Source organism: Bacillus sp. 11C (assembly GCF_055486375.1).
This window is the reverse complement of record NZ_JBUPVZ010000003.1, coordinates 1-53,825: the sequence shown is the minus strand read 5'-3', so window position 1 is coordinate 53,825 and position 53,825 is coordinate 1. Positions and strand designations below refer to the sequence as shown.

Genomic DNA, 53,825 nt, shown 5'->3' with positions numbered 1-53,825 from the left:
TATTATAGATTTTGTCAACTCCGTAATAAAACAAACGATAAAACTGTTTCCCGATTGAGAAGCTTTTTAAATAAAGGTACTGAGTTACCTCTGAAACAATCGGATTTGACTCTTGGTACAAATTAGAAACTGTTACATGCTGAAAGCCGAGCCGTACACATTGCTCATAAAGCGTTTTGGCTACCTGCACATGTCCATTTCCGTAATTTGCAGTCAAAATTAATACTCTTTTATTGGTATTCAAGTAAATTCACCTCAATGTAATCAACAACAAGCAAGCTTCATGCATCGTAAGGAGTTATTGTCTATACATAAACATAACACAAATACATAATTGAATTATTAATGCAGTGAAAAAATTAAGCTAATTTTAAAAGATTTGGATTCCAAGATTTTAAATTTTTGTTATACGCAGACTGAATCAGATGTATTTTATCATATTTTTTGCTCAGCGTATCATTAAAAAAGAAAAATCAGTCCCATTCATAAGGAGTTTCTTGGTAAACGTAATAATTCAGCCAGTTCATAAACAATAGCGTCGCATGCGCTTTCCAGCGATTCACTGGCTCTTTGCTGTCTACTGCGAAATAATGTTTAGGCGCCGCGACAGTAGAAAGATTTCGTTCCAGATCTCTTTCATATTCTTGAAGAAGCGTATTTGTATCATATTCAGGATGCCCTGTTAAAAAGACTTGTTTTTCGTCTTTTGACACAATTAAGCAAACCCCAGCTTCCTTTGATGCAGTAAGAATATTTAACTCGGGCACAGCTTGAAGTTGTTCCATATTTATATCTGTATGCCGGGAGTGCGGCACGTAGTATAGCTCGTCAAAACCTCTAACCAATCTTTCGTGTTTTAAAAGAACAGTGTGTTCGAACACACCGAAGATTTTTTTCGGCATTTCAATTTTTTCCACACCATAATGGTAATACAAACCTGCTTGAGCGCCCCAGCAAATATGCAAGGTTGAAGTGACATTCGTTTTGCTCCACTCCATAATCTCTTTGAGCTCTTCCCAATATGAAACATCTTCAAACGCCAAATGCTCGATCGGCGCACCGGTGATAATCATGCCGTCAAACTTCTTGTGACGGATATTGGAAAAAGTCGTATAAAATTCGTCAAGGTGTTCTCTTGCAGTATTTTTCGGCGTGTGTGTGCTTGGGATTAAGAAAGTAAAATGAACCTGTAAAGGCGAATTTCCAAGCAATCTGAGAAGCTGAGTCTCAGTTTGGATTTTTTTCGGCATTAAATTCAATATGATAATTTTTTGCGGCCGGATATCCTGATGAAATGCTCTGCTTTCATCCATTACAAATATATGTTCACTCTCAAGCACCTGTTTTGCCGGCAGGTGTGTTGGTATATTAATAGGCAACGTGCCACCTCCATTATTTCCCCGTTTAATTTTCTTCATTATAGGAATTTTCACGCCAATTTTCAATCTATCTATTAGTGTTTGAGGGGGAAACAACAGAAAACTCTTTAAATAAAACGCATAGATACGCCTTTTGGTTTCACTGGAAAATGCTTTTTCGATGATTTATCCCAGAAGGGAACTGTCATGTTTTATAGAATGGTTAAGATAACAAAAGAAGCCCGCATGTGTATATAACATTATTTTGAACACCAGCCACTCCTTTGCAATAACAGCCGGCATATCAGGTTTATTTGACTCTGCTCTTATAAGTTCTGATAAAAGGTGTTTATTTTGAATTGAGATATAAAAACGGTAAAATAATCAGCAGCAGTGACATAGGAGGGACTTACATGTCTATATATCATATGAAGGTACGTACAATAACAGGAAAAGAGATGACACTTCAGCCTTTTGCCGGAAAGGTATTGATGATCGTGAATACAGCGAGCAAATGCGGCTTTTCGCCGCAATTGAAACAGCTTCAGGAGTTATATGATACATATCGGCAGGAGGGACTGGAGATCTTAGGGTTCCCCTGCAATCAATTTATGAGCCAGGAGCCTGGTGATGAGGCAGATATACAAGAATTTTGCGAAACAAATTACGGTGTTACGTTTCCTATGTTTTCAAAAGTAGAAGTAAACGGAAAAAACGCCCACCCGCTGTTTGTGTATTTGACAGAGCATGCGAAAGGGATGCTGGGAACTAAGGCAATCAAGTGGAATTTCACGAAGTTTATAGTGGACAGAAACGGAGAAATCATTGGCCGCTATTCTCCGAATACAAATCCGAAAGAGCTGGAAGACGTTATCGTGAAGCTGTTAGGGCAATAAAGAGGGTGTTTTTGTGAAGGAATTGAAGCGGACAGGGCAAATCAGGGCATGGGTCCAGTCTGTGCTGACCGGCGAAAGCTCTGGACACGATTGGCATCATGTATCAAGAGTTGCAGATCTTGCTTTATATATTGGAGAAAAGGAAAATGCGGATTTGTTCATAGTTGAAATCACGGCTTTGGTTCATGATTTAATTGATGTCAAGATGCCTGACACGTTTAGGTTTTCAGTGAGCGAAGTATATGATCAGCTCGTTTTTTTCGGAGTTGGAAAAGAGGATGCTGACAGAGTGATTCACATCATCACAAGAATGTCCTTTCGGGATAGGGATAAGCTGGCGGAAGAGCCGCATTCAATTGAGGGAAAAGCCGTACAGGATGCTGACAGGCTTGATGCCATCGGTGCTGTAGGGATTGCCAGAGCTTTTATGTTTGCGGGCGCAAAAGGGCACAGCCTTTATGGAAATGATCAAAGTGCCTACGCTCATTTTTTCCATAAGCTGCTCCGGCTGAAAGATATGATGAATACAGACACCGCACGGAAACTGGCAGAAGAAAGACATGATTTTATGCTTCAGTTTGTCCGCCAATTAGAAAAAGACGTACCCGGGATTGATGCCGAAACGTCGTAATAGAAGGCTTGGAACGACTATGATAGAATAAGTCACAGATATGTTATAGGAGGACGATCATGAAGATAAAATCAATTGAACCTACGCCAAGTCCCAATACAATGAAGGTCATCTTAACGGAAGAGCTTCCGGCGGGCAAAAGCAATAACTATAAACCGGATCAAGCAGAAGGCGCACAGCCTGTTATAGCGGAAATCCTTAAAATAGAAGGCGTTAAAGGCGTATATCATGTCGCTGATTTTCTGGCTGTTGAACGGAACGCGAGATACGATTGGAAAGACATTTTACCGCAAGTCCGCTCTGCATTTGGGATGGAAAGTGCTGAAAATACAAAGGGAAACCGCTCTGACCAAGAGTCTTTTGGAGAAGTAAAAGTTTTTGTGCAGATGTTCAGCGGCATTCCTATGCAGGTTAAATTAACTGATGGGGAGCGGGAAGAGCGCTTCGGGTTACCGGAACGCTTTCAGCAGGCGATCTTAAAACTCAGATCTGAAGCTTCAAATGTTGTGTTTGAGCGGACCTGGAAAGAACAAGGCGTCAGATTCGGTGATTTTAATGAAATCGGTCATGACGTGACAGAAGAGCTTCAGGCCGCTTACAGTGATGAACGGCTGAAACGGCTGACAGAAGCAGCCGTTCAAGGAAAAGGCGAAGCAAAACAAGCTGTACAGCGCAAAGCGTATAAAGTAACGCTTGACATGCTGGATGATGAGGACTGGAAAAAGCGTTATGCGCATTTGGAGCAGATGGATCCGAAAGAGGAGGATATCCCGGTTTTACAGAAGGCATTGGATGATCCCAAGGTGTCTATCAGAAGACAGGCTGTCGTATATTTAGGAATGATTGAAACATCCGATGTTCTTCCTTTATTATACAAAGCACTTGAGGACAAAGCTGTCTCAGTCAGAAGAACGGCAGGAGACTGCCTGTCAGATATCGGCGACTCTCAAGCCATTCCTGCTATGATCAAGTCGTTAAGCGACTCCAGCAAGCTTGTCCGCTGGCGTGCGGCTATGTTCCTGTATGAAGTCGGCGATGAAAGTGCCATTGAAGCTTTACGCACTGCCGAAGATGATCCCGAATTTGAGGTCAGCCTTCAAGTGAAAATGGCGCTTGAACGTATTGAGCATGGAGAAGAAGCAAAAGGTTCTGTTTGGAAACAAATGACAGAGAGCAGAAAAAAGGGCGATTAAAAGAATGAAAAAGGTGCAGATCCTGCATCTTTTTTTTGTGAATTCACTTTTTATAAAAATTATTTCGAATATTGTTGAAAAATATCCGAAAACTATTTATAGTAAGTAACAATATTAATAGTTGGAGGGTTTACATCGACAGAAAGCTATATAAATATAAAAACATGAAGGAAACAATCAAGGTAAGGGCGGCCTGAATGTCATCTGTTTGCAAAAACAGCCCGAAAATAAACTGAAAATTGTTAAAATAAAATCCAGTCTAACAATTGAAAGTATTTAGGAGGATCACCATGGCAGAATTACGCAGTAACATGATCACACAAGGAATCGATAGAGCTCCGCACCGCAGTTTGCTCCGTGCAGCAGGTGTAAAAGAAGAGGATTTTGGCAAACCGTTTATTGCGGTTTGTAATTCATACATTGATATCGTTCCAGGTCATGTTCACTTGCAGGAGTTTGGGAAAATCGTAAAACAAGCAATCAGAGAAGCTGGGGGCGTACCGTTTGAGTTTAATACAATCGGAGTAGATGACGGCATCGCGATGGGGCATATCGGGATGAGGTATTCGCTGCCGAGCCGTGAAATTATCGCAGACTCTGTGGAAACGGTCGTATCCGCACACTGGTTTGACGGTATGGTCTGTATTCCGAACTGTGACAAAATCACGCCGGGAATGCTTATGGCGGCAATGCGCGTCAACATTCCAACGATTTTTGTCAGCGGCGGACCGATGGCGGCAGGAAGAACAAGTGACGGAAAAAAAATCTCTCTTTCCTCAGTTTTCGAAGGAGTAGGCGCTTTCCAAGCCGGAAAAATCAACGAAAACGAACTTCAAGAATTAGAACAGTTCGGATGCCCGACGTGCGGATCTTGCTCAGGCATGTTTACGGCGAACTCAATGAACTGCCTGTCTGAAGCACTCGGCCTTGCTTTGCCGGGTAACGGAACCATTCTTGCGACAGCACCAGAACGCAAAGAGTTTGTCAGAAAATCAGCTGCTCAATTAATGGAAACAATTCGCAAAGATATCAAACCGCGTGATATCGTGACAGAAAAAGCGATTGATAACGCGTTTGCGCTCGATATGGCGCTCGGCGGTTCAACAAACACCGTTCTTCATACGCTTGCCATCGCAAACGAAGCCGGCGTGGAATACTCTTTAGAACGCATTAACGAAGTTGCTGAGCGTGTGCCGCACTTGTCCAAACTGGCGCCTGCATCAGATGTGTATATTGAAGATCTTCATGAAGCCGGCGGTGTGTCTGCGGCGTTGAATGAGCTTTCCAAGAAAGAAGGGGCACTTCATTTAGATGCGCTGACTGTAACAGGAAAAACACTCGGAGAAACCATTGCCGGACATGAAGTAAAGGATTATGACGTCATCCATCCGCTGGATCAACCATTCACTGAAAAGGGCGGCCTCGCTGTTTTATTCGGTAATCTGGCTCCGGACGGCGCGATCATTAAAACAGGCGGCGTACAGAACGGAATTACGAGACACGAAGGGCCGGCTGTCGTCTTTGATTCTCAGGATGAGGCGCTTGACGGCATTATCAATCGTAAAGTAAAAGAAGGCGACGTGGTCATTATCAGATACGAAGGGCCAAAAGGCGGACCTGGTATGCCGGAAATGCTTGCCCCTACATCTCAGATCGTTGGAATGGGACTCGGACCAAAAGTGGCATTGCTTACGGACGGACGTTTTTCCGGAGCTTCCCGAGGCCTCTCGATTGGCCACGTATCACCAGAGGCGGCAGAGGGAGGACCGCTTGCCTTTGTTGAAAACGGAGACCATATCGTTGTTGATATTGAAAAACGCATCTTGGATGTACAAGTGCCGGAGGAAGAATGGGAAAAACGGAAAGCAAATTGGAAAGGTTTTGAACCAAAGGTGAAAACCGGCTACTTGGCCCGTTATTCTAAACTTGTGACAAGCGCCAACACCGGCGGTATCATGAAAATCTAGACAGCGGGGAACGCTTTCTCCTATTTTAAGGCGTGAACATTTGAAATCCGGCCCTCTCTATAGTATCCTTTACTTCAGATGAAGGATAATAGAGGGGGCTTTTTTTATGTCAATGGCTTATGAAGAATACATGCGCCAGCTTGTCGTACCGATGCGCCGCGAGCTGACTGGAGCAGGTTTTGAAGAATTAACAACAGCGGAAGAAGTAGAAAACTTTATGGAAAAGGCAGAGGGCACAACTCTTGTTGTCGTTAACTCTGTATGCGGCTGCGCGGCAGGCCTTGCGCGTCCTGCGGCAACACAGGCAGTCCTCCAGCATGACAAAACACCTGACAATACAGTGACTGTATTTGCGGGACAAGATAAAGAAGCTACTGTAAAAATGCGTGAGTATTTTACTGGACAGGAGCCTTCTTCACCGTCAATGGCTCTTTTGAAAGGCAAGGAAGTCGTCCATTTTATTCCGCGTCATGAAATCGAAGGTCATGATATGGAAGAGATCATGAAAAATTTGACCGCTGCCTTTGATGCACACTGCTAAATGCCCGTTTTCCGGGCATTTTCTTTTTGGGAGTACTGAAGATGATAACAACAAGCTATAGACCGTCTGAACACACCGTGAAAACCGCAAAACTGCTTTCTAAAGAGCTTGATATGCCATACTGCAGCCGAAATAAACAGACGGTTGAAAACCTGCTGAAGTCAGCTGAACATGATTTGCTTGTGGTCGGCAAAGAACGGTTTGAACTTTATACGAAACAAGGGGCTAAATTCTTTTTTCATCCGAATACAGCGATGTTCAGAGCTAAACGCTTTTTACGGGGTGAGCGAGAGCCGATGCTTCGGGCAGCTGACTTATCGGAAGGGGATACGTTTTTAGATTGCACACTTGGGCTGGGTTCGGATTCCATTATCGCAAGTATGGCAGTAGGCGAAACGGGTTCTGTGATTGGAATTGAAAAAAGCCATCTTGTTTCCGTTTTGGTGAGGAAGGGGCTGCAATCATGGCAAACGGGCATAGAAGAGCTTCAAGCTGCAATGAGCAGAATCCAAGTAAAGAATGGGGATTGCTATGAATACATCAAGCAGCTTCCTGACAACTCTTTTGATGTGATATATTTCGATCCAATGTTTCATGAGCCTGTAGAGACGTCTGACGGCATCGCGCCTTTACGGAACTTTGCGGAGGATTCAGCTTTGGATGAAGGGTGTATCAAAGAAGCGGTGCGCGCTGCCAGAAAAAGCGTTGTACTGAAAGACCACTGGAAAAGCCCGCGATTTGAACAGTTTGGTTTTAACGTCATCAAAAGAAAAACAGCGCTGTTCCATTATGGTGTCATTCAAGCCGCAAGTAAAACAAGCCCGTGACGAACACGGGCTTTCTGTTAATCGGTGACTTCCATGACGACAAAGTATAACAATGTTAAGAGTGAAACTGTGGCAAACAGAGCGTCAATCATGTGGAAAGCCTCCTTTCACAGAATATTGTAAGCGTTTTTACACAAACCGCAAAGTTACGAATCTCCTAATTTGCATATCAGTTTCATATCGTACATGACTTGCATGTTTCGGGTGTGCTAAAATAAGAGAAACATAACAAAAAAATAGAGAGGAATAAGCAATCATGAAAATGTGGATGAGAAAGACCCTTGTGGTTTTATTTACCATCGTAACGTTCGGGCTCGTATCTCCTCCGGCTGCTCTTATGGCGGACAAGCCCTCCGGACAGCCGAGCAGTCTTGAGCAGAATGATTACACCGCTTTTTATGATGAGCATGACCTGTACGATGATGAGTCGGAAGACAGGCGAGATCCTGAACTGCTTTTTCAAACGTACAAGGAACAGCTCCTTGACAGCGCTGAGGATCAGTCCTTTGTGAAATTCGGCAGCAAAATCGCTCCGGTCATTGAGGATGACTATCGGAAAGAGATCATGCCGAAAATCGAAAATGTGATTAGTGATTATTTGGCGACATTGCAAGAGGATGAGGCGTATCAAGATGTTGTGATCTCAAGCATGCCTTCAGCGGGCCAAACGGAAAAAATTTTCAACGTTTACAATCGGACGACTGGAAAAGATCTCATCAGATTCCATGTGCGCAGAGACCACCCGCCTCATGACGGCTACTGGTTTAATTTTCATTATCATACAGCAGAAGATGGATTTCAATCACATCATGAACTTGGAAGCATATACTGGGACCGCAACACGCCTCCCAACTGGATGAGTGCGTAAAGGAGATGCCATTAGACATGAAAAAGTACACAATGAATGAAATGGTCGATATAACAAAAGATATGCTGAACAAACGGGGCGTTATGATCGAAGATATTGCGCGGATTGTTCAAAAACTTCAGGAAAAATACAATCCAAATTTGCCACTCAGTGTATGTATGGAGAATGTAGAAAAAGTGCTGAACAAACGTGAAATTATTCATGCTGTTTTAACTGGCCTTGCGCTTGATCAGCTCGCTGAGCAGAAACTTCTTCCGGAACCGCTGCAGCACCTTGTTGAAACGGATGAACCGCTTTACGGCATAGATGAAATTATCCCTCTTTCAATCGTTAATGTATACGGGTCGATCGGCCTGACCAACTTCGGTTATTTGGATAAAGAGAAGATTGGAATCATTAAAGAACTTGATGAAAGCCCGGACGGTATTCATACCTTTTTGGATGATATCGTGGCAGCACTTGCAGCAGCCGCTGCGAGCAGAATTGCCCATACGCATCAGGATCTGCAAGATGAAGAAAAAGAACAGGATGAAAAGCCTGTCGTCAGATGACTGATAAAAAAAATCATTTCTGGGTTCAGAAATGATTTTTTATTGTGTTACACTACTAGAAGACTACTTTTAAAGGATGGAAAAGATGAAACAGTACAAGGATTTATGCAGACATGTGTTAGAGCATGGCGAAAAAAAGGGAGACCGGACAGGGACCGGTACAGTCAGCACCTTCGGATATCAAATGAGATTTAATTTACAGGAAGGTTTTCCGATGCTGACAACAAAAAAACTCCACTTTAAATCGATTGCGCATGAGTTGCTTTGGTTTTTAAAAGGGGATACCAATGTACGCTATTTGCAGGAAAACGGAGTGCGGATCTGGAATGAGTGGGCTGATGAAAACGGTGAACTCGGACCTGTATACGGTTCCCAATGGCGTTCTTGGCGGGGAGCTGACGGAGAAACCGTTGATCAAATTTCCCGTCTTATTGAAGATATTAAGACAAATCCGAATTCCAGACGCTTAATCGTCAGCGCCTGGAATGTCGGTGAAATTGATAAAATGGCATTGCCGCCGTGCCATTGCCTGTTCCAATTCTACGTGTCTGACGGCAAGCTGTCCTGCCAGCTGTATCAGCGCTCTGCTGATGTTTTCCTTGGTGTGCCGTTTAATATTGGTTCTTATGCCCTGTTAACTATGATGATTGCTCATGTGACTGGGCTTGAACCGGGAGAGTTTATTCATACATTTGGCGATGTCCATATTTATCAGAACCATATTGAACAGATCAATTTGCAGCTGACAAGGGATGTTCGCCCGCTTCCGAAGCTTCGTTTCGCCAGAGAGGTTGATTCTATTTTCAACTTTGCGTTTGAGGACTTTATCATCGAGGATTATGATCCGCATCCTCATATTAAAGGAGCGGTCAGTGTATGATTTCGTTCATTTTTGCGATGGATGCCAACAGGCTGATAGGCAAAGACAATGATTTGCCGTGGCATTTGCCCAATGACCTTGCATACTTTAAAAAAGTAACCTCTGGCCATTCCATCATTATGGGCCGGAAAACATTTGAATCGATTGGACGTCCGCTTCCAAATCGGAAAAATATTGTCGTCACATCAGCGCCGGCTTCAGAATTTCCGGGATGTACGGTTGTCAGTTCGTTAAAGGATGTGCTGGACATTTGTTCAGGCTCTGACGAATGCTTTGTGATCGGAGGGGCTCAGCTCTATACAGCGCTGTTTCCTTATGCGGACAGACTGTATATGACGAAAATTCATCATAAGTTTGAGGGTGACCGTCACTTCCCCGAATTTGATGAAACCAATTGGAAGCTGGTTTCTTCTGAGCGGGGGATCAAGGACGAAAAAAACCCGTACGATTACGAATTTCTGATGTATGAAAAAAAGAATTCTTCTGAAGCGGGAGGATTTTAATTGGTTCGCTACAGCTTGCTAGTAATTTATATTGTGTATATGCTGTTAAAAAATATGAAACAATTATTTAATCAAAGGATGCTTGACCCCCGTCTGTCATACAAAAAACAGATGACTCTTGTCTACGAGCAGCCAAAGGCGTTTTTGGAAGGCTGTGTCGGCATCACCGGTTCAATTGTGACGATCCATCAGCCTGAGCCAATACCGCACGGTCCTGTTTTGTATGTGCATCCCCGTTTGCGTTTGGCTGAACTGGCCTTAATTGCTGGGTATATTGAGGAACCAGCCGGCTTTATTGCCAATCCAAAAGGATTTCGCTTTCCTTTAATCGGGCAATGGCTAGATCGGATGGATGTGATTTCAGACGGCGACTCAGAAAAGGTATATGAAGATGTAACGAAACAGCTGGAAAAAGGACAAAGTCTGATTCTTTCATTAGATGGTTCTATAGATCCTATTGAACTTGCGGCCTGCTATCATCTTCCATTGGTGATGGTGGAAACGAAAGGAACAGATGACCTGCAAAAGGGATCGTTTTTTAAACGCTTAAAACCAGCAGACATTGAATTGTCATTTTCAAAAGCTTATATACCAGCAAATGAAAAACAATTACGTGCATAAAAAGCGCAGTCCCAAAGACTGCGCTTTTCTGTTACGAAATAAACGGCACCTTCACACAATAAAACAGCACACAGAAAAACATCGCAGCGCTTCCGCCTAATACAAAGCTATGCCATATGGCGTGATGGAAGGGGATCTTTTTCCAAATATAAAAGATGGTTCCGACCGAGTATAAAATGCCGCCGAGAAAAAGGAGGCTGAATCCCGCTCCGCTCAGCGAAGCGTATAAAGGTTTAACCGCGATAATCATCAGCCATCCCATAATCAAATACACGAAGGTTGACAATAGGATAAAGCGTTTTACGAAGAAAATTTTAAAAACGATTCCGCCTAATGCAAGAGACCATACGATAACCAGCAGGGTGAAGCCAAGTGTGCCTTTCAGCGGCCCCAGCAAAAAAGGCGTATAGGTTCCGGCGATCAGTACATAAATGGCGCTATGATCAATAATCTCCAAAATATCCTTCGTCTTTTTATGTGTGATGCTGTGAAGCAGTGTGGAGCTTAAATATAACAGCAGCATAGAGCCACCGAATATTGTAAAGCTGACAATGTCCCATGCGGACCCGTAATTAGCCGCAAATAGGATAAGAAATACTAATGCTGGTATGGATAAGAGTACACCGATGCCGTGTGTTATCGCATTGGCGATCTCTTCTTTGATTGTAAACAAGTGCATTCTCCTTTCGATCGCTAGATCATTTGATTTTTCAGCGTTTCCAGAAAGCTCAAACCCTCTAAAGTAATTTTAGTGCCGGCGCGTCCGCGGCTTTTTGTGACATAATCTTTTTTCTCCAAATAATCGAGACGGCTTCTGACCTGCTGAGGGGTTAACGAGGTTTGGGTGTTTTTACTGTGTTCCGAAATGATCCGTCTGCTGGCCGGTTCTCCTTTTTCGTTTAACGCTTTTATTGTTTCCAAAATAAACAAAAACTCAGCTTTTTCCATTAAAGTCAGCAGCTTCGCTTTTTTTTTCAATGCTTTTCCGTCTATTGGGCCCCTAATGTATGGCGGCACATCATATGGATGAATCGTTCCTCCGCTTGACACTGCGGCCATATAATCTGCGGCATTTTTTAATTCCCTGACATTGCCTTCGAATGTGTGCTGCTCAAGCATTGAAAAGACTGAGGGATCAATGAACAATTGCTGGCCGGAGTTTGAGAGAAAATACTTTGTCAAAAGTGGTATATCGCTCTTTCGTTCAGACAATTCGGGCAGTGTGAGTGTTAAAATATTCAGTCTGTAAAATAAGTCTTGTCTGAATGTATGTTCCGCGCATCCGCCTGCAGAAGCACAGATGATTCGCGGTTTTTCCGTGTCTGTATCAAGCGCTTTTAGTAGCTGAGCTTGTACAGAAGCAGGCATGCGCCAAACTTCATCAAGAAAAAGGGTCCCTTGTGCCGTTTTTTTAAACGCACCTGTGCTACCGTCATGGCCAAAAAGCTCAAACATAAGGCTTTCTTCTGAATGGATGCTGCAATTGACGCTAATAAAAGGTTCGCTGTTTCTCGAGGATTCCTGGTGTATCGCTTGTGCAAAATGATCTTTTCCTGCTCCGATTTTTCCTGTTATTAGGACAGGAAGCTCCGATAATGAGAACTGCTTGGCGATTCGTTTCGCGTCCAGGAATGTTTGATGTTCTCCGATCAGATTATGAAACGTGTTGAGTATTGGTGCGCTATTCATCAATTGGCTCCTTTTGGTTCTAATTGGTTTTATTATATCATGCCTTTTGCCTCAAAACACCTTTTATTTATGATCATCTTTTTTCTTAGGTCTGCTGAATGCTGGTGACGCAGGTGTTACCAGGGCATATTGTGAACGCGGTCTGTATTTTTTAAATATTAAATAAAAATAATTGTCTTATTTTTTGAATATTCGTGTTATAATGGCATATTAAATAGGGATTTAAAACAAGAAAGGAATCTGTACATGAAACCGTTGCTTAAAGAAAATTCTCTCATCCAAGTGAAAGACATTTTGAAGGCTCATCAAAACGTAAAGGACGTTGTGATTCACACACCTTTGCAAAGGAATGACAGACTTTCTGAGAGATATGAATGCAATATCTATTTGAAACGTGAAGACTTGCAAGTTGTCAGATCTTTTAAGCTCAGAGGGGCTTATCATAAAATGAAACAGCTTTCCAGCGAGCAGACTGAGAACGGAATTGTATGTGCCAGTGCCGGAAACCACGCTCAAGGTGTGGCGTTCTCATGTAAACATCTTGGCATTCACGGGAAAATTTTTATGCCGTCTACAACACCGAGACAAAAAGTCTCTCAAGTTGAACTGTTCGGAAAAGGGTTTATCGATATTATTTTGATAGGTGATACGTTTGACGATGCGTATAAAAGCGCCGTTGAATGCTGTGAGGCGGAATCACGAACGTTTATTCATCCGTTTGATGATCCGGATGTGATGGCTGGGCAGGGAACGCTAGCGGTCGAAATTTTAAACGATATTGATACAGAACCGCATTTTCTTTTTGCAAGTGTCGGAGGAGGCGGCCTTCTCTCAGGGGTAGGCACTTATTTGAAAAATGTATCTCCTGAAACAAAGGTAATTGCTGTTGAGCCGGAAGGGGCGGCATCCTATTTTGAATCAAACAAAGCCGGGCATGTCGTCACGCTGGATAAAATTGATAAATTTGTAGATGGAGCGGCTGTTAAAAAAATTGGGGAGGAAACGTTCCAGACACTGCAATCCGTCGTGGATGACATTCTCCTTGTTCCTGAAGGGAAAGTATGTACAGCCATTCTTGAATTATATAACGAATGTGCGATTGTTGCTGAACCGGCTGGTGCTCTATCTGTCGGAGCGCTTGATTTGTACAAGAATGAAATAAAAGGCAAAAATGTGGTTTGCGTAGTCAGCGGAGGCAATAATGATATCGGAAGGATGCAGGAAATGAAGGAGCGATCCTTGATTTTTGAAGGACTTCAGCATTATTTTATCGTCAATTTTCCGCAAAGAGCGGGGGCGCTCCGCGAATTTCTTGACGAAGTCCTCGGGCCGAATGATGACATTACAAGGTTTGAGTATACGAAGAAAAATAATAAAAGCAACGGACCTGCTCTTGTCGGCATCGAGCTGCAGGACAAGGCTGACTATGGGCCGCTGATTGAACGAATGAACAAAAAAGCGTTTCATTATGTAGAAGTGAATAAGGATGAGGACTTGTTCCATTTGCTGATCTAATTTTTTCGCACAACCGCGTAAAATGACAGACAGTCCGGCTGGCATTGTATATAATAGAAGAAAAACAAAAAAAGAGGATTGATAGCTTGTTACTCAAAAGCCTAGAGTTCAAACGCAGTGACGGGATTCAGGTGAAAGTGACAGAAATACCTGTATTAAAGGAAGATGAGCACTATTTCTTTATGTTACATCACCATTTGCAGTTCTACTTAAAAGAAGTGTTTTCATCAAACAGCAGGGCAAAAGTGTATTCTTTCCGACATTATATGAAGCGCCGGATGAAATGGGCAGATTATCAGGCTGTTTTTCATCAAGAGGTGTTAAAGTACAACGCGTAATATGCCGTTTTTACCTGTGTGTCTCCCTTTGTAACCGTTGAGTGGGAGGCATGCAGGATTTTTTTTGCCGGTACCGAATATAAATATAAAATAGAGGATATAGCAGGCAAGGACGGTTTTAGAATGCGCTTTTACCGGCTGGAAAGGGTGAATGTCATGAAGGTGATCAAGGGTTTAGCGGCAGGGCTGTTTTTTCTGCTTTTGTGTGCCTGCGGAGGACAACAAATTAAAGATCCGCTCAATTATGAGGTGGAGCCTTTTACATTTCAAAACCAAGACGGCAAAAATGTTTCATTAAAGAGTTTAAAAGGAGAAGTATGGCTGGCGGATTTTATTTTTACGAATTGCGAGACTGTATGTCCGCCGATGACTGCTCATATGACCGATTTGCAAAAAAAACTAAAAGCCGAGAATATAGATGTCCGGATCGTATCCTTTAGTGTTGACCCGGAAAACGATAAGCCAAAACAGCTGAAGAAATTTGCGGCGAATTATCCGCTATCTTTTGATAACTGGGATTTCCTCACGGGATACAGCCAGCGTGACATTGAGGCGTTCGCGCTTAAGAGCTTCAAAGCGATTGTGAAGAAACCGGAGGGAAAAGACCAAGTCATTCATCAATCTTCATTTTATTTGGTGAGTCCGGACGGTAAGGTGCTGAAAGATTACAATGGAGTGGAAAATACACCGTACGATGATATTATCGCTGATGTGAAATCAGCCAGTACACTCAAGTAAACTAGGGGACTAGGCATTTGCAAATCTTCTAAAACATGATACACTTTCCACTAGTAGAATGGGAAGGAGCAACAAGATTGAAGCTGCGCATTTTTTCACTCATGGCCAGTTTGATTTTGCTTCTTGCTGCTTGTACGAGCATACGTACAGCATCTGAGGGGAAACAAAAAGATCATGAACCGAAAACGAAAGAGCACATTGTCATTGCGGCTGTCGGAGATTCGCTGACAGAAGGTGTCGGAGATCCCGCCGGTAAGGGATATGTCGGCATGGTTGCGGATTCTATCCGGTCAGATAAACAAGTCAAAACGGTAGACGTAAAAAATTATGCCGTGAAAGGGAACCGTTCTGATGATTTATTAGAGAAATTAAAAGATAAAAAGGTTCAAAAAGGCATAAAGGACGCTGATTATGTCTTTTTTACAATTGGCGGCAACGATTTGATGAAAGTCCTTCGGCAAAACTTTCTGCAATTAACAATGGAACCATTTCAGGAAGCGGAAAAACCGTATGAAAAGCGTTTTAAAAAAATCATTTCTGAAATTCGGGAACTGAATGATCACGCTGAGCTGATTTATGTCAGCATGTATAATCCGTTTACATTTACGTTATCTGAATTAAATGAAATAAACGGTGTTGTTACTGATTGGAACCAAGTAGCTGAAAAAGAGCTGAAAAAAGATAAGTTTGCCAAAATCATTTATATTGAAGATTTATTCAATCAAAAAAGCGACAGCAGCAGAATTTCTGAGGATGATGATTTTCATCCTAATGGTACGGGTTATTCCCTTATCGCGAAGCGCGTCTATCAAGCCATTGAAAAAGAAGGATTACCGAAAGAGTAGGGTGACATCATGAATAAGTGGAAACGACTGTTTTTTATATTGCTTGCCATCAATCTGATTCTCGCCGCTGGGTTTGTGACACTAGTCATGCTGCCGGGAAAGCAAGCTCAGGTGAAGGATTCATCTGAGAGCGAGTATGGATTTCAAGTGACAAGCACAAAAGAATCATTAGCTGCGTTTGTCAACTCATATTTAAAAGACAAAGCATCCAACCAGCTTGATTATAAAGTAGAGATCGATGATGATGTTCATGTCGTTGGGGAAATCAAGGCTTTTTCCACGACCATTGATGCGCTTATCGCTTTTGAACCGACCGTGAAAAAAAATGGCGACGTGGAGCTGAATGTAACGAAATTTTCGTTAGGGAATTTGAGTATACCGATTAGCTTTGTGTTAAATTATATGGACAGTTTTTACGAATTGCCGTCATTTGTTCACGTCCATCCCGGCGATAAAAGCATTGAAGTGCGTCTGTCAGAAATGCCTTTAACGAATGGAATGTATGTCAGAGCGGATAAAATAAATTTAGAAAAAGATGAAATTGAGTTTTCCTATTACCATCCTAAACAATAGAGGTGACTGAAAATGAAACGGATTTACCAGTATTTCAGTTTATTATCCTTTACATTTTCCATGTATTTCGGCTGGCTTGCTTATCATCATCTGGCCGCTGAAGATATGGACCAAATGTATTTGAACATTTCCTATTGTGCCTTGTTCTTAAGTGTGATGGTGCTAACATTCGGTATGAGAGACCGAAAAAAAACCGATAAGTCATGAAAAAAGAGACATGAAACAACGTCTCTTTTTTCGTGTGATCCGGTGAAAATTTAAGACCACAAGGAGAAAAAATGAAAGCATACGATTTTACACAGGGGAACGTGCTGAAACAGCTTGTGCTGTTTTCAATGCCGATTATGCTCGGAAACGCATTGCAGGTTTCCTTTCAATTTATAGACAGTTTGTGGATCGGCAATTTACTGGGGGCGAAGGCCCTTGGGGCAGCCGCGGTATCAAGCACGATTGTTTTAACCGTGCTGTCTTTTATTTTGGGCCTTAACAATGCGACATTAACTATTTTGTCACAGCAAAAGGGTAAAGATGATGAAAACGGAATGGCGTCGTATATAAACGCTTTTGTCGTTTTATTAACAGGCCTAAGCGTCGGATTCGGCGCGGCCGGTTTTTTTCTGTCAGAGCTTTTGCTTCGTCTTCTGAAAACGCCGGAGTCGATGATACCGCTTGCTGAGACCTATTTGCAAATTCAATTTATTGGCATTTTATTTTTGTTTGGTTATAACTTTATCAGTACGGTGCTTCGGGCGCTCGGTGACAGCAAGACACCTCTCCGGTTTATTGCGTTTGCAGTTGTGCTGAATACAGTGTTGGCGCCGTTCTTTATTTCTGTGCTGCACATGGGAATAGCGGGAGCAGCTTATTCGACAATTTTGTCACAGGGCATTGCGTTTCTGTACGGGTTGTTTTATGTCATCAGACACAAGCTTGTACCATTCTCTATTCCGCGAGTTCCCAAGTGGGAAGAGTCCGCGCTGGTTTTGAAACTTGGGATTCCAGCCGGCCTGCAGATGATGGTGATTACAGGCGGAATGATGGCGATTATGAGTGTTGTCAACTCCTACGGGGAGCATGTGGTGTCAGGCTTCGGCGCGGTGCAGCGGCTCGACAGCATCATCACGCTTCCCGCTATGGCTGCCGGTACGGCGGTCAACAGTATGGCAGGGCAAAATATCGGAATCGGAAACGATAAAAGAGTGGGAACGATTGCGAGGCTAGGTGTTATAGTTGTTATTTCTTGCATGCTGATGATTGCCGTTATCATTTGGGTATTTGGCAAATACCTTATGAGACTATTTATCAGCGAGCCTGATGCGGTTGCGTTTGGTGAACAATATTTGCGGTGGATCGCGTTTTTCTACCCTTTTATCGGGATTAATTTCGTGCTGAACGGAATCGTCAGAGCCGCGGGAGCGATGCTGCAGGTGCTGGTTTTAAATTTGATATCGTTTTGGGTTTTGAGATATCCTTTCACGGCTCTATTTTCAGCATGGTTTGGCCAGAAAGGAATCGGGCTCGGAATCGGAATGAGTTTTTTATTAAGCAGCTGTGCGGCGTTTTTGTATTACAGATACGGAAGATGGAAAACAATGAAACTGTTCGCTGAAAAATAAGTGAAGGGCTGCAAAAAGCACATACCCATGTATAGCGGTATGTGCTTTTTTTCATCGTTTTTTATCAAGTTTGCTGAAAAGCTCGATTAATGAGGCCAGTTCGGCATCAGTGTAGCAGTCAAAGCGTTTAAAGAAATATTCCGTTTTTTTCTCGTTGAAATGCTGAAGGACTTTTTCGCCCGCTTCGGTGATATGAATGCGGATGATGCGCCTGTCTTCCTTCGATCTGATTCTTGTAATCCATTCCTTTTCCACCAGCGCATCAGTCACAGCTGTAATGTGGCTTGCTGATACCTCTAAAATAGGTGCAAATTCGGTGACTTTTTTAGGCCCTTGTTCACTGAGGATCCGCAGAATGGTGAATTCATTCCGTGACAGCTCTTTATCAAGAATTTCATTGATTTCGTTGCGTATTTGTTTAAAGACTTTACGGAGTAAATTTTCCATATCGTACATCATCTGTGTTCTTACTTTCAAATTTGTGAACCTCCATTACATAAGCATATTGCTTAAAACCTATAGATTTTATGAAAAGCAGAATCATTTTCATTCTATTATTACATGCTATAATATAATAATACCACGTATTAACAAAGGAGGCACCAGTATGTCTGAAAAAAAAGAAATCGCCACATTTGCAGGAGGCTGTTTTTGGTGTATGGTCAAACCTTTTGACGAACAGCCGGGAATTGAAAAAGTGGTGTCCGGGTATACAGGCGGCCATACTGAAAACCCTACGTATGAAGAGGTGTGCAGTGAAACGACAGGACATCGTGAAGCCGTTCAAATCACGTTTCATCCTGATGTGTATCCTTATGAAAAGCTGCTTGAATTGTTTTGGCAGCAAATCGACCCGACAGATGCCGGCGGCCAGTTTGCAGATCGCGGCAGCTCCTACCGTGCAGCCATTTTTTATCATAATGATAAACAAAAGGAGCTTGCGGAAGCTTCCAAGCAGCGTCTGGCGGAAAGCGGCATCTTTAAAGATCCGATTGTAACGGACATTTTAAAAGCTGAGCCTTTCTATGAAGCGGAGGGCTACCATCAGCATTTTTATAAAAAGAATCCAGGACATTACCAGCGCTACCGGGCGGGGTCTGGACGAGCCGGATTTATCAGCGAGCATTGGGGGGCGAAATAATGGGGCACAATAAAGAAGAAAAAATCAAGTCACTAAACCGCATGCAATATGAAGTGACGCAAAATAACGGCACGGAGCCGCCTTTTCAAAATGAATATTGGGATCATCAGGAAGAAGGGCTGTATGTAGACATTGTGTCAGGCAAGCCATTGTTTACATCCAAGGATAAATTTGATTCCCACTGCGGCTGGCCAAGCTTTACAAAGCCGATTGAAGAAGAAGAAGTAGAAGAAAAACGAGACACGAGCCACGGCATGATTCGCACAGAAGTGAGAAGCCGTACTGCCGATTCTCATCTTGGTCATGTATTTAATGACGGACCGGGGCCAAGCGGGCTTCGTTACTGCATAAACTCAGCGGCAATGCGGTTTGTGCCGAAGGATAAGCTGAAAGAAGAAGGATACGAAAGCTATCTGCATCTTTTTGATAAATAAACACAAAAAACAGGCCTGCCTAATGGATAGACAGGCTTGTTTTTATGCCTTTTTTTCTTGGTGTAATTTCTCAATAATCTGGGCAATTCTGTCTTTTGTGATGAGTGGGGCTTGATCTGATTGATATCCAGACAGATGGACTTTGCGAAAATCAGGATGTTTTTCAGGTTCTGGAAGAATCGCATAAAGATTGCCCCATTCATACAGAGAATCAATTTCATGAGGGGATGTTAATTCTTCGTGAAGCTTTTCACCTGAACGCTTGCCGACTTCTACCGCAGACGGCTGCGGGAGCCCGTGTTGCGATGCATATTCTTCAAATCCATGGATCAGTTCTTCAAGTTTCAGTGATTCCATTTTAAAAATAAAAGTTTCTCCGCCTTTTGTAATAGCAGCTGATTGCAATGTCAGTGTAGCCGCATCGTCTATTGACATGAAAAATCTGGTCATGTTTTTGTCAGTGATGGTTAGCGGTTCACCCTCCATCATCTGTTCAAATAAAATTGGAATGACCGAACCCCTTGAGCCGAGAACATTTCCGAAGCGGACTGAACAAAACACGGTTCCTCTGTTTTGAACGTGGCGGTTTGCTTGATGAAACAGCTTTTCAGATAACAGCTTGGTGGCACCCATTGTGTTCACAGGAGATACAGCTTTATCGGTACTGATATTAATGACATGCTGGACCCGGTGTAATAGGGCGGCCTCCACCACATTCTGTCCGCCGATGAGATTGGTCTGGATCGCTTCAAATGGATGGTCTTCACATGTCGGAACCTGTTTCAGCGCAGCTGCGTGGAAGACGATATCCACGCCTTTCATCACCTGATTCACCCTTCTGTGATCGCGCACATCTCCGAGCACAAATGAAAGCCGCTTATCCTCCGCATACTTTTGACTCATGACATACTGTTTACTGTCGTCTTTGCTGAATACAATCACCTGTTTCGGTGTTAGCAGCAAAAGGCGTTTGACAATTTGACTCCCGATTGAACCTGTTCCGCCAGTGACTAAAACTGTTTTGTTATGGAAAAACGGTTCTAGTTCTGCTGTTTGCTGTTTAGGCATGGCTTATCCTCCAACTCTCGTTTCTCTACCATGCATCATATGTTCAACTTTGTAATCGAGTTAATGAAAGCAACCAATAAAACAAAATTTAGGGGAATGATCATGTCACAAAGTGTTCTTTTTTAATAGAAAATGGAAAAATAGACGTAACAGACAAAATATAAAACTACATAAACAATGTACTAAATATTCACTTTGGTTTTATTTCGCACCTCAAAAGTAAATTTGACGGAGTCATTTCACGTACTTCTTAGGGGGGAAGTGATTTATGAGTCAGAAAAACTATAAAAAAAGGTTCATTTTCCTCTCTATTAAACGACTGTATATATTTTACAATAAGGAGTGATAGTGATTAAAAGGAGGGGACCAAATTGAAGGTTTCAAAAACAATGCTGCTAAGCACTGCTGCGGGTTTATTGCTTAGCCTGACAACTAACTCGGTATCGGCTCATCATGTGAAAGCGGAACATCATTTTAAAGTGACGGCGCAAACGGAGACAAATCCTGTCGCTTCTGGCGAGGACGCAGCAGATGACCCGGCCATTTGGGTTCATGACAAGCATCCGGAAAATAGCAAGTTGATTACGACAAATAAGAAGTCAGGACTAGTCGTGTATGATTTAAACGGCAAACAGCTCCAATCTTACGAGTTTGGCAAGCTCAATAATGTCGATCTGCGTTATCAATTTCCATTGAACGGAGAAAAAATTGATATTGCTGCCGCCTCAAACCGGTCTAAAGGAAAAAATACAATCGAAGTATATGAAATTGACGGGGATAAAGGAAAGTTGAAAAGCATTACAGACCCAAACCATCCGATTTCAACTGATATTTCTGAGGTATACGGCTTCAGCCTGTATCACAGCCAGAAAACAGGAGCATTTTACGCATTAGTGACAGGCAAACAAGGAGAATTTGAGCAATATGAAATTGTTGACAATGGAAAGGGTTATGTAACAGGGAAAAAAGTGCGTGAATTTAAATTGAATTCTCAGACTGAAGGCCTTGTTGCGGATGATGAGTACGGGAACCTGTATATAGCAGAGGAAAACGAAGCCATCTGGAAATTTAATGCTGAGCCAGACGGAGGATCAAAGGGGCAGGTTGTCGACCGTGCGACAGGAGAACGTTTGACAGCTGATATTGAAGGACTGACGATCTATTATGCGCCAGACGGCAAAGGATATCTCATGGCCTCAAGTCAAGGAAATAACAGCTATGCAATGTATGAACGGCAGGGAAGCAATCGCTTTGTAGCCAACTTTGACATTGCAGATGGCGAAAAGATAGACGGTACTAGTGATACGGACGGTATTGATGTTCTCGGTTTCGGACTTGGCCCAAAATATCCGTACGGGATTTTTGTCGCGCAGGACGGTGAAAATATTGACAATGGACAAGCAGTCAATCAAAATTTCAAAATTGTGTCGTGGAAACAGATAGCACAGCATCTAGGCGAAAAGCCTGACCTTCATAAACAGGTGAATCCGAGGAAGATGAGGGACCGTTCTGACGGCTAAAAAAAGCAGCTCATTCAGCTGCTTTTTTCTGTGAATGAAAAAATCGTTCATAACAATGAACGATTTTTCAAGTAAGCGCCAGATGAATCGCCTTTAGTTTTGCAGGAAGCTCATCAAACTTAAGGGCGGGTACGGTCTCTTTGTAATTGGATGCTGCAGCTTTTTGCCGTTCCTCAGGATGGTTGATATAGAAAGCGGCTTTTTCCTTAAAGTCGTTGATGCTGTGATAAGAAATAAAGGATGAAAAAGGATGTGCCGCGGGTAAATCTGTTAATTGAAATGCTTCGCATGCAGCGATATCAAACGTCCGGTTATTAAAACTGGCGTTTTTGATGCGGATATTATTTTTATTGAAAGCAAAATGATAGGGCCGATGCGCATTGATCACGATATCTGCCCCGTTATAATAATGAACGGCCTGTTCGGGTGGAACCCATGTGCTGACGATATCAATATGCGGCTGTTTGAGCACTTTTTTAGGCAGGTATTTTCTCCATTCCTTTCCGATTACCCGAACGGTGAAAGGCAGATGTACCACTTCTTTCATAAGCTGAACCCGATTAGGATAAGGATAGCCGATGATAAGCAGATTTGAATGAAAAGAATGTTCTGTGTCCATTTTTTTAAACAGCCGATGATTAACTGGAATCGGAACATAGTAGACGTTCTGGCAGCCGAGCTCCCGATAATAAAGAGCGGCATTTTGTTCAATCGTTAATATGGCGTCAGCGTGCTTTATCACCCGAAGGCTGATATCAATATAAAATGGGTCTTCGGTCAGCCAAACAAACACAGGAATACCCTTATCCTTTAACCAGGTCAGCCAGTCGTGGGGAACACGGTCTCCAACCATCATGAGTGCGAAGTCCGGCTGGAACTTTTCAGCCTTTATTAGAAATTCTGCTTCCAGTGTATCTGCAGACATGTACTCTGTATGAGTATTAAGAAAACATTCTTCAGCCCAGCGGTCAAAATATCTGTATATTCCTCCGTATCCCGACTGGATATACAAAACTTTCATCAGATCTTATGAAAAGAACGTAACACTTTCTACTTTGTCTACATCAATTAATGTTGTAGCTTGGCCTTCCGGGGTAACGGAGCTTTCCTGTGTTACAAATACGATACCGTGAATTTGGTCGAAAGCAACGAAGACAACCGGACCGATCATATCACCCGAATCAGTCACAATGCTGATCGTAGTGCCTGGCGTAATTCTGGCAAAAATCCACCTTGCCGGAAGGGAAGTAGATTCAGCCGTAATCATTTCACTTTGATCTACTTTTTGATCGATCGCAGCTTCAAGCAATTCTTTAAGATTATTATCCACGTTTACTCCTCCTTCTGTTGAGAATAAAGGGCTTAAAAGGGTCTTAATCAAATCCTTTTTTAATTGGGCGTTTTCAGAGCTCATCACATACACCTCCTATTCAATAGTGAACTCACGTTAATCATATTCTTATGGCTGCCATTTGGTATGAGTCGAACGCCGTACCTGACCTATTTTTCATATATTTAAGCAAAATGCTGATTTTTTAAAAGAGTGGATATAGCCTATACCACAAATCGAAGTCAGTTCATATTGTGAAACAGAGAGTATAAAGGTCAGCGATTGTTTGGATTGAGAGAAACACGCGAATCAAGAAGAAAATCAAGATGAACTGCATTTTATTTCGCTTTTGCTGATTTTGCTTATTCGTCAATCGGCTACTGAACAAATCCATCTGATCTCAGACGCCAGCTCGTATTTGCAAAAGAGCTTGGCGTACCGGTATCAACATTTCATCTGTTGAATGGAGATACGCTTCAAAACGTCATCGTAAAAGAGGTTCTGACTGATTTGGTTATTTTCAAAACCCGTTAAATCATACGAGATCTCATGTCGCACTCTCAAGTATTGTAAGCTGGGATGCTTTTTAATGATGACAGAGGCTCTGCTTGTGCGGAGCCGTTTTAATGTTTGCAACAGGGGGCTGTATAGATGGGAGAGAAAGTGTCCATTATTTTAACGAGTTATAACAAACCTGCTTATCTGCAAAAAGCGATCGAAAGCGTCATAAAGCAAACGTATGATCTTTGGGAGCTTTTTATCATGGATGATCATTCTAATGAAGAAATAACTGCGGTGATTCACAAGTACCTTCATGACCCCCGCATTTGTTATGAAAATAGTTTCGTGCATCCTGCAGATCGATTAAAAACAACCCGTTATGCCACATTAATAAACACAGCGCTCCCATTTGCCGACGGCGATTACATTTCCTATCTCACTGATGACACTGTGTATCATCCTGAGCGGCTGAGCCGTATGGTGCAGATGTTTTCACATAATCCTGAGGCGCAGGCCGTTTATTCAAAACAAAAAGTTGTACGAGTAAACGAAAGGGGAGAGGAAATCTCCCATTTCTATAGAAATGCCAATGAAGTGCTTCATCAGGCCGCTTTTCAAGTCGATCATTGCTCAGTTATGCATCGCCGTTCATTACTTGATCGTATTCACCATATATATGGAAGTTATTGGGACGATGATATGAAGCATTGGAATCATGGCGACTCAATTTTTTGGGCCAGAATCAACAACTTTGCTCCATTTCTGCCGATAAATGAAGTATTAGATACAACCTATAAAACCCCCGATTCATTTCAAAATGCGTATCGGTTTCTGCCCGCCGATTTGATTGACGGATCTTTTGTAAAGGGTTCAGGTCAAAACGTATATTTTATTGATCAGGGTGTGAGGCATCCTGTCGGGGAAAGGTGGGATTCGGTGTATCTAAATCGGACTGTGGCCGTTCCAGACCCGTATTTATTCCAATATAAAATTGGAAACATTTTAAAGATTCCGAATTATATTTTAGTAAAGGAAGCTGGTCATCCTGCAATATTCTATATCGAAGCCGGAAAAAAAAGACGGATTTTGGGTCAGTATGCTTTTCAGTTTTATCAATTTAAAAGAAAAGACATATTGACCATTGAAAAAGAAGAACTGGAGGCGCTGCCGGAAGGGCTGCCAATTACGCGGGAACGATCTGGTTTGATCGAAAATCCGCCTGGCCGAAGGCTTTTTTTCATAGAACGCGAGCCGTTTTTGTTTCTAAACGGCGTCTTTCATCCGATTCGTGAACAAGTAGTAAGGAAATTCTTTTTACATCATAAGCCAATCTCCGCTTCTTTCCGAAATATTCAGCAATTTCCAATTGGAAAGCCGTTTTATCCAGTGTACGATGAGATTATAAAGAATTTGAATATTGCAACTGAGTAAAAGCATAGGTCATAAAAAGGAGACGTTCATGACAGGACATTATTCAAAAACGGAACAGCAATATATATTGTTAACGTCTGAATCGGCATCGTTTGATCATTACAGCGTATATAAAGATCCGAAGCTTCCGCAAATTTTTTCTCATAACTTTGTTCAGCTTCATGATACGTTTCCGTTAGAGCGGTTACTGGACTTTTTGCCATCCGTACCAAAGCTGCTTAATGCGAATTATCTCCATTTAAAAGCGTCGCCTCAGCATGTTTTTCCGCTCGGTTTGAAGCAATCGCTTGTCAAAAGCGGGTTTGTTGTCGAGGATGAGCTGTTGTATGACATGAAGCTTAGTGACTGGAAAGGGCAGATAGGACATCCGTTAACGGCATGGGGAACGGCAAAAAGCTTCAGCGATGGATCATCTATCATGAAAATTTATGATTCCATTTATATTGGCGAAGCGATCGCTGAACAAAAATTAAAAAGAAAATATCCCTTTTATGAAGCGGGGACGATCATCCTTGTTGTTTGTTACAGCGACCCATCACAGAAGATTCCCATTGGATGCGGAGAGCTGTTCATTCATCCGCAAGAAAAAACGGCTAAAATTGAAGAAGTTGCCATTTTGGATCAGTTTCAAAGAAAGGGCTATGGCAGTATCTTAGTGAAAGAAATGCTGTCCATTGCCAAATCACTAGGAATGGAAGCAGCCTATTTAGTGGCTACAAGCACTGACGGTGCAACCCGTTTTTACGAAAAGCTGACGTTTAAAAAATATGAGCGGGTGCATACTGTTTTTCATTATTTCCTTACATGAAATAGGCGTTTGCACAAACCATTTGGGACTTGGCCCGCATAAAATGCCGTATATCGTGATAAGAAAGGATGAAAACATCATGCATAGATACCCTGGATACGGTTACGGATTTGGCTGCGGGACAAATACGTTTGTATTGATTGTTGTCTTGTTCATTTTATTAATTATTGTCGGAGCCGCTTTTATTTGCTAGAGGGCGAAATTCCAAAAGAGCCTTTCCATATTAAGGAAGGCTCTTTTTTGTGTGAAAAGTTTTTGCGGGGACGTCATGCCGCAATTTGGACACTCATATAATATGTTAAAAGGTTTGTTGAGGTGGGAGCATGAGCAGTTATTTGATTAAGCCGGAGCTTAGTTCGGCCTATCCGGTTGTCAGTTATGCGAAGGGTTCATATGTTTATGATCAGACCGGAAAAAGATATCTTGACGGCTCATCAGGTGCGGTGACATGCAATATCGGCCATGGGGTTCGTGATGTGACTGAGAGGCTGAAAGAACAGCTTGATCAAGTGTCTTTTGCTTACCGCTCGCAGTTTACAAGCGAGCCTGCCGAGCAATTAGCCGCTCTCTTGGCGCAGGAGCTGCCGGGAGATGTGAATTGGTCTTTTTTTGTCAACAGCGGATCAGAAGCCATAGAAACAGCGATGAAAATCGCCATTCAGTATTGGCAGGAAAAAAAGCAAACACAAAAATCCATCTTTTTGTCTCGGTGGAGCAGTTACCACGGAATAACTTTGGGAGCGCTTTCATTATCTGGTTTTTATGAAAGGAGATACCGTTTCACCCATCTCATTGAACGCTATCCCGCTATTTCAGCTCCTCATATGTATCGGCGGAATCATGGAACGGATGAAGACTTTGTTCAGACTGCCGCTGATGAACTGGAAACTGCGATCAAAAGAATCGGAAGCCAATTTATCGCCGGCTTTGTGGCTGAGCCTATTATTGGTGCCGCAGGTGCAGCGATCACCCCGCCTCCGGGATATTATGAGAGATTAAGTGAGGTATGCCGCACACACGAAGTGCTCTTTATTGCAGACGAAGTGATGACAGGGCTTGGAAGAACAGGAAGGATGCTCGCGACAGAGCATTGGCGCACCGTTCCTGATATTGCTGTACTGGGGAAGGGGCTAGGCGCGGGGTATGCGCCTATTGCCGCTGCTGTTGTATCTGATTCTATTATTGAAACGATAAAACAAGGTTCAGGTGTGATTATGAGCGGCCACACATACAGTGCACATCCCTATTCAGCCAAAGCCGCTCTGGAAGTTTTGCGGTATGTATTAAAGCACGGCTTGATCAACCAATCAGAAAAAAAGGGAGCTGTACTGAAAAAGAAGCTTGTTGAGGCAGCGTCTCAAAGCGGCATCATTGGTGATGTTCGCGGAAAAGGACTGCTATTAGGCGTTGAATTTGTAGCAGACAAGAACACGAAGAACGTTTTTTCGCCAGAGCAGGCGGTTACCCAGCGCATTGTCGGCGAAGCGAAAAAATGCGGACTAATTGTTTATCCTGCCAAAGCGGGAATAGACAGCGGGGAAGGAGATGCTGTCATTATTGCTCCGCCTTTTACCATGTCAGACGGCGAGGCTGAAGAGCTCATATCAATTTTTTCAGAAACAGTTGCAGCGGTCGAAAAAAAACTGAAAAGGGATTGAAATTAAATGGCGCCATTTCAAAAAACAATCAGCGTCGAAACAGCAATTTCAGGTGTTCAGGACGGGTCGGTCCTAATGTTTGGCGGTTTTGGCGGAGTCGGCTCGCCTCCTTCATTGATTGAAGCTATATTGGACAGCGGTGTAACGGATTTAACTGTCATTTGCAATGATGCCGGCTTTCCGGAAATAGGGATCGGCCCGCTTATAGTCAATCAGCGAGTCAAAACCCTGATCGCATCGCATATCGGTTCTAACCCTGTAGCGGGAAAACAGATGACAGACGGGACGTTAGAAGTTCAATTTTCACCCCAGGGAACGCTTGCAGAACGAATTCGCGCCGGCGGAGCGGGACTCGGCGGGATTTTAACTGACATCGGGATTGCGAATCAAATGGTTTATGAAAAAAAGGACATCGTGTCTGTGGCTGGAAAGCGATATTTGGTTGAAGAGGCGCTGACGGCAGATTTTGCATTTGTCAATGCGCACATTGCGGATGAATTCGGCAATTTAACGTATGACAAAACAGCGCGCAATATGAATCCGCTTATGGCAATGGCCGCAAGTAGAACCTTTGTCGAGGCTGAGCGTATCGTCCCGATGGGGGAGATTTCAGAAGAAATGATTGTCACACCGGGGGTTTTTGTCGAGGGGGTTGTGAGAAGCGAAGGAGTGAAGTGGAAATGGGCTTGGGAATAGCAGAACGAGAACAAATCGCAAAACGGGCCGCTTCTGAAATCAAGCCGGGCATGATTGTGAATCTCGGTATCGGCATCCCATCCTTGGTGCCGAACTTTTTGCCGCCTGGCATGCAGGTCATGCTGCAGGCTGAAAATGGTGTGCTTGGCATTGGCGAAAGCCCTGAAAAGGGAAAAGAGGATGAACATTTATGCAACGCAGCGGGATTTCCTGTCCGAGCTGTAAAAGGTGCTTCTTATTTTGATACAACGATGTCTTTTGCGATGATCAGAAGGGGCAAAATTGACATTACGATTTTAGGCGCCCTGCAGGTGAGCCAGTCAGGCGATTTGGCAAATTGGCTTGTCCCGGGAAAAAAGGTGCCGGGTATGGGCGGAGCGATGGAACTGGCCCAAAAAGCGAAAAAAGTGGTTATCGTCATGAGTCATACAGATCAAAAGGGAAGGCCTAAATTAACAGAAACATGCACGCTTCCGCTAACTGCAGCAGGCTGTGTGAATTTGATCATTACTGAAAAAGCGGTTCTTGAGGTCGGAGCCCATCATTTCATTTTAAAAGAGCTGATGAATGGCTCGACAATCGACGAGGTGACGAGGCTGACTGAAGCTGAAATCAAAATAGATATGCCTTTTTCTTAAAGGGGGAATGAGGATGCAAGACATTGAGAGAAAAGTAATCGGGTGGCTCGATCAGCATTCGGCCAAAGCCATTCGTCTTCTCAAAAGGCTGATTGGAGAAAAAAGCACATTGGGCTCAGAATTTAACGCCCAAGCCGTTGTGCTTGAGAAGCTGCGGCAATTTCAAATGGACATTGACGTGTGGGAGCCAAGCCTAAAGCAATTAAAACAGCATCCCTATTTTAAATCAGACCGTTCCGATTTTGATGAGAGTCCGAATATCGTTGCAAAAAAAACGGGAGCGGGCGGGGGCCGGTCGCTGATTTTAAACGGTCATATCGATGTTGTGCCTGAAGGAAGCGTGAAGGATTGGAAGTATGAACCGTTTCAAGCTGTCGAAGAAAACGGTAAAATATACGGCCGCGGCTCAACGGATATGAAGGGCGGCAATACAGCCCTTCTTTTTGCTTTAGAAGCCCTGCACGCCTGCAATGTTAAATTGAAGGGAGATGTATTGTTTCAAAGCGTTGTAGATGAAGAGTGCGGCGGCGCGGGTACACTGTCTGCCATCATGAGAGGGTATCGGGCTGACGGGGCGCTGATTCCGGAACCGACGAATATGAAACTTTTTATCAAGCAGCAAGGGTCGATGTGGTTTCGGATCACAGTGAAGGGATTAGCGGCTCATGGAGGCACACGCTATGAAGGGGTAAGTGCGATTGAAAAAAGCATGCACGTTATCACAGCCATACAGGAGCTGGAAAAAGTCCGCAATGCGAGAATCTCAGATCCGCTGTATGATCATGTCCCAATACCGGTACCGGTGAATATCGGCACCATCTCAGGCGGCGCATGGCCATCTTCAGTTGCAGACCGTGTCGTCATAGAAGGGAGATGCGGAATTGCGCCCTATGAAAAACCAGAAGCAGTTAAACTTGAATTGGAAAACTGGCTGAAGGATTTAGATTACCGTGATGAATGGTTTAAACGCCATCCGATTACAGTAGAGTGGTTCGGCGCTCAATGGCTCCCGAATGATTTACCTGATGATCACCCTTTAATTTCAGTACTGCAATCAGCTTATCAAAAAATGAAACAGACAGAGCCCATCATCGAAGCCTCGCCATGGGGAACGGACGGAGGGCTTTTATACCATGCAGGCGATACGCCAGTGATTGTCTTCGGGCCTGGGGAAACAAAAACAGCTCATCAGGCAAATGAATACATTGAGATTGAAGCCATGCTGGAATCTGCTAAAATTATTGCACTTTTTGTTATGGATTGGTGCGGGCTTTATACAGGCGGGGAGGGGGAGAATGAGGATGCTCAAGTCGATAAAGAGTAACGGTGTCACAGCAGTTCTGGACCATGACAGCTTTAATAAACGAATGAGAGTCGTTCGTTATGACGGAGCCATTGAGAAGGCCCTGCCTGATATCGTGGCGGAGGCAAAAGAAGAGGACGCGGAAAAAATTATCATCTATACGAAACAGCATGATGTGGCTGTGCTTGCCAAACAATTGTTTGCGCCGGAGGGTTATTTAAAGGGCTATTATCTCGGCCATCCGGCTTGTGTCATGGTCCGTTACCTCACGGAAAAACGGAGTCAAACCGATTCTTATATAAAGGAACAGGAGATGATCGAAGCCTTATATCGCACAGTACCTCACCTCCGCACTGAAAACAGGCCATCCTTTACAATGAGAAAAGCAGAAACAAATGACATGTACCAGCTTTCGATGCTGTATAAAAAAGTATTTCGTACGTATCCGACCCCGGTTTTTGATCCCGCATATATTGAAAAGACGATGAATGAAAATACGATGTATTATGTCATGTTTGATCATGAACGCCTGATCAGCGCAGCAAGCGCAGACATGAATCCAGAGCTTGGGCATGCAGAAATGACCGACTGCGCTGTGCTTCCGGAATATCGGGGCCATTCGCTGACAAGCTTTTTAATCGAGGAATTAGAAAAAGAAATGGCCGAGAAGGAAATCTTTCACGTGTTTTCTCTCGCCCGTGCTGCGTCTTTTGGGATGAATGCTGTGTTGTACCGTTCTGGTTATCAGTATGGCGGAAGGCTGATCAATAACTGCTATATAGCCGAAGGTCTTGAAAACATGAATATTTGGAGCAAGCACCTGTAAGACAAAATAATGCACGAGGAGGAATTCATTTGGCAAGCAAATGGTATAAACCGAAACGGCATTGGAAGGAGATCGAGTTATGGAAGGACGTTCCGGAAGAGAAATGGAACGATTGGCTTTGGCAGCTGACACATACGGTAAGAACAGTAGATGATTTAAAAAAAGTGATTAACTTGACCGAGGATGAAGAGGAAGGCGTCAGAATTTCTACCAAAACGATCCCCTTAAATATTACACCTTACTATGCTTCTTTAATGGACCCCGATAATCCGAGATGCCCGGTCCGTATGCAGTCTGTACCGCTTTCTGAAGAAATGCACAAAACAAAATACGATCTGGAAGATCCGCTCCATGAGGATGAAGATTCACCGGTACCCGGTCTGACACACCGCTATCCCGATCGTGTGCTGTTTCTTGTCACGAATCAATGTTCCATGTACTGCCGCTACTGCACAAGAAGGCGTTTTTCCGGACAAATCGGAATGGGAGTCCCTAAAAAACAGCTAGATGCTGCGATTGCTTATATCAGGGAAACACCTGAAATCCGCGATTGTTTAATTTCTGGCGGTGACGGGCTTTTGATCAATGACCAAATTTTAGAATACATTTTAAAGGAGCTGCGCAGCATCCCGCATCTGGAAGTAATTAGAATCGGAACAAGGGCGCCGGTCGTCTTTCCGCAGCGCATTACCGATCATCTGTGCGAGATATTGAAAAAATATCATCCAGTCTGGCTGAACACCCATTTTAACACAAGCATCGAGATGACAGAGGAATCCGTTGAGGCCTGTGAAAAGCTGGTGAACGCAGGCGTGCCGGTCGGAAATCAGGCCGTGGTGCTAGCCGGTATTAATGACTCGGTTCCAATTATGAAAAAGCTCATGCACGACTTGGTGAAAATCAGAGTCCGTCCTTATTATATTTATCAATGTGATCTGTCAGAGGGCATCGGGCATTTCAGAGCTCCCGTTTCCAAAGGTTTAGAGATCATTGAAGGGCTGAGAGGCCATACCTCAGGCTATGCGGTTCCGACCTTTGTCGTTGACGCACCAGGCGGCGGAGGTAAAATCGCCCTGCAGCCAAACTATGTATTGTCGCAAAGCCCTGACAAAGTCATCTTAAGAAATTTTGAAGGTGTGATTACGTCATATCCAGAACCGGAGAATTATATCCCTAACCAGGCTGACGCCTATTTTGAGTCCGTTTTCCCTGAAATCGCTGACAAAAAGGAGCCGATCGGGCTGAGTGCTATTTTTGCTGACAAAGAGGTTTCATTTACACCGGAAAACGTAGCCAGAATCAAGAGGAGAGAGACGTTCACAGCGAATCCGGAGCATGAAACATTAAAAGACCGGCGTGAGAAAAGAGATCAGCTAAAAGAAAAGAAATTTTTGGCGCAGCAGAAAAAACAGAAAGAGGCTGAAAACGGAGGGGATTCTTCATGAAAACATGCGAATGGTGCGGCGAGCTTGAAGCGGTAACCGGCAGGAACACGGTGTACTGGGAGCTCCCTGACGGAACAAGAGCTATAGAACTGACAGACACGCCCGCCATGGTTTGTGCTTCCTGCGGAATGACCTATCAGGAGGAAGCCACAATAAAGGAGATTGAGGATCAGCTGCTTTTGATTCAAACAAAAAAACTGCCTCAAAGCCTGACCTATCGACAGCTCATGGAGACAGAAAGGATTCTGAAACGCAACTATTTTGACTTCTCCTGAACGATGTTTCGGTTTCTTTTGTTGTAATTTTACACTTGAACTGTATAATAGAACAACAAAAGACAGACATCAGGAGGGGAAATCCATGAAATCCTTTTATCATTATTTATTGAAATACAGACATCCTAAGCCGCAGGACAGCATCAGTGAATTTGCCAATCAGGCGTATGAGGATCACAGCTTTCCGAAAACCTCAACCGATTATCATGAAATCAGTTCATATTTGGAGCTGAGCGCTGATTACCTGCACACGATGGCAACGTTTGATGAAGCTTGGGATCAATACGAGGCTGAAGTGCACGGCAGATAGCAGCTGTTTATCCGCAGATCATTGCGGATTTTTTTATGTCCTCATCCACACCATAATTGGATATTTCCTTTGGTTTTCATGCCCATGCGAATTGGCGTCACCCGGCATACGATAGCGTATGAGAAATGTTGCGGCGAGGGGGAGACACCATGAAGCAAAATAAACCGAAATTCCAAGTAGGGGATATCGTAGTCGTCATTATGTATGGAACAGTCGGCACCGTCACTAAAGTACACCAAATTGATAAACACTATCTTTATGAAGTCAATCATAATGAAGTCTTATACTTTGAATCGTCCATTCAGCTGTACAAAGATTATGAGGGTGTCATTGTCGACATGGAAAAGCTTGATATTGAGTATGAATTCCTTATTGGGGACGTCGTTTATGTGAAAGATTATGGAAAAGAACTCTTTCGCATTATCGGTCACAGAACAGAAATTTGGAGATATTTAGAAGATGGCTGGGAAGATATCATTTATGAGCTGACCCGTTTAAAGGATGGAGAGTGGCTTGAAACGGAGGAAGAGGATCTCACACTGGTGCTTAGAAAATATGAAATGGACCAGTTTGTACACCAGATGTTGTTTGTGCACTATGTCGGAGAAACTGGCCATGAGATCGGCGAAGATATCGCATCGTCTGCTCTTCTTCAGTTTGAAGGCGATGATGAAGATCAAAATACCCTTCACATCCTTGCTGTATCAATTGTTGATGAGCTTCTGGATATTTATAATGACTACAAGATTCTGTACGAAATGTTTCGAGATGAAGAATATAAAGATATGATGATGTTTGTTCTGGAAAGTTTAAAAGAGCATTTCAGTTAGTTTAAGAACATACGGATTAAGACATATAAAAAATAAGGCAGACAGCCCCAAATCATCACATGCGTCATTCCTTTGAGCGTTTTTTCCATTAAGATATCAAATCTGTCTCCGTCCAGTGCTTCCATCATTTTAGCAATCATAGTGTCAGCCTCCCATGGCTTGTTTTTTTATTCAATGTATATGACTGAAAGAATTGTTTAGAACACTGGGTATAATTCAGCCTGTTTTTTCATAAAACATAAAAAAGGAGGCGGTACGGAGATGAAAGAAATAGATCTTGTGATTGATACGGAAGAAATCGCTGAATTTTTTTACAGAGAGCTTGCGCGGCGGGGCTACATACCTAGTGAGGATGAGCTGTTTGAAATCGCTGATATTACCTTTGATTATTTGATAGAAAAATGTATGATAGATGAAGAGCTGGATGAAGATGATTGAGGCTTAAAACCGGGGTGTTCTGCTCCGGTTTTATTATTCGTGTTCTATGACTTCTGTGAAAATCGAGGTGGTTAAAATGTTGTACAAGCCTGTTAGCTTGTTTCTTATTTTTCTTTTTTTAGCTGCGGCCATTCATACAAATGCTGTTCAATCTGCAGATGAAGCGATAAGCAGGGCGGCTATTTTGATCCGCCACCCATGGCTTAATGATGTCATGACAGGGATCACGCACCTTGGTGCTTCTTCTTTTCTCCTCCCTCTTATCCTGATCATTGGAGCGGGCCTGTTTTTTTACAGAAAAACATGGGACGGCCTATTGATGTTCTTGGTATTCGGTGCAGATCGGCTGTTAAATAAAATCTTAAAAGAATGGATTGAACGAGTGAGGCCTGATTTTGCACCGCTGGTTCATGAATCATCCTTCAGCTTTCCGAGCGGCCACTCCATGAATGCTGCCTATGTTTATCCTGTCATTGCCTATTTTTTAGTGAAACATCTCCCGTTTTTGTCCAAACATAAAAAAATGGTATATACCATAGCCGGCGTGATCACTGTTTTGGTCGGCATAAGCAGAGTCTATCTGGGGGTTCATTTTGTCTCCGACGTGTTAGGAGGCTTTAGTCTCGGCCTGCTTCTGTTTTTCCTAGTAAAAGGTTTTGACGAAAAGATTAAGCGGTTTCGACAAAAATAGAGAAAGGAAAACCGGGCAAAAACGCCAATATGTTAAAGAAATAAAAGGGAGGGGATCTTGATGATGTTATCCGTGTTCAAAAAGAAGTCTTGTTCCTATGACGTGACAATATTTCAAACACCCCGGTTTGGCGAAAAAAAAGGCTACAGAGCCGTCTATCGAACTGAACTGAACGGGAGCGATCATCAAGACGTGCTGAAAAGAGCATTCTCTTTGTTTAATGTATTTGACACCGTTCCAAGTGATTATGACGCGAGATTTGTGGCCACAGGAGACGTGATTCTGATTGATGAAGGCAGAAAAGGGAAAACATATTACAAACTGCTTCCCGCTGGATGGAGGAAAATCAATCGTCTGATTGTGCAAACGACATAACAAAAAGAAAACTGCGGAAACCCGCAGTTTTCTGCAGTTTAAGGCTTGCGTTTGGCAGCGGAATACTCTTTCTCGTGCGCCTCTTCAGCTGCAATGACATCTTTTGCAGGTATGTGATTGTTCTTTTTTTGGCCGGTGATCCGATTGCGCTGTTTTTTACCCATGTCTCATCCCTCCTTCCTGCGGTTAGGTTTTCAAATAAACACCTCGATTATCCCGTTTTTCTCAGGAAGTGCCCAAACGGCCTCGGAACATTTCTTTTTGCGCCATATTCCTTTATAATCAATGCTGAAGTTTGTCTCATCATGACATTCGTTGTAAAATGAACGGACTGGATGATAATTTAGATTTAGGAGGATATGAGATGAGTGTACATATAGGTGCTGAAAAAGGACAGATTGCGGATACAGTGCTTTTGCCGGGAGATCCTCTCAGAGCAAAATTTATTGCTGAAACGTATCTTGAAAATGTAGAATGCTACAATGAAGTCAGAGGCATGTATGGATTTACAGGTACATATAAAGGCAAAAAAATCTCCGTGCAAGGAACGGGAATGGGCGTTCCGTCTATTTCAATTTATGTGAATGAATTAATGCAAAGCTACGATGTGCAAAATCTAATAAGAGTAGGTTCTTGCGGCGCTATCCGTAAAGATGTCAAAGTGCGGGACGTCATTTTGGCAATGACTTCCTCCACTGATTCACAAATGAACAGAGTCGCTTTCGGAAGCATTGATTATGCGCCTTGCGCCGATTTCGAACTTTTAAAAAATGCTTATGATGCCGCAAAGGATAAAGGCGTGCCGGTGAGTGTAGGAAGCGTATTTACAGCTGACCAGTTCTACAACGACGATTCGCAAATCGAAAAGCTTGCAAAATACGGTGTGCTGGGCGTAGAGATGGAAACGACTGCATTGTATACATTAGCAGCGAAGCACGGAAGAAAAGCGCTGTCAATTCTCACCGTGAGTGATCACGTATTAACAGGAGAAGAAACGACAGCGGAAGAGCGTCAAACCACATTTCATGATATGATAGAAGTGGCTTTACATTCCGTATCACAGTAAAATAAATCAAGAGGCGTGCTGGGTGCCGGCAGCCTCTTCTTTATGAATGCGGAAACGATTGATAAAAGGAAGGTAATGTAAATGAAAAAGTCCGGTAAATGGTTCTCACTGGCTGCCGCTCTGAGTGTAACGGCAATCGTCGGAGCCGGCTGCAGCATATCGAACGGAGATGCTCAAAAGGATACGAAAACCACAGCAGAAACGAAACAAACAGAACAAAAAACAGCTGACAGCAAAAAAGCAAACACTCAGGACAGTGAGTTTTCATTGGAAAGCAAATATTTCAATGATATTAAACAAGTAGACGGTTTGGAAACCATTCAAAATCCAGAAAACATCCTCGCGCTTGTCAATAAACAATACGCATTGCCCGAAAACTATGAACCTAGCGATCTTGTTATACCTGATGTAGAGTTTTCTTTTGAAGAAAAGATTCAAAAACGTTACATCAGAAAGGAAGCGGCCGACGCATTAAAAACAATGTTCGATGCTGCGAAAAAGGAAGGCTATGAATTGGCAGCTGTCTCGGGGTACCGTGCGTATGACAGACAGAAAGTCATTTTTAACAATGAAGTAAACCTAAAAGGGGAAAAGAAGGCAAGGGAAGCGGTCGCTTACCCGGGTGAAAGCGAGCACCAAACAGGCCTGGCGATGGACATCTCGAGCCGGAGTAATGGCTTTCAGATAAATGAAGCGTTCGGAAGCACGGCCGACGGAAAATGGGTGCAAGACAATGCTTATAAATATGGTTTTATCATTCGCTATCCCAAAAATAAAGAAGATATCACGAAATATGAATATGAGCCATGGCATCTGCGTTATGTAGGCAAAAAGGCCGCAAAGGACATCCACGACAATGATTTAACGCTGGAAGAGTACTTTGAAAAAGTGAAGAAAATCTAAAAGAGAAAGCCCGCTTACAATTGGTAAGCGGGCTTCATTGTGTCTGATGAATCTAGCATTTGGTCAGACAATGATTCTATGCTTACCAGAAGAATAAACCAGCCAGAGCCACTCCTGTAATTAAACCGAGGGAAATACCGTAAGCTGCTCCGTACCCCCAATAGCCGCCCCAATAGCCGTAACCGAAACCTCTAGGCCCTGCGCCGACAGGAGGAGCTATATAAACTCTGTCTCTTGTTACACGGGTAATTCTGCCGACGTGAACTCTCCCGCCTCTCTCTGTAATTCTGACGTCTTTACCTTGATGGTTTCTGCAAAGATGGTAATATCTCTCCAATATTGTTTCCCTCCTATACTGACTTTCTATCAGCATATGATAGATAGGATAAAAAGGTTGGACGAAAACAGGGGGTGATACGCCGTTTTACTTATATGCGATAAAGATACAATGACCCATGTACTCACTATAGATCTGCATAAGTTCATAATGTGTTTGAAGCGTATCGTAATAGATAGGAGCAATCGTTTGCGATAAATCCATTTCAGTGGTTGGTTCAAATTCCATATCGTCCGGAAGAAGTGACATCGCTTCCGTTTTTTGAAAGCCATAAGTCTTCAGGAGTTTATGCCACTTGGCTTCTTCATGTAAGTCAGTAAAACCGTAGAAACCCATCATTCGCTTTTTTTCTGCAGGCGGCATCGGTTTTTTTAAAGCTGCTTCAATACCAATCAGCATCCCGCCGGGCTTCAATACTCTTGAAATCTCCTGAAGAGAGGATGACAGATGGGAAAAACTGAGGACTGACTCTGACAAAACGCATGAAAAGGACTCGGAAGAAAACGGGAGGTGTTCCAGCTCCGCCTGATATGAAGGGATGGCAAGCCCTTCATTTGCAAATCTTTTTTTCGCTTTCTCAAGCATGATAGGGTCTTTATCAACAACTGTTACAGGATACAGCAAATGTCCTAAATAAGCCGCTGTTTGTCCTGTTCCGCATCCGGCATCAAGAATCGGCTGATCGGGGGAGGGCGCAGCTTTTTGCAAGACCGCTTTTGAAAAAGCCAGCCCGCCCGGATGAGCTCCTGCGACACCGAATAAGGACAGCATTTCTAAATATCGGCTCAATCTCGAATCCTCCTTTTTCTTTATCATATGTCGTATAAAGACATAGGTTTATGAAAAGCGAAAGAAGGGCGTTTCTCTTTCATTTTTGCTCCGAGTTGACGAATAAGAATTCGTCCATGATAATAATGTAAGAAGAAAAAGGTGGTGTTTAATTGAAACGGCAATTTAAACTGTTTTTTATTGTGCTGATCACTGCGGTTGTCGCTTCGGCGCTTACTTTATTTATTACGGGCAATTCCAGTATCCTGGGCCAGAAATCAATTAGCGCGGGAGACAGCCAGTTCGACAAGTTAAATAAAGCGTATGAGCAAATCAAAAGTGATTACTACCAAAAGACAGATGATGAAAAATTAGTAGACGGAGCAATTAAAGGAATGATTGAATCTCTGGATGATCCGTATTCCACATATATGGATCAAGAGGAAGCAAAATCATTCGACGAAACAATTTCTGCATCCTTTGAAGGGATCGGTGCACAAGTAGAGGAGAAAGACGGTGAAATCCTTATTGTGTCGCCAATTAAAGGTTCACCTGCTGAAAAAGCCGGAATCAAACCGAAGGATCAAATCCTTAAGGTGAACGGAAAAAGCGTCAAAGGCATGAATGTAAATGAAGCCGTCGCTTTAATCCGCGGAAAAAAGGGCACAAAAGTGAAGCTTGAGCTGAATAGAGCGGGAGTCGGACATATCGATCTTTCCATTAAGCGCGATACCATTCCTGTAGAGACCGTCTATTCCGAGATGAAAGACAACAAAATTGGCGAAATCCAAATTACTTCTTTCTCTGAAACAACTGCTAAAGAGCTGACAAATGCCATTGATAGTTTAGAGAAAAAAGGCGCCAAAGGCTTTATTTTAGACTTGAGGGGCAACCCGGGCGGTTTAATGGAGCAGGCGATTACAATGAGCAACCTGTTCATTGATAAAGGAAAAAACATCATGCAGGTTCAATATAAAAACGGTTCTAAAGAAGTCATGAAGGCCGAAAAAGAACGAACAGTGACCAAGCCTACCGTCATTTTAATAAATGACGGCACAGCCAGCGCCGCGGAAATTATGGCCGCTGCCCTTCATGAATCGTCAGGTATACCGTTAATCGGGGAAACGACCTTTGGCAAAGGCACGGTACAGACAGCAAAAGAATATGATGATGGCTCTACCGTCAAACTGACAGTCGCCAAATGGCTGACTGCTGACGGTGAATGGATTCACAAAAAGGGGATCAAGCCCCAGGTGAAAGCAGAGCTGCCTGATTACGCGAAGCTCCCGTATTTGGACGCGGATAAAACGTATAAATCCGGTGATTCAGGCACAAACGTCAAAGTGGCTCAGCAAATGTTCAAAGCACTTGGCTACAAGGTAAAGGTTAACAGTACGTATGATCAGGATTTTGTATCTGTCGTCAAACAGTTCCAGCAAAAAGAGAAGCTAAAAGAAACAGGCGTATTGACTGGCGATACAACAACGAAATTAATGACAGAACTTCAAAAGAAGCTGTCAAATAATGATACGCAAATGGAGAAAGCAATTGAAACTCTGAAAAAAGAAATGTAAAAAACCCCCTGCGCGGCAGCCGCGCAGGGGGTTTTTTATGCGCCCCTCTGATTTGGATTAGGCGCTTGTTTTTTACCAAATAACCCCTCAATAACAGGATTGGACCCTGCCTTTTTGGCGAACAGCGGATTGAGAATCACCACAGCGATGATATTGGCTGCTAATCCCCAGAATCCTTCATAAATGCCATGTGCGGATTGAGTGGTATACACAATAAACGTTACCGCAAGGCCGACTAATAATCCGATAACCGTCGCTTCTTTCGTTTGTTGTTTCCAGAATAGACTGACAGCAATCGCCGGGAAGATTTGCACCATGCCGGATACGCCTAACAGCTGGAGTGTCACTAGGGCAGTCGGGAACAGCATTCCAAACAGAAGCGCAAGGCCGATAACAACAAACACCATTGAACGTGTGACAAGGGTCAGCTTGCTTTGGGACACATTCGGATGAATCAAATCCCGATATAGGTTATTGGCAAATAAATTTGATGCCCCGATTGCCATGATGGAACAAGGAATCAATGAAGCAAGAGCAATAGTGGCATATGCAAAACCTTGTGCCACCCCGCCGTAAGATGTTTGAATCAAATGCAGAAGCGCCAGTCTTGGATTTGTATCTTCCGGCAAGACAAGGAAGGCGATAAAGCCAAGAAAAATGACCAAAATTAACACAATATTATAAAGCGGCAAAAACATGCTGTTTTTTCTTACTGCATCGGCGCTTTTCGCTGTAAAAACACCTGTTGCTGCATGTGCCCACATAAAAAGTGCCAGAGCGGAAACGATAGATGCTGTGATAAACCAAGGAATCCCTTTTGGCCCTTCTGCCGGTATCGTCAGCATTTGCGGCGCTTCCTTCACTAACGTGTCAATCATCGGCGTCCAGCCGTTGAAATGAATGAGAGGGAGAGACACTACCATAAACAGCATAATGACCCACACTAGAATGTCTTTAATGATGGCTGTAAATGTAGGCCCTTTAATCCCGCTGAAGAATGTGTAAAGAGCAACAAGAATAAATGAGATGATCACAACGAATTTTACGTTAATAAATCCGGTGCCGGCAACCTGAAGCGTATCTTGAATGCCGCTCAGCTGAAGGCATATGTACGGAATAAGCATGAGCACACCGACAATGGCAACAAGGCTTGCCAAAAGCTTACTGTCAAACCGTTCCCGGGCGTAATCCGCCAGTGTTGTTAATTTATGAGTTTTCGCAACTCTCCAAAGTTTCGGCAGGAAGAAGTAGGCGATAAAGTAGGCCAAAACAGAATAAGGAATGGCGAAAAACGCAACACTTCCGCCCGTAAATGCCGTACTGGTTAACCCTAAGAAAGTATATGCCGTATAAAGGTCGGCGCCTACTAAAAACCAGACGAGAAGGCCGCCGAAGCGTCTGCCTCCGACAGACCATTCTTCCACCGAGGCGCGTGAGGATTTGTCTCTTCCGGCGAGAAATCCGATACAGACAACGGTTAAAACGATAACAGCTGTAATGAGAAGTGCAGTGAGATTCCCTTGCATTATTCAAGCCCTCCATCTTTTTTTTGCATCTGGTAAATGCCAAACGAGCATAATGGCGTAATGATAATCCACAATAGCAGCCAAAGGTGGAAAAACGGAAGGCCGAACATAATCGGTTCAATTCGATTCACAAGCGGCAATAGCGCAAGCTGAACGAATGGCAAAAGAATGAGAATAACAATAAGTGCTTTTTTAACCATTTACTTTCCTCCTGAAACATGATAATTCTCACTATAATAGCAGTTGTAAGAAAAGATCACAAGAAAATTATTAGAAAAAAATGATTTTTCCAATTATTTAATCAAAAACACATCGTTTGCATCCTGCTTAATAAAGGTTTAAAATAATAAATATCTCGAAATCGAGATAAAAAGGGGTAGGAAAATGAAAACAGAAGGATTGCATCACGTCACAGCATTCGTCAGAAATCCTTGACAGAGAATACTTTACATCCGTTTATTTCAGGGAGAAAGGCGGTATCTTATTTGAAATCGCCACAGATGAACCGGGTTTTATGACAGATGAAACGTTTGCGGAGCTGGGGACCTCATTAAAACTGCCTGAATGGCTGGAGAAACATAGACAACAGATAACAGACATGTTGCCTGAACTTTAAAAGGGGGAATTTACGATGAAGCATATTTATGAAAAAGGGACATCTGACAACGTACTGCTGCTGCTGCATGGCACCGGCGGAAATGAGCACGATCTGCTTTCATTGGGACGGTTTATAGACCCTCATGCCCATTTGCTTGGTGTCAGAGGATCTGTGCTTGAAAATGGAATGCCGCGATTTTTCAAACGTCTGAGTGAAGGTGTCTTTGATGAAAAGGACCTCGTGGAGCGGACAAGAGAATTGAAAGATTTTATCGACGATGCTGCAGAAACGCATCAATTTGATCGCGGCCGAGTGATTGCGGTCGGTTATTCAAACGGCGCAAATATTGCGGCAAGCCTGCTTTTCCATTATAAAGATGTCTTAAAAGGGGCCATTCTCCATCATCCGATGGTTCCGATTCGCGGTATCAAGCTGCCTGATATGACGGGACTCCCTGTTTTTATCGGTGCCGGGAAATACGACCCTCTCTGCACGAAGGAAGAATCAGAAGAGCTTCACCGCTATTTACGTGACAGCGGGGCATCAGTCTCCGTTTTCTGGCAGGGTGGGGGTCATCAGCTGACGCAGCATGAAGCTGAACAGGCTCGAGAATGGTACAAAGATGCGATTGTATAAAAAAACCTTAGTCCGTCATTCGGACTAAGGTTTTTCATATCCTTACAGCCAAGTTGATACTTTTGAAAGCGGCAAGCGGTTGCTTTGATGGGCAGGTTTTACTGCTTTGCCGATTGAAATAAGCATAACCGGAACAAAGCGCTCACTGATATCAAATTGCTTTTGGAACTGCTCTTTGTTAAATCCGCCGATTGCGCAAGTATCATAACCTTTTGCTTTTGCGGCAATCATAAGCTGCATAGCGGCTAAAGAAGCATTTAAGAAAGCGGAATCACGAGCGAATTGCTCGCTTTGGTAGGCACCGTTAATTTGGCCGAGCAATGTTTGTTTGATTTCATCTGAAATATAGCCTTGGTTTGCCAATTCAGCGTATACTTCTTCACCGTTTTCATTTGCCTTTAAATCGCCTAAAATGGCAACAACAGCAGAAGACTCAACGATTTGTTTTTGATTATAGGCTACAGGAAGAAGCGCCGCTTTTGATTCATCGCTGTGGAATACTGTGAAATGCCAATGCTGAAGGTTCCAAGCTGAAGGGGCTTTAATGGCAAGGTCCAATAGCTCAGTCAGCTCCTCTTTAGAGATAGGGGCATTTGTATCATATTCCTTTACGGATGCACGTGCTTTTAAAACATCCAGAGTATTCGTCATAGTGTTTCCTCCTTCGGATAAACGTGGTATGATAATAGAAAAGTTAGAAACTTACTAAATGTAACTTGAAAGATTATTGTAATGGATCATCGAATACATGTCAAACAATAGATGAAGGGATGAAGACTTGTGGGAAATACTATGTGTCCTAAAATGGAATCTGCTTTCTCATTGCTGGGAAAAAGATGGAACGGTCTGATCATCCATGTGCTAATGGATGGGCCGAAACGCTTTAAAGAGATAACGGAAACAATACCGATGATCAGCCAAAAAATGCTGGCGGAGCGCCTTAAGGAGCTTGAACAAAACGAGATCGTCGAACGGCAGGTTCTTCCTGAAACGCCAGTCAAAGTCATTTATACGCTGACTGAAAAAGGAACAGCGCTTCAAGCTGTATTCCAAGAGATGCAGGCGTGGGCCGATCAATTTTGCGAGCCCGGTGAAACAGTGTGCGAAGAAGAGAAATAAGGAAAGAGGCGTCCGGGAAAGACCCTATGTTCAATGAAAAAGTCATATGAGGGGCGGTTCATGCCGTTCACATGACTTTTTATATTCGTTAGAATAGCTTTTACAGATTTGCAAAAGGTTAATATGAAGATGATATACAAAGATAGGAAATGATCATTGCGTGACAAAGTTATTAGCAGCAAACCTATGATTAATGGGGATGATATTTTATCTCGTTTTGCACATCAGTAAGCGGAACTCTATCTGCCTGAATTTTATATTTACGCTCAAAACCCAGCCAGCTTCCATTGGAATTACATTGGCATCGAAACTGGATTTAAAAAAAAGGGAATCCAGGCTCCATCCACCACATTTGGATTACTCCGCTATACCTCGTCTTGGTGATTTCCGCTTTTATAAAAAAGAAATGAGTGAAGAAAAGAGAGAGTATCTGATGAAACTCTCTCTTTTTTGTATGGAGCAGCCGGTTGTTACATGCAAACTTTATGCCATTTTCATTATCTTATAGTTTTCCATTCAAAAATTGCGCCTCACCAAGACCGAAACTCCAGTCGGCGGCACCATTTTCGGTAATTGAAACCATTAAATCTTCTGGGGAAATGCCGCATTCTGCTTCTAGCTTTTCAGCCAGCAGGGCATACAATTTTTCCTTTTGGCTTTCTGTTCTTGTTTTGCTTGTCATACTGATAATGACCAGATCCTTGCTTCTTTGAAATCCTAATCCTGTGTCCTGGATGATAAGCTCGTTTGCCGGATGCTGATGGACAATTTGATAACGGTCTCTTTCCGGAACACCGAACGCTTCGACCATCGCTTGGTGAGCAGTATCTAATAACAATTGCAATGCTTTTTCATCACGGCCTTCAATTAAATCAAAACGTAATAATGGCATGTGAATTTCCTCCTCTTGTGAAGTTGTGTCTGTCTGTTTTCACATTGTTTGTTTCCAGACAATGAATAGATATAAAGACTGGGCTAACTTGAAAAAAACATAACATATAACCAAAAGTTAATCAACATATAACTATAAAATCATTTGGATAGGTGAAAGGGGATCGAGGAAAACTCATAGTATGATTGACAAAACATAGATTAGGAGATTAGTTTGAATATGTCATTTAACCAAAAGATAACAATCATATCGCCAAACATTTTTTTTAGTTATCAGCGAAAGCGCTTTCTGTATGGAGTGCTGATTCTGTTATTTCTCATTATTAAAGTAAAATGAAATCCGTTTGTCTCACTTATTGTAGTTTTATGTTTAGTAGCCATCGGACTTGGGATGGATATCATTAAAATCGTTCTTTCAATTGAAGCGGGAATGGCAGCTTATGGGGGCGGGCAGTGTAAACCCGGCATTAATGGCACTGCAAACAGGAGCGGATGTCATCGCATGTCATGTAAATGATGCTGGATTTTGGATGGTAAAGGGATTTTTCGGTTTGAGCATGAAAGAAATTTCAAACTTGACCGCTGCTTACAACAGTTCTCTCAGTAACAGGGCTTGGCTGTGTGTTATTGGCAGAGCTTGTGATGTAACAATACCTAGATTCAGGCCTTAGCCCAATCGTTTTTCTTCTTTGTTGAATATCTTACATATAGGCAGACATAAAGGAGGAAAAATCATGTACCCTCATTCCTATTATCGCGGGAATCCAGGTCCAGCCGGATACCCGGCGCGAAGTCCTTTCTTGTTTGGCGCTCCTTTAGTCGGCGGTTTATTAGGCGGCTTTCTCGGGAGTGCTCTGTTTAACTATCCTCGTCCCTATGCTTATCCGTCTGGCCCTTACGGTTACGGAGGCGCACCGTACGGTTTTGGTGCCGGCGTGCCATACGGCGGATACCCCGGTTTCTATTAACAAAAACGGCCTGCATCGGTGCAGGCCGTTTTTTATCGAATGATTTCTACCTCGGACATATTGTAGTCATGCTGCTTCTGAAACATCACTTCCAGAAGGCCATCCTTATAGACGGCTTTTGTTCCTTTGCGTTTGACTAAACAAGGCAGGTTTATCTTTTTGGGATGGTCCAAATTCGGGAAATTTTCTATCATTAATGCGTGAGAAGTGTGTTTAATTTTCAACTGTTCCAGCTGGCTTTCACTGATTGGCACCTTTACAAACACATGGTCTGTTGTTTCAAATAGATCGATATCAGGTTTAGCGTCAGATTTGGCGGGCTGGTCTTTTTTGGGGAGAGGATCGCGGAAAGGAAATTGAGCCGCATAATCACTGCCGAACACACTTTCCATTACACGATTTACATACGTTTCAACTTCTTTTGGATCTGCTTTTTTTAATGCTTCCTTGGAAAATTGATTGTGGAAAGGAAAGTACTTGTTCCACTCAAACATCGTCGTCACACCCTTTCTTCACGGACAAAATAGTATATGCCCGCCCGATCTTTCACGTGATATAATCTAAGATGCTCTAAAGAAAGGCAGGGATATCAATGCAATATTCAGAAACTAAAAAAGGTGTTCTCTTCACAGCCGTTTCCTTTATCATGTGGGGGCTGTTTCCGCTTTATTGGAAGCTTCTCGAACAGCTGCCGGCACTTGATATTTTGGCTCACCGTATCATATGGTCTTTTGTTTTTATGTGTATCGTGCTTTTTTTCCTGCGTCAATGGAAAACGGGGTGGCAGGAGCTGCGCACTTTGAAAAACAAGGGCGGCATCCTTTCTTTATTTCTCGCTTCCATCCTGATTTCGATTAACTGGTTTGTATACATATGGGCCGTCAACCATGGCTTTTTGCTTGAGGCTAGTCTTGGCTATTACATTAATCCGCTTGTATCCGTGCTCCTCGGTATTTTATTTTTAAAGGAAAAGCTGAATCGCCTGCAACTGATGGCGGTTTCGATTGCTGCGGCCGGCGTTATCATCTCAGCATTCCAATACGGCTCCATTCCTTATGTTGCGCTTCTGCTCGCATTCAGCTTCGGGCTGTACGGGTTCAGCAAAAAAAGAACAAGCCTGTCAAGCGCTATTGGTTTAACGCTAGAAACATTCATGATTATGCCGATTGCTTTGGGGTATTTGCTGCTGAGCGGCCATATCCATCCCGCGGGTGCGGGAAGCGGCGGGAGTTGGATGCTTCTCTTTTTTGCCGGTGTGTTGACGGCTTTGCCGCTATTATTGTTTGCGGAAGGAGCGAAACGGCTGCCGCTGTACCAAGTCGGCATCTTACAATATATTGCACCGACCATTACCTTGCTGATCGGGCTGTTTGTTTATCATGAGCCATTTTCAATTTCGAAGGCTTTTACATTCAGCTGTATATGGGCTGCTTTGCTCTTGTTTACGTTTTCACAAATAAATTGGAAACGGGCATCAAAAAGCCATTGAGGCCTTTGGCTTTTCAGCTGAAGCATATATTATGTATAATCATTTCATGTATGTAAGACATAAAGGAGCGAGACGATGGACAATGATAAAGAGATAGTGAAAGCCTACGCTTCACTTTGGAACAACCGATCTCTCGCAAGTGACCCAGAAGCTGTAGCAGAGGCGATTGACCTAGAGCTCTTGGATAAACGAACACATCCGAGACTCCGGAAACCGATGCTCGAAAAATTTTATGCTGCGATCCAGCGCATTGTGAATTCACAGCTCGAACCGGCTGTGAAATATCAGCTGATCAAATTACATACAGAACGTGCAGAGCATTTAAAAGAAGAAAGAGGGGAGCAATCATGAAAGCAATCATAAAAGAAGATGTGCAAGCATCTTTAGAACGATATGCGGACCGCCCTGTATATATCCATTTAGAAACCACAACCGGTTCTTATTCAGCGCACTTAAATGAAAAAAACATGACGGTTGTTGCATACATCCGCAATGCAAAAGTCACCTATCATCAGGCAAAAATCAAAGGCAGCGGACCTTACCGTATTGGCTTAAAAACAGAAGAAGGCTGGATTTATGCTGAAGGCTTGACTGAATACACTGTGGATGAAGAAAACCGCTTATTAATGGCGGGACACCTGCCGGGCGGTAAACTGGCTATTTCTCTGCAAATCAGTGAAAAACCGTTCACAGTTTAAAGAAAAGGGTGAAAAATAATGAAAGAACACGTACTTGTAATCCTGCCTCACCCTGATGACGAATCATACGGAGTGGCAGGCCTGATTGCCTTAAACAGAAAAAAAGACATTCCCGTTACGTACGCGTGCGCCACTTTAGGTGAAATGGGCAGAAATATGGGCGATCCATTTTTCGCGAATCGGGAGACGTTGCCGCTGCTAAGAAAACAAGAGCTCATTAACGCTTGCAAAGAAATGGATATCAATGACCTTCGGATGCTTGGGCTCCGTGACAAAACGCTGGAATTTGAGGACGATGAGTATTTAGCTGATATCATGGAAGGAATCATAGATGATGTAAAACCAAGTTTAATTGTCACTTTTTATCCTGAACACGGTGTGCACCCTGACCATGATGCATGCGGGGAAGCGGTCATTCGTGCATTGTACCGCAAAAAGAAAGAAGACCGTCCGCGCACACTCTGCATGGCGATTACTCGCAACAGAGAAGAGGTACTCGGCGAAGCTGATGTCGTACTTGATATCAAAGAAGTAGCTGATATTAAATTGAATGCATTACGAGCTCACCGAACTCAAACAGAAGGCATGCTTAGAGAGCTTGAAGAAAAATTAAAAAACAATGAACCTGTTATGGCAACATGGTTTGAAGAAGAAGTATATTGGACGTATCAATGGAATGATTAATCAAAAAGGTATAAGGCCTTAAGCCTTATACCTTTTTTAGTTTTAAGTCCGATGCAATCGCTGAAGCGAGGGTTGATCTCAAAGAAATATCTTCGAAAGACAAACCTAGCTGAACCGCGGTTTGCGCAATTTCCGGACGGATTCCCGACAAAGTTGATGAAACGCCGATTAAGCGCAGCGCCTCAATCAGACTGAACAGCTGGTGGGCAACCATTGTATCAATAACAGCTACCCCAGATAAATCAATATACAGCTGCGTCACCTTTTTCTCCGCACATTGATGCAGGGTGTTTTCCATAATCAGTTTTGCGCGGACAGTATCAATATCTCCGATTAAAGGCAGGAGCCCGACGCTGTGAAACAGCACGATGACCGGCGCGCTCAATTCAGTAATCATGTCTTTTTGAGCCTGAAGCTGGAGGCTTGTGTTTTTGTACATTTCTTCTATAAAAATATGAATGACAAGATCGAACGCTTTTATTAGGGAGTGATACAGTTCTTCGGCCTCTTCGCCTTTCACAGTGTCCTGATTGATATGGACAAATTCTTTCACATAGGAAACATATAAATCTCTCACTCTGACAAACTCTCGGATAATATAGTGGATAGGAGTCTTTAAATGCTCTTGATCCTGTGTTACTTCAAAAGCCCATTCTTTCAGTATAGGCAGGTACACCTCTTCATCATCTACAAAAATACGGTTTATCTTATAGTTGAAGGCAAGATTCTGGCTCTTTAATTTCTGAATGACATCAGGGTCTGCTGATGCATATATGGAGTTTGGATCAGTCTCCTCAATGGTTTCATACCACATTGAACTGATGGTTTCCGCATGCTGAGAAAGATATTCGTATAATTTCATGTTTTTTGCCATGTATGATCACCTCTTTTAAATGTAATGTTTTTGCGAATAACGTTTTTGCAGGTTAACCAGCCTGAAAAACAGTCCAACTGCTCCGGCGGCGAGTCCTGCAATTAACCCGATCCAATAGCCGAATGCACCAAGGCTTGTAAATGTACCGATAGTATAACCGACAGGTAGGCCAATGACCCAGTAAGAAACAAAAGCGACCGCAAGCGTATAATTCACATCTTTATACCCCCTGAGCGCCCCCTGGATCGGTGCGGCCACAGCATCGGAAAGCTGAAAAAACAGCGCATAAATTAAAAAGTGCTGTGTCAGCCGGAGTACATCGGGGTCAGACGTGTACAAGCCGGCAATTTGCTCTCTGAATAAAAGGATACAGGCTGCAGTGAATAAAGAAAAGCCGATCGCCATCATGATGCCGATCAAGCTATATGAGCGTGCATCCTTAAAACGGGTTGCGCCGGCTTCAAAGCCGACAACAATCGTTAAAGCCATGGACACGCTGAGCGGCAGCATATATAAAAGCGAAGCAAAGTTCATGGCTGCCTGGTGGGACGCGATGGTCACTGTATGGAAATGGCTCATCAGAAGCGTGACAGCTGCGAAGATGCTTGTTTCAAAAAACACGGCGAATCCAATAGGCAGACCGATTTTGAGCAGATTTTTGCATGCTTTCCAAGAGAATGTATACATAGTAAGGAAAACTCCATATTCGGAAAACGGCGCGGTTTTATGAATAATGAAGAAGCTGATGATGCAGATACACCAATATGTAAGCGCGGACGCTAGTCCGGCGCCGGCGCCCCCAAGTGCCGGCAGCCCGAATTTCCCAAAGATGAATATGTAATTCAATACAAAATTGATCGGAAGAGAACTGAGTGTAATCATCATTGTGACTCTTGTTTTCCCTAATGAGTCAATGAATGATCTCAAAACGGTGTAAACAAATAAAGGGAGAATTCCCAGCGATAAAAAGCCTAAAAAATGTTTGGCAACCTCATGCACTTGAGCCTCAAGGTGTAATCGGCCAAGAATAAGGTCAACTGCAGCATACCCAATCGCTAAAACGGCGATGCTAAGAAGCGCAGCCACATATACAGCCTGTAAAACAGTAAAAGGAATCTTCTGTTTTTTTTCAGCGCCTAATAACTGAGCGACAATCGGAGTGACCGCCATTAAAATACCTGCAAGTCCTGTATAAACAGGGGTCCAAAAACTTGAGCCAATGGCGACGCCGGCTAAATCAGCGGGGCTGACTTTCCCTGACATCACCGTATCTAAAAAAGTCATAAGAGAAAGCCCCGCCTGGGTAATGAATATCGGAATGAAAATGTGCAAAAGCTGTTTGGTCTTTTGCCGGGCGTTTAGAGTTTCTTTCATACATTGATCTCCGTTTCTTTTTCATAACGAGAGAAATTATAACATTTTATGTATAAAAAGCAATGAACGCCGGACCTATTCTTTTTTTGTCGGCTTCGTTTTTCTAAACATTTGGGCATAAATAAAAGAAAGCGAAATCACGCCTAAAAAGGTGCAAATATACTGAATGATTCTTTCGATTTCCATTCTTTACATCCCTCCTTTACCAATAGAATGTGCATCAATAAGATAAGCATGCGTGAAAAGGTGGAAATTTGAAAAGGAGATGAAGGTCTATGCGTTATGAACACATGCCGGAAAATGCATTTAAGGGAAAAATACAAGTATACTTAGAGGAAATATTAGTTGAAGCGTCGCTCATTTTGAAAACACTTCACGAAAAAGATCAGTGCCTTCTTTGTGAATTGGATGAATTGGGACACATTTTTCAGGATATGCAGGGCATCGCATCATCCTTTTATTTGCAATCATACATTGAGCAATTTACGCCGGCATTTATCGAGCTGGCCAAGGCGATTAAAGCCTTATCGGAACATAAGCATGGTGCTTTAATTGTCATTGAAAGAGCGGACCCGGTTGAACATTTTATTCAAAAAGGAACTTCCCTTTATGCAGAGATCAGCGCTTCCTTAATTGAGAGTATCTTTTATCCCGGAAATCCTCTTCATGACGGCGCTTTATTAGTGAGGGAAAACAAACTTGTGTCAGCAGCTAATGTGCTCCCGCTGACAACAAAGGAAGTGGATGTCCATCTGGGAACCAGGCACCGCGCGGCTCTTGGAATGTCGGGGTATACGGATGCGCTTGTGCTCGTTGTTTCAGAAGAGACAGGGAAGATGTCGTTTGCCAAAGACGGTGTATTATATCCGTTAATTTCGCCAAGAACGTAAAATAAATAAAAGGGCCTGATGATGCATCCTATCGTGAGTCAATATGACTGAATTCGGACCTTTTTTAAAGCATTCACTTCAAGCTGAATGCTTTTTTCTTGAAGGTAGAAAATATAAACTGATAGAAAAGTTATATATGATTAATATTAATTAGGTTAAACACTTTACCTGATTTTGTATTTGTAGTATCGTATAAAAAATATGATACACATTTTAAAGGAAGGGTGTTGCCGCATGGCTAATGTATTAATGATCGGTTTTCCCGGTGAAGGGCATATAAATCCGTCTATCGGTGTAATGAAGGAGCTGAAATCCCGGGGAGAACATATCACTTACTATGCAGTGAATGAATACAAAGAAAAAATTGCGGTGCTTGATGTTGAGTTTCGTGAGTACCATGATTTTCGGGAAGATTACTTCGGAAAAAACGCAACCGGAGATGAAGGAAGAGATTTCACAGAAATGACCTGCGCCTTTTTGAAAGGCAGTATTGATATCGTCACTCATATTTATGATGAAGTCAAACATGAATCGTATGACTATGTCATATATGATCACCATCTTCTCGCCGGTAAAATCATTGCCAACTTGCTGAAGCTGCCAAAATTTTCATTGTGTACAACCTTTGCAATGAATGAGGAATTTGCTAAGCAAATGATGGGAGCGTACATGAAAGAGCCACTTGAAGATTCTCCTCATTATGAATCTTATCAGCAGCTTGCAGAAACATTAAATGCTGATTTTCAAGCAGAGATCAAGAAGCCATTTGACGTTTTTTTAGCAGATGGGGACTTGACAATTGTCTTCACATCAACGGAATTTCAGCCACTGGCTGAGCAATTTGGCGATCGTTATGAATTTGTCGGTCCTTCAATTACGGAAAGAGCCGGAAACAATGATTTCCCATTTGATCAGATTGACAATGAAAACGTGCTGTTAATTTCAATGGGAACCATTTTTAACAACCAAAAGCAGTTTTTTAATCAATGCCTTGAGGTATGTAAAGACTTTGACGGTAAAGTCGTGCTTTCCATCGGCAAGCATATTAAAACAAGTGAGTTAAACGACATTCCGAAGAATTTCATTGTACGCCCGTATGTCCCTCAGCTTGAGATCTTGAAAAGAGCCAGTTTATTTGTGACTCACGGCGGAATGAACAGCACAAGTGAAGGTTTGTATTTTGAAACCCCGCTCGTTGTTATTCCGATGGGAGGAGACCAGCCTGTCGTCGCAAATCAAGTGGAAAAAGTCGGCGCAGGAAAAGTGCTGAAAAAAGAACAATTATCTGAAAGCCTTCTGAAAGAAACGATTCAAGAAGTGATGAATAATCCTGTTTATGCTGAAAAGGCAAAAGAAATTGGGCAATCACTCAAAGCGGCAGGCGGTTCTAAAAAAGCGGCCGACAGTATTCTGGAATTTGTGAAACACAAAACGCAATCAGCTAACGCATAGTATAAAAAGCCTGTTCTCATTAAAAGAACAGGCTCAGACTGTCGAGAAAATCTCGACAGTCTTTATTTTTTCCTTAAAATACCCATTCACGTGTAATAAAATAAAAGAAA

67 protein-coding genes and 3 pseudogenes (1 of these 70 running past the window's edge) are annotated in these 53,825 nt (G+C 42.9%); 51 read left to right on the top strand and 19 right to left on the bottom strand.

Going from position 1 to position 53,825, the window contains the following annotated elements; genetic code table 11:
• Window positions 1-244, bottom strand: the 5' portion of a protein-coding gene (locus tag ACY3LV_RS05135) for a diglucosyl diacylglycerol synthase (protein WP_148961534.1). Its footprint begins 908 nt before the window's first position; 244 of the gene's 1,152 nt are visible here — the first part of the coding sequence; its start codon is at window positions 242-244; its stop codon lies off the left edge, out of view.
• Between the two features lie 229 nt (window positions 245-473).
• On the bottom strand, window positions 474-1,379 hold the full coding sequence (gene metA, locus ACY3LV_RS05130) for a homoserine O-acetyltransferase MetA (protein WP_148961535.1): 906 nt from the start codon (window positions 1,377-1,379) through the stop codon (window positions 474-476).
• Between the two features lie 392 nt (window positions 1,380-1,771).
• On the opposite strand from metA, the gene ACY3LV_RS05125 reads away from it, so the two are divergent.
• From ACY3LV_RS05125 to ACY3LV_RS05075, 11 genes are all read left to right on the top strand, one after another.
• Window positions 1,772-2,254 carry a glutathione peroxidase gene (locus tag ACY3LV_RS05125; RefSeq protein ID WP_148961536.1) on the top strand — a complete coding sequence of 161 codons (483 nt, stop codon included), beginning with the start codon at window positions 1,772-1,774 and terminating at the stop codon, window positions 2,252-2,254.
• 13 nt (window positions 2,255-2,267) lie between these two features.
• Complete coding sequence (locus ACY3LV_RS05120; protein WP_148961537.1) at window positions 2,268-2,885, top strand: HD domain-containing protein; 618 nt, start codon at window positions 2,268-2,270, stop codon at window positions 2,883-2,885.
• Window positions 2,886-2,944: 59 nt separating this feature from the next.
• Window positions 2,945-4,078 carry a conserved virulence factor C family protein gene (locus ACY3LV_RS05115; RefSeq protein WP_464863491.1) on the top strand — a complete coding sequence of 378 codons (1,134 nt, stop codon included), beginning with the start codon at window positions 2,945-2,947 and terminating at the stop codon, window positions 4,076-4,078.
• 290 nt (window positions 4,079-4,368) lie between these two features.
• The gene (ilvD, locus tag ACY3LV_RS05110; protein ID WP_148961539.1) at window positions 4,369-6,045 is read left to right on the top strand and encodes a dihydroxy-acid dehydratase; all 1,677 of its coding nucleotides are present in this window, start codon (window positions 4,369-4,371) and stop codon (window positions 6,043-6,045) included.
• 106 nt (window positions 6,046-6,151) lie between these two features.
• Window positions 6,152-6,586: a bacilliredoxin BrxA gene (gene brxA / locus ACY3LV_RS05105; RefSeq protein ID WP_148961540.1), complete on the top strand. Its 435-nt coding sequence runs from the start codon at window positions 6,152-6,154 to the stop codon at window positions 6,584-6,586.
• A gap of 41 nt (window positions 6,587-6,627) precedes the next feature.
• Window positions 6,628-7,413 carry a class I SAM-dependent methyltransferase gene (locus ACY3LV_RS05100; protein WP_333560131.1) on the top strand — a complete coding sequence of 262 codons (786 nt, stop codon included), beginning with the start codon at window positions 6,628-6,630 and terminating at the stop codon, window positions 7,411-7,413.
• A gap of 256 nt (window positions 7,414-7,669) precedes the next feature.
• Window positions 7,670-8,281: a YpjP family protein gene (locus ACY3LV_RS05095; RefSeq protein WP_333560132.1), complete on the top strand. Its 612-nt coding sequence runs from the start codon at window positions 7,670-7,672 to the stop codon at window positions 8,279-8,281.
• A 17-nt stretch (window positions 8,282-8,298) separates the two neighbouring features.
• Window positions 8,299-8,832: a phosphatidylglycerophosphatase A family protein gene (locus ACY3LV_RS05090; RefSeq protein ID WP_087990467.1), complete on the top strand. Its 534-nt coding sequence runs from the start codon at window positions 8,299-8,301 to the stop codon at window positions 8,830-8,832.
• Window positions 8,833-8,917: 85 nt separating this feature from the next.
• Complete coding sequence (locus ACY3LV_RS05085; protein WP_148961543.1) at window positions 8,918-9,712, top strand: thymidylate synthase; 795 nt, start codon at window positions 8,918-8,920, stop codon at window positions 9,710-9,712.
• Entirely contained in the window at window positions 9,709-10,215 is a 507-nt protein-coding gene (gene dfrA / locus ACY3LV_RS05080) for a dihydrofolate reductase DfrA (protein ID WP_148961544.1), read from the top strand. Before ACY3LV_RS05085 ends, dfrA begins: the two co-directional genes overlap by 4 nt.
• Window positions 10,216-10,836: a 1-acyl-sn-glycerol-3-phosphate acyltransferase gene (locus ACY3LV_RS05075; protein ID WP_333560133.1), complete on the top strand. Its 621-nt coding sequence runs from the start codon at window positions 10,216-10,218 to the stop codon at window positions 10,834-10,836.
• Window positions 10,837-10,867: 31 nt separating this feature from the next.
• Here ACY3LV_RS05075 and trhA read toward each other — a convergent pair whose 3' ends face one another.
• Both trhA and ACY3LV_RS05065 read right to left on the bottom strand, forming a co-directional pair.
• A complete protein-coding gene (gene trhA, locus ACY3LV_RS05070) occupies window positions 10,868-11,509 on the bottom strand; it encodes a PAQR family membrane homeostasis protein TrhA (RefSeq protein WP_148961546.1) in 642 nt (213 codons plus the stop codon).
• A 20-nt stretch (window positions 11,510-11,529) separates the two neighbouring features.
• Window positions 11,530-12,525, bottom strand: a complete 996-nt coding sequence (locus ACY3LV_RS05065; RefSeq protein ID WP_333560134.1) for a sigma 54-interacting transcriptional regulator — start codon at window positions 12,523-12,525, stop codon at window positions 11,530-11,532.
• 246 nt (window positions 12,526-12,771) lie between these two features.
• Here ACY3LV_RS05065 and ilvA point away from each other — a divergent pair, with 246 nt between their 5' ends.
• The 7 genes from ilvA to ACY3LV_RS05030 all read left to right on the top strand — a co-directional run bounded on the left by ilvA (window position 12,772) and on the right by ACY3LV_RS05030 (window position 18,150).
• Window positions 12,772-14,040, top strand: coding sequence for a threonine ammonia-lyase IlvA (gene ilvA, locus ACY3LV_RS05060; RefSeq protein ID WP_333560135.1), 1,269 nt, complete (start codon window positions 12,772-12,774; stop codon window positions 14,038-14,040).
• Between the two features lie 86 nt (window positions 14,041-14,126).
• On the top strand, window positions 14,127-14,378 hold the full coding sequence (locus tag ACY3LV_RS05055; protein WP_087990460.1) for a DUF2535 family protein: 252 nt from the start codon (window positions 14,127-14,129) through the stop codon (window positions 14,376-14,378).
• A 156-nt stretch (window positions 14,379-14,534) separates the two neighbouring features.
• A complete protein-coding gene (locus ACY3LV_RS05050) occupies window positions 14,535-15,116 on the top strand; it encodes an SCO family protein (RefSeq protein WP_148961549.1) in 582 nt (193 codons plus the stop codon).
• A 77-nt stretch (window positions 15,117-15,193) separates the two neighbouring features.
• A complete protein-coding gene (locus tag ACY3LV_RS05045) occupies window positions 15,194-15,961 on the top strand; it encodes an SGNH/GDSL hydrolase family protein (RefSeq protein ID WP_253268389.1) in 768 nt (255 codons plus the stop codon).
• Between the two features lie 9 nt (window positions 15,962-15,970).
• Window positions 15,971-16,534, top strand: a complete 564-nt coding sequence (locus ACY3LV_RS05040; protein WP_148961551.1) for a YpmS family protein — start codon at window positions 15,971-15,973, stop codon at window positions 16,532-16,534.
• 12 nt (window positions 16,535-16,546) lie between these two features.
• Window positions 16,547-16,741 (top strand): protein YpmT, encoded by a 195-nt coding sequence (ypmT, locus tag ACY3LV_RS05035; RefSeq protein ID WP_333560136.1) that lies wholly within the window; start codon window positions 16,547-16,549, stop codon window positions 16,739-16,741.
• Between the two features lie 71 nt (window positions 16,742-16,812).
• Window positions 16,813-18,150: an MATE family efflux transporter gene (locus ACY3LV_RS05030; RefSeq protein ID WP_148961553.1), complete on the top strand. Its 1,338-nt coding sequence runs from the start codon at window positions 16,813-16,815 to the stop codon at window positions 18,148-18,150.
• A gap of 51 nt (window positions 18,151-18,201) precedes the next feature.
• Here ACY3LV_RS05030 and ACY3LV_RS05025 read toward each other — a convergent pair whose 3' ends face one another.
• Window positions 18,202-18,627, bottom strand: coding sequence for a MarR family transcriptional regulator (locus ACY3LV_RS05025; protein ID WP_039074221.1), 426 nt, complete (start codon window positions 18,625-18,627; stop codon window positions 18,202-18,204).
• Between the two features lie 130 nt (window positions 18,628-18,757).
• Here ACY3LV_RS05025 and msrA point away from each other — a divergent pair, with 130 nt between their 5' ends.
• Window positions 18,758-19,291: a peptide-methionine (S)-S-oxide reductase MsrA gene (msrA, locus tag ACY3LV_RS05020; protein ID WP_333519512.1), complete on the top strand. Its 534-nt coding sequence runs from the start codon at window positions 18,758-18,760 to the stop codon at window positions 19,289-19,291.
• Window positions 19,291-19,725: a peptide-methionine (R)-S-oxide reductase MsrB gene (gene msrB / locus ACY3LV_RS05015; RefSeq protein WP_464863490.1), complete on the top strand. Its 435-nt coding sequence runs from the start codon at window positions 19,291-19,293 to the stop codon at window positions 19,723-19,725. The genes msrA and msrB overlap by 1 nt, the downstream gene beginning before the upstream one ends.
• A gap of 42 nt (window positions 19,726-19,767) precedes the next feature.
• On the opposite strand, the gene ACY3LV_RS05010 is transcribed toward msrB, so the two are convergent.
• Window positions 19,768-20,793, bottom strand: coding sequence for a nucleoside-diphosphate sugar epimerase/dehydratase (locus ACY3LV_RS05010; protein ID WP_333519510.1), 1,026 nt, complete (start codon window positions 20,791-20,793; stop codon window positions 19,768-19,770).
• 371 nt (window positions 20,794-21,164) lie between these two features.
• Here ACY3LV_RS05010 and ACY3LV_RS05005 point away from each other — a divergent pair, with 371 nt between their 5' ends.
• Window positions 21,165-22,313 (top strand): phytase, encoded by a 1,149-nt coding sequence (locus tag ACY3LV_RS05005; RefSeq protein WP_333560259.1) that lies wholly within the window; start codon window positions 21,165-21,167, stop codon window positions 22,311-22,313.
• Between the two features lie 67 nt (window positions 22,314-22,380).
• Here ACY3LV_RS05005 and ACY3LV_RS05000 read toward each other — a convergent pair whose 3' ends face one another.
• Complete coding sequence (locus tag ACY3LV_RS05000) at window positions 22,381-23,334, bottom strand: CgeB family protein (protein WP_464863489.1); 954 nt, start codon at window positions 23,332-23,334, stop codon at window positions 22,381-22,383.
• A 6-nt stretch (window positions 23,335-23,340) separates the two neighbouring features.
• Window positions 23,341-23,727, bottom strand: coding sequence for a spore crust protein CgeA (cgeA, locus tag ACY3LV_RS04995; RefSeq protein ID WP_148961558.1), 387 nt, complete (start codon window positions 23,725-23,727; stop codon window positions 23,341-23,343).
• Window positions 23,728-23,974: 247 nt separating this feature from the next.
• On the opposite strand from cgeA, the pseudogene cgeC reads away from it, so the two are divergent.
• The 13 genes and pseudogenes from cgeC (at window position 23,975) to ACY3LV_RS04930 (ending at window position 34,364) form a co-directional block, all read left to right on the top strand.
• Window positions 23,975-24,233: pseudogene (gene cgeC, locus ACY3LV_RS04990) on the top strand (spore maturation protein CgeC).
• A 61-nt stretch (window positions 24,234-24,294) separates the two neighbouring features.
• Window positions 24,295-25,575: a glycosyltransferase family 2 protein gene (locus ACY3LV_RS04985; protein WP_464863488.1), complete on the top strand. Its 1,281-nt coding sequence runs from the start codon at window positions 24,295-24,297 to the stop codon at window positions 25,573-25,575.
• 28 nt (window positions 25,576-25,603) lie between these two features.
• Entirely contained in the window at window positions 25,604-26,383 is a 780-nt protein-coding gene (locus ACY3LV_RS04980) for a GNAT family N-acetyltransferase (RefSeq protein ID WP_148961560.1), read from the top strand.
• Entirely contained in the window at window positions 26,343-26,576 is a 234-nt protein-coding gene (locus tag ACY3LV_RS04975; RefSeq protein ID WP_464863487.1) for a YjcZ family sporulation protein, read from the top strand. The genes ACY3LV_RS04980 and ACY3LV_RS04975 overlap by 41 nt, the downstream gene beginning before the upstream one ends.
• Before the next feature lie 130 nt (window positions 26,577-26,706).
• On the top strand, window positions 26,707-28,041 hold the full coding sequence (locus ACY3LV_RS04970) for an aspartate aminotransferase family protein (RefSeq protein ID WP_464863486.1): 1,335 nt from the start codon (window positions 26,707-26,709) through the stop codon (window positions 28,039-28,041).
• Window positions 28,042-28,047: 6 nt separating this feature from the next.
• Window positions 28,048-28,737 (top strand): CoA transferase subunit A, encoded by a 690-nt coding sequence (locus ACY3LV_RS04965; protein WP_464863485.1) that lies wholly within the window; start codon window positions 28,048-28,050, stop codon window positions 28,735-28,737.
• On the top strand, window positions 28,722-29,375 hold the full coding sequence (locus ACY3LV_RS04960) for a 3-oxoacid CoA-transferase subunit B (protein ID WP_464863484.1): 654 nt from the start codon (window positions 28,722-28,724) through the stop codon (window positions 29,373-29,375). Before ACY3LV_RS04965 ends, ACY3LV_RS04960 begins: the two co-directional genes overlap by 16 nt.
• Window positions 29,376-29,382: 7 nt before the next feature.
• Entirely contained in the window at window positions 29,383-30,699 is a 1,317-nt protein-coding gene (locus ACY3LV_RS04955) for a peptidase (protein WP_087990444.1), read from the top strand.
• The gene (gene ablB / locus ACY3LV_RS04950) at window positions 30,677-31,504 is read left to right on the top strand and encodes a putative beta-lysine N-acetyltransferase (RefSeq protein ID WP_464863483.1); all 828 of its coding nucleotides are present in this window, start codon (window positions 30,677-30,679) and stop codon (window positions 31,502-31,504) included. The genes ACY3LV_RS04955 and ablB overlap by 23 nt, the downstream gene beginning before the upstream one ends.
• Window positions 31,505-31,533: 29 nt before the next feature.
• A complete protein-coding gene (gene kamA / locus ACY3LV_RS04945; protein WP_148961565.1) occupies window positions 31,534-32,949 on the top strand; it encodes a lysine 2,3-aminomutase in 1,416 nt (471 codons plus the stop codon).
• Complete coding sequence (locus ACY3LV_RS04940; RefSeq protein WP_333519497.1) at window positions 32,946-33,224, top strand: YokU family protein; 279 nt, start codon at window positions 32,946-32,948, stop codon at window positions 33,222-33,224. The genes kamA and ACY3LV_RS04940 overlap by 4 nt, the downstream gene beginning before the upstream one ends.
• Window positions 33,225-33,309: 85 nt before the next feature.
• Complete coding sequence (locus ACY3LV_RS04935; protein ID WP_148961567.1) at window positions 33,310-33,534, top strand: YozE family protein; 225 nt, start codon at window positions 33,310-33,312, stop codon at window positions 33,532-33,534.
• A 149-nt stretch (window positions 33,535-33,683) separates the two neighbouring features.
• A complete protein-coding gene (locus ACY3LV_RS04930) occupies window positions 33,684-34,364 on the top strand; it encodes a hypothetical protein (RefSeq protein ID WP_464863482.1) in 681 nt (226 codons plus the stop codon).
• On the opposite strand, the gene ACY3LV_RS04925 is transcribed toward ACY3LV_RS04930, so the two are convergent.
• A complete protein-coding gene (locus ACY3LV_RS04925; RefSeq protein WP_148961568.1) occupies window positions 34,361-34,504 on the bottom strand; it encodes a hypothetical protein in 144 nt (47 codons plus the stop codon). The two genes, ACY3LV_RS04930 and ACY3LV_RS04925, sit on opposite strands and share 4 nt — an antisense overlap.
• A gap of 121 nt (window positions 34,505-34,625) precedes the next feature.
• Here ACY3LV_RS04925 and ACY3LV_RS04920 point away from each other — a divergent pair, with 121 nt between their 5' ends.
• The 3 genes from ACY3LV_RS04920 to yodL all read left to right on the top strand — a co-directional run bounded on the left by ACY3LV_RS04920 (window position 34,626) and on the right by yodL (window position 35,868).
• Entirely contained in the window at window positions 34,626-34,802 is a 177-nt protein-coding gene (locus tag ACY3LV_RS04920) for a YozD family protein (protein ID WP_003241581.1), read from the top strand.
• Window positions 34,803-34,881: 79 nt separating this feature from the next.
• The gene (locus ACY3LV_RS04915; RefSeq protein WP_148961569.1) at window positions 34,882-35,493 is read left to right on the top strand and encodes a phosphatase PAP2 family protein; all 612 of its coding nucleotides are present in this window, start codon (window positions 34,882-34,884) and stop codon (window positions 35,491-35,493) included.
• A gap of 60 nt (window positions 35,494-35,553) precedes the next feature.
• Window positions 35,554-35,868, top strand: a complete 315-nt coding sequence (gene yodL, locus ACY3LV_RS04910; RefSeq protein WP_087990437.1) for a shape determination protein YodL — start codon at window positions 35,554-35,556, stop codon at window positions 35,866-35,868.
• A 38-nt stretch (window positions 35,869-35,906) separates the two neighbouring features.
• On the opposite strand, the gene ACY3LV_RS04905 is transcribed toward yodL, so the two are convergent.
• The gene (locus ACY3LV_RS04905; RefSeq protein ID WP_003241588.1) at window positions 35,907-36,032 is read right to left on the bottom strand and encodes a hypothetical protein; all 126 of its coding nucleotides are present in this window, start codon (window positions 36,030-36,032) and stop codon (window positions 35,907-35,909) included.
• A gap of 200 nt (window positions 36,033-36,232) precedes the next feature.
• Between ACY3LV_RS04905 and deoD the strand changes: the two genes are divergently transcribed.
• Complete coding sequence (gene deoD, locus ACY3LV_RS04900) at window positions 36,233-36,934, top strand: purine-nucleoside phosphorylase (RefSeq protein WP_148961570.1); 702 nt, start codon at window positions 36,233-36,235, stop codon at window positions 36,932-36,934.
• A gap of 81 nt (window positions 36,935-37,015) precedes the next feature.
• Entirely contained in the window at window positions 37,016-37,837 is an 822-nt protein-coding gene (gene ldcB / locus ACY3LV_RS04895) for an LD-carboxypeptidase LdcB (RefSeq protein WP_148961571.1), read from the top strand.
• A gap of 82 nt (window positions 37,838-37,919) precedes the next feature.
• Here ldcB and ACY3LV_RS04890 read toward each other — a convergent pair whose 3' ends face one another.
• Together ACY3LV_RS04890 and ACY3LV_RS04885 are read right to left on the bottom strand one after the other, a co-directional pair.
• Window positions 37,920-38,174, bottom strand: coding sequence for a hypothetical protein (locus ACY3LV_RS04890; RefSeq protein WP_087990434.1), 255 nt, complete (start codon window positions 38,172-38,174; stop codon window positions 37,920-37,922).
• 87 nt (window positions 38,175-38,261) lie between these two features.
• Window positions 38,262-38,963, bottom strand: a complete 702-nt coding sequence (locus ACY3LV_RS04885) for a class I SAM-dependent methyltransferase (RefSeq protein ID WP_464863481.1) — start codon at window positions 38,961-38,963, stop codon at window positions 38,262-38,264.
• A gap of 152 nt (window positions 38,964-39,115) precedes the next feature.
• On the opposite strand from ACY3LV_RS04885, the gene ctpA reads away from it, so the two are divergent.
• The gene (gene ctpA / locus ACY3LV_RS04880; RefSeq protein WP_464863480.1) at window positions 39,116-40,516 is read left to right on the top strand and encodes a carboxy-terminal processing protease CtpA; all 1,401 of its coding nucleotides are present in this window, start codon (window positions 39,116-39,118) and stop codon (window positions 40,514-40,516) included.
• A gap of 35 nt (window positions 40,517-40,551) precedes the next feature.
• Here the strand turns inward: ctpA and ACY3LV_RS04875 are convergent, their stop codons facing one another.
• Together ACY3LV_RS04875 and ACY3LV_RS04870 are read right to left on the bottom strand one after the other, a co-directional pair.
• The gene (locus ACY3LV_RS04875; protein WP_148961574.1) at window positions 40,552-42,042 is read right to left on the bottom strand and encodes a sodium:solute symporter family protein; all 1,491 of its coding nucleotides are present in this window, start codon (window positions 42,040-42,042) and stop codon (window positions 40,552-40,554) included.
• Complete coding sequence (locus tag ACY3LV_RS04870) at window positions 42,042-42,242, bottom strand: DUF3311 domain-containing protein (protein WP_087990430.1); 201 nt, start codon at window positions 42,240-42,242, stop codon at window positions 42,042-42,044. Before ACY3LV_RS04870 ends, ACY3LV_RS04875 begins: the two co-directional genes overlap by 1 nt.
• Window positions 42,243-42,460: 218 nt before the next feature.
• On the opposite strand from ACY3LV_RS04870, the pseudogene ACY3LV_RS04865 reads away from it, so the two are divergent.
• Both ACY3LV_RS04865 and ACY3LV_RS04860 read left to right on the top strand, forming a co-directional pair.
• A pseudogene (locus tag ACY3LV_RS04865) lies at window positions 42,461-42,658 on the top strand (VOC family protein); the annotation flags it as partial.
• Between the two features lie 15 nt (window positions 42,659-42,673).
• The gene (locus tag ACY3LV_RS04860) at window positions 42,674-43,276 is read left to right on the top strand and encodes an alpha/beta hydrolase (protein WP_464863479.1); all 603 of its coding nucleotides are present in this window, start codon (window positions 42,674-42,676) and stop codon (window positions 43,274-43,276) included.
• Between the two features lie 42 nt (window positions 43,277-43,318).
• Here ACY3LV_RS04860 and ACY3LV_RS04855 read toward each other — a convergent pair whose 3' ends face one another.
• A complete protein-coding gene (locus ACY3LV_RS04855; RefSeq protein ID WP_148961576.1) occupies window positions 43,319-43,927 on the bottom strand; it encodes a nitroreductase family protein in 609 nt (202 codons plus the stop codon).
• Window positions 43,928-44,056: 129 nt separating this feature from the next.
• Between ACY3LV_RS04855 and yodB the strand changes: the two genes are divergently transcribed.
• Window positions 44,057-44,395, top strand: a complete 339-nt coding sequence (gene yodB, locus ACY3LV_RS04850; protein ID WP_003220087.1) for a transcriptional regulator YodB — start codon at window positions 44,057-44,059, stop codon at window positions 44,393-44,395.
• 502 nt (window positions 44,396-44,897) lie between these two features.
• Here the strand turns inward: yodB and ACY3LV_RS04845 are convergent.
• Window positions 44,898-45,287 carry a tautomerase family protein gene (locus tag ACY3LV_RS04845; protein WP_148961577.1) on the bottom strand — a complete coding sequence of 130 codons (390 nt, stop codon included), beginning with the start codon at window positions 45,285-45,287 and terminating at the stop codon, window positions 44,898-44,900.
• A gap of 436 nt (window positions 45,288-45,723) precedes the next feature.
• On the opposite strand from ACY3LV_RS04845, the pseudogene ACY3LV_RS04840 reads away from it, so the two are divergent.
• A pseudogene (locus ACY3LV_RS04840) lies at window positions 45,724-45,934 on the top strand (GntT/GntP/DsdX family permease); the annotation flags it as partial.
• 86 nt (window positions 45,935-46,020) lie between these two features.
• Window positions 46,021-46,254, top strand: coding sequence for a hypothetical protein (locus ACY3LV_RS04835; RefSeq protein ID WP_148961578.1), 234 nt, complete (start codon window positions 46,021-46,023; stop codon window positions 46,252-46,254).
• A 32-nt stretch (window positions 46,255-46,286) separates the two neighbouring features.
• Here ACY3LV_RS04835 and ACY3LV_RS04830 read toward each other — a convergent pair whose 3' ends face one another.
• The gene (locus ACY3LV_RS04830; RefSeq protein ID WP_148961579.1) at window positions 46,287-46,748 is read right to left on the bottom strand and encodes an Hsp20/alpha crystallin family protein; all 462 of its coding nucleotides are present in this window, start codon (window positions 46,746-46,748) and stop codon (window positions 46,287-46,289) included.
• Between the two features lie 98 nt (window positions 46,749-46,846).
• Between ACY3LV_RS04830 and rarD the strand changes: the two genes are divergently transcribed.
• The 4 genes from rarD to bshB2 all read left to right on the top strand — a co-directional run bounded on the left by rarD (window position 46,847) and on the right by bshB2 (window position 49,125).
• A complete protein-coding gene (gene rarD, locus ACY3LV_RS04825) occupies window positions 46,847-47,743 on the top strand; it encodes an EamA family transporter RarD (RefSeq protein ID WP_148961580.1) in 897 nt (298 codons plus the stop codon).
• Window positions 47,744-47,818: 75 nt separating this feature from the next.
• The gene (locus ACY3LV_RS04820; protein WP_464863478.1) at window positions 47,819-48,094 is read left to right on the top strand and encodes a hypothetical protein; all 276 of its coding nucleotides are present in this window, start codon (window positions 47,819-47,821) and stop codon (window positions 48,092-48,094) included.
• Window positions 48,091-48,441, top strand: coding sequence for a YojF family protein (locus ACY3LV_RS04815; protein ID WP_148961582.1), 351 nt, complete (start codon window positions 48,091-48,093; stop codon window positions 48,439-48,441). The genes ACY3LV_RS04820 and ACY3LV_RS04815 overlap by 4 nt, the downstream gene beginning before the upstream one ends.
• 18 nt (window positions 48,442-48,459) lie before the next feature.
• A complete protein-coding gene (gene bshB2 / locus ACY3LV_RS04810; RefSeq protein WP_087990421.1) occupies window positions 48,460-49,125 on the top strand; it encodes a bacillithiol biosynthesis deacetylase BshB2 in 666 nt (221 codons plus the stop codon).
• 25 nt (window positions 49,126-49,150) lie between these two features.
• Here the strand turns inward: bshB2 and rsbRC are convergent, their stop codons facing one another.
• Window positions 49,151-49,999 (bottom strand): RsbT co-antagonist RsbRC, encoded by an 849-nt coding sequence (gene rsbRC / locus ACY3LV_RS04805; protein WP_148961583.1) that lies wholly within the window; start codon window positions 49,997-49,999, stop codon window positions 49,151-49,153.
• A gap of 15 nt (window positions 50,000-50,014) precedes the next feature.
• On the bottom strand, window positions 50,015-51,373 hold the full coding sequence (locus ACY3LV_RS04800) for an MATE family efflux transporter (RefSeq protein WP_464863477.1): 1,359 nt from the start codon (window positions 51,371-51,373) through the stop codon (window positions 50,015-50,017).
• Between the two features lie 275 nt (window positions 51,374-51,648).
• On the opposite strand from ACY3LV_RS04800, the gene cdaS reads away from it, so the two are divergent.
• Together cdaS and ACY3LV_RS04790 are read left to right on the top strand one after the other, a co-directional pair.
• Window positions 51,649-52,263 carry a sporulation-specific diadenylate cyclase CdaS gene (gene cdaS / locus ACY3LV_RS04795; protein ID WP_148961585.1) on the top strand — a complete coding sequence of 205 codons (615 nt, stop codon included), beginning with the start codon at window positions 51,649-51,651 and terminating at the stop codon, window positions 52,261-52,263.
• 234 nt (window positions 52,264-52,497) lie between these two features.
• Window positions 52,498-53,715 carry a macrolide family glycosyltransferase gene (locus ACY3LV_RS04790; protein ID WP_464863476.1) on the top strand — a complete coding sequence of 406 codons (1,218 nt, stop codon included), beginning with the start codon at window positions 52,498-52,500 and terminating at the stop codon, window positions 53,713-53,715.
• Window positions 53,716-53,825 lie beyond the last annotated feature (110 nt).

Excerpts from the sequence above, each read along its gene's own strand:
- ACY3LV_RS05125 (WP_148961536.1), top strand. The coding sequence starts at position 1,772 with ATGTCTATATATCATATGAAGGTACGTACAATAACAGGAAAAGAGATG.
- ACY3LV_RS04790 (WP_464863476.1), top strand. The coding sequence starts at position 52,498 with ATGGCTAATGTATTAATGATCGGTTTTCCCGGTGAAGGGCATATAAAT.
- bshB2 (WP_087990421.1), top strand. The coding sequence starts at position 48,460 with ATGAAAGAACACGTACTTGTAATCCTGCCTCACCCTGATGACGAATCA.
- cgeA (WP_148961558.1), bottom strand. The coding sequence starts at position 23,727 with ATGAGCTCTGAAAACGCCCAATTAAAAAAGGATTTGATTAAGACCCTT.
- ACY3LV_RS04960 (WP_464863484.1), top strand. The coding sequence starts at position 28,722 with ATGGGCTTGGGAATAGCAGAACGAGAACAAATCGCAAAACGGGCCGCT.
- ACY3LV_RS04800 (WP_464863477.1), bottom strand. The coding sequence starts at position 51,373 with ATGAAAGAAACTCTAAACGCCCGGCAAAAGACCAAACAGCTTTTGCAC.
- rarD (WP_148961580.1), top strand. The coding sequence starts at position 46,847 with ATGCAATATTCAGAAACTAAAAAAGGTGTTCTCTTCACAGCCGTTTCC.
- rsbRC (WP_148961583.1), bottom strand. The coding sequence starts at position 49,999 with ATGGCAAAAAACATGAAATTATACGAATATCTTTCTCAGCATGCGGAA.
- dfrA (WP_148961544.1), top strand. The coding sequence starts at position 9,709 with ATGATTTCGTTCATTTTTGCGATGGATGCCAACAGGCTGATAGGCAAA.
- ACY3LV_RS04970 (WP_464863486.1), top strand. The coding sequence starts at position 26,707 with ATGAGCAGTTATTTGATTAAGCCGGAGCTTAGTTCGGCCTATCCGGTT.
- ACY3LV_RS04955 (WP_087990444.1), top strand. The coding sequence starts at position 29,383 with ATGAGGATGCAAGACATTGAGAGAAAAGTAATCGGGTGGCTCGATCAG.
- ilvD (WP_148961539.1), top strand. The coding sequence starts at position 4,369 with ATGGCAGAATTACGCAGTAACATGATCACACAAGGAATCGATAGAGCT.
- deoD (WP_148961570.1), top strand. The coding sequence starts at position 36,233 with ATGAGTGTACATATAGGTGCTGAAAAAGGACAGATTGCGGATACAGTG.
- ACY3LV_RS04860 (WP_464863479.1), top strand. The coding sequence starts at position 42,674 with ATGAAGCATATTTATGAAAAAGGGACATCTGACAACGTACTGCTGCTG.
- ACY3LV_RS05040 (WP_148961551.1), top strand. The coding sequence starts at position 15,971 with ATGAATAAGTGGAAACGACTGTTTTTTATATTGCTTGCCATCAATCTG.
- ACY3LV_RS05085 (WP_148961543.1), top strand. The coding sequence starts at position 8,918 with ATGAAACAGTACAAGGATTTATGCAGACATGTGTTAGAGCATGGCGAA.
- ACY3LV_RS05000 (WP_464863489.1), bottom strand. The coding sequence starts at position 23,334 with ATGAAAGTTTTGTATATCCAGTCGGGATACGGAGGAATATACAGATAT.
- ACY3LV_RS04830 (WP_148961579.1), bottom strand. The coding sequence starts at position 46,748 with ATGTTTGAGTGGAACAAGTACTTTCCTTTCCACAATCAATTTTCCAAG.
- ypmT (WP_333560136.1), top strand. The coding sequence starts at position 16,547 with ATGAAACGGATTTACCAGTATTTCAGTTTATTATCCTTTACATTTTCC.
- ldcB (WP_148961571.1), top strand. The coding sequence starts at position 37,016 with ATGAAAAAGTCCGGTAAATGGTTCTCACTGGCTGCCGCTCTGAGTGTA.
- ACY3LV_RS04975 (WP_464863487.1), top strand. The coding sequence starts at position 26,343 with ATGAGCGGGTGCATACTGTTTTTCATTATTTCCTTACATGAAATAGGC.
- msrB (WP_464863490.1), top strand. The coding sequence starts at position 19,291 with ATGGGGCACAATAAAGAAGAAAAAATCAAGTCACTAAACCGCATGCAA.
- msrA (WP_333519512.1), top strand. The coding sequence starts at position 18,758 with ATGTCTGAAAAAAAAGAAATCGCCACATTTGCAGGAGGCTGTTTTTGG.
- ACY3LV_RS05090 (WP_087990467.1), top strand. The coding sequence starts at position 8,299 with ATGAAAAAGTACACAATGAATGAAATGGTCGATATAACAAAAGATATG.
- ACY3LV_RS04980 (WP_148961560.1), top strand. The coding sequence starts at position 25,604 with ATGACAGGACATTATTCAAAAACGGAACAGCAATATATATTGTTAACG.
- ACY3LV_RS05115 (WP_464863491.1), top strand. The coding sequence starts at position 2,945 with ATGAAGATAAAATCAATTGAACCTACGCCAAGTCCCAATACAATGAAG.
- ACY3LV_RS05010 (WP_333519510.1), bottom strand. The coding sequence starts at position 20,793 with ATGCCTAAACAGCAAACAGCAGAACTAGAACCGTTTTTCCATAACAAA.
- ACY3LV_RS04835 (WP_148961578.1), top strand. The coding sequence starts at position 46,021 with ATGTACCCTCATTCCTATTATCGCGGGAATCCAGGTCCAGCCGGATAC.
- ACY3LV_RS04940 (WP_333519497.1), top strand. The coding sequence starts at position 32,946 with ATGAAAACATGCGAATGGTGCGGCGAGCTTGAAGCGGTAACCGGCAGG.
- ACY3LV_RS05095 (WP_333560132.1), top strand. The coding sequence starts at position 7,670 with ATGAAAATGTGGATGAGAAAGACCCTTGTGGTTTTATTTACCATCGTA.
- ACY3LV_RS04965 (WP_464863485.1), top strand. The coding sequence starts at position 28,048 with ATGGCGCCATTTCAAAAAACAATCAGCGTCGAAACAGCAATTTCAGGT.
- ACY3LV_RS04985 (WP_464863488.1), top strand. The coding sequence starts at position 24,295 with ATGGGAGAGAAAGTGTCCATTATTTTAACGAGTTATAACAAACCTGCT.
- ACY3LV_RS04905 (WP_003241588.1), bottom strand. The coding sequence starts at position 36,032 with ATGGGTAAAAAACAGCGCAATCGGATCACCGGCCAAAAAAAGAACAAT.
- ACY3LV_RS05065 (WP_333560134.1), bottom strand. The coding sequence starts at position 12,525 with ATGAATAGCGCACCAATACTCAACACGTTTCATAATCTGATCGGAGAA.
- ACY3LV_RS04870 (WP_087990430.1), bottom strand. The coding sequence starts at position 42,242 with ATGGTTAAAAAAGCACTTATTGTTATTCTCATTCTTTTGCCATTCGTT.
- ACY3LV_RS04845 (WP_148961577.1), bottom strand. The coding sequence starts at position 45,287 with ATGCCATTATTACGTTTTGATTTAATTGAAGGCCGTGATGAAAAAGCA.
- ACY3LV_RS04925 (WP_148961568.1), bottom strand. The coding sequence starts at position 34,504 with ATGATTGCTAAAATGATGGAAGCACTGGACGGAGACAGATTTGATATC.
- ACY3LV_RS05100 (WP_333560131.1), top strand. The coding sequence starts at position 6,628 with ATGATAACAACAAGCTATAGACCGTCTGAACACACCGTGAAAACCGCA.
- ACY3LV_RS04875 (WP_148961574.1), bottom strand. The coding sequence starts at position 42,042 with ATGCAAGGGAATCTCACTGCACTTCTCATTACAGCTGTTATCGTTTTA.
- ACY3LV_RS04815 (WP_148961582.1), top strand. The coding sequence starts at position 48,091 with ATGAAAGCAATCATAAAAGAAGATGTGCAAGCATCTTTAGAACGATAT.
- ACY3LV_RS05030 (WP_148961553.1), top strand. The coding sequence starts at position 16,813 with ATGAAAGCATACGATTTTACACAGGGGAACGTGCTGAAACAGCTTGTG.
- ablB (WP_464863483.1), top strand. The coding sequence starts at position 30,677 with ATGCTCAAGTCGATAAAGAGTAACGGTGTCACAGCAGTTCTGGACCAT.
- ACY3LV_RS05050 (WP_148961549.1), top strand. The coding sequence starts at position 14,535 with ATGAAGGTGATCAAGGGTTTAGCGGCAGGGCTGTTTTTTCTGCTTTTG.
- ilvA (WP_333560135.1), top strand. The coding sequence starts at position 12,772 with ATGAAACCGTTGCTTAAAGAAAATTCTCTCATCCAAGTGAAAGACATT.
- cdaS (WP_148961585.1), top strand. The coding sequence starts at position 51,649 with ATGCGTTATGAACACATGCCGGAAAATGCATTTAAGGGAAAAATACAA.
- ACY3LV_RS04920 (WP_003241581.1), top strand. The coding sequence starts at position 34,626 with ATGAAAGAAATAGATCTTGTGATTGATACGGAAGAAATCGCTGAATTT.
- yodL (WP_087990437.1), top strand. The coding sequence starts at position 35,554 with ATGATGTTATCCGTGTTCAAAAAGAAGTCTTGTTCCTATGACGTGACA.
- ACY3LV_RS04820 (WP_464863478.1), top strand. The coding sequence starts at position 47,819 with ATGGACAATGATAAAGAGATAGTGAAAGCCTACGCTTCACTTTGGAAC.
- ACY3LV_RS04855 (WP_148961576.1), bottom strand. The coding sequence starts at position 43,927 with ATGACGAATACTCTGGATGTTTTAAAAGCACGTGCATCCGTAAAGGAA.
- brxA (WP_148961540.1), top strand. The coding sequence starts at position 6,152 with ATGTCAATGGCTTATGAAGAATACATGCGCCAGCTTGTCGTACCGATG.
- ACY3LV_RS04935 (WP_148961567.1), top strand. The coding sequence starts at position 33,310 with ATGAAATCCTTTTATCATTATTTATTGAAATACAGACATCCTAAGCCG.
- ACY3LV_RS04930 (WP_464863482.1), top strand. The coding sequence starts at position 33,684 with ATGAAGCAAAATAAACCGAAATTCCAAGTAGGGGATATCGTAGTCGTC.